The sequence below is a fragment of the Shewanella saliphila genome (assembly GCF_014648295.1).
GTDB classification, from domain to species: domain Bacteria; phylum Pseudomonadota; class Gammaproteobacteria; order Enterobacterales; family Shewanellaceae; genus Shewanella; species Shewanella saliphila.
In genome coordinates, this window is record NZ_BMQV01000007.1 from 57672 (window position 1) to 115342 (window position 57671).

Annotated in this window: 51 protein-coding genes (2 of these 51 cut by a window edge); 24 read left to right on the forward strand and 27 right to left on the reverse strand. The window is 43.7% G+C overall.

All coding sequences use genetic code 11. The features are described 5' to 3' along the window. Positions 1 to 13: the 5' portion of a P-II family nitrogen regulator gene (locus IEY48_RS05495; RefSeq protein WP_188918100.1), read on the reverse strand. 326 nt of this gene lie to the left of the window's left edge; the window shows 13 of its 339 coding nt (coding positions 1-13); it begins with the start codon at positions 11 to 13; its stop codon lies beyond the left edge, outside the window. A gap of 345 nt (positions 14 to 358) precedes the next feature. Continuing rightward, positions 359 to 1747, reverse strand: a complete 1389-nt coding sequence (nrfA, locus tag IEY48_RS05500) for an ammonia-forming nitrite reductase cytochrome c552 subunit (RefSeq protein WP_188918102.1) — start codon at positions 1745 to 1747, stop codon at positions 359 to 361. Positions 1748 to 2034: 287 nt separating this feature from the next. Between nrfA and narQ the strand changes: the two genes are divergently transcribed. Both narQ and IEY48_RS05510 read left to right on the forward strand, forming a co-directional pair. Next, complete coding sequence (narQ, locus tag IEY48_RS05505; RefSeq protein ID WP_188918104.1) at positions 2035 to 3750, forward strand: nitrate/nitrite two-component system sensor histidine kinase NarQ; 1716 nt, start codon at positions 2035 to 2037, stop codon at positions 3748 to 3750. Then, positions 3743 to 4372, forward strand: a complete 630-nt coding sequence (locus tag IEY48_RS05510) for a response regulator (RefSeq protein WP_188918106.1) — start codon at positions 3743 to 3745, stop codon at positions 4370 to 4372. Before narQ ends, IEY48_RS05510 begins: the two co-directional genes overlap by 8 nt. Positions 4373 to 4431: 59 nt before the next feature. Here IEY48_RS05510 and IEY48_RS05515 read toward each other — a convergent pair whose 3' ends face one another. After that, positions 4432 to 4803 carry a YacL family protein gene (locus tag IEY48_RS05515; RefSeq protein WP_188918108.1) on the reverse strand — a complete coding sequence of 124 codons (372 nt, stop codon included), beginning with the start codon at positions 4801 to 4803 and terminating at the stop codon, positions 4432 to 4434. Between the two features lie 174 nt (positions 4804 to 4977). On the opposite strand from IEY48_RS05515, the gene IEY48_RS05520 reads away from it, so the two are divergent. Next, complete coding sequence (locus IEY48_RS05520; RefSeq protein ID WP_188918110.1) at positions 4978 to 5943, forward strand: zinc transporter ZntB; 966 nt, start codon at positions 4978 to 4980, stop codon at positions 5941 to 5943. Positions 5944 to 6085: 142 nt separating this feature from the next. On the opposite strand, the gene fkpA is transcribed toward IEY48_RS05520, so the two are convergent. Further along, complete coding sequence (gene fkpA, locus IEY48_RS05525) at positions 6086 to 6844, reverse strand: FKBP-type peptidyl-prolyl cis-trans isomerase (protein WP_188918112.1); 759 nt, start codon at positions 6842 to 6844, stop codon at positions 6086 to 6088. Between the two features lie 167 nt (positions 6845 to 7011). On the opposite strand from fkpA, the gene IEY48_RS05530 reads away from it, so the two are divergent. The 6 genes from IEY48_RS05530 to pepN all read left to right on the forward strand — a co-directional run bounded on the left by IEY48_RS05530 (position 7012) and on the right by pepN (position 13567). Continuing rightward, positions 7012 to 7980, forward strand: a complete 969-nt coding sequence (locus IEY48_RS05530) for a WD40 repeat domain-containing protein (protein WP_188918114.1) — start codon at positions 7012 to 7014, stop codon at positions 7978 to 7980. 24 nt (positions 7981 to 8004) lie between these two features. After that, positions 8005 to 8217, forward strand: coding sequence for a SlyX family protein (locus IEY48_RS05535; RefSeq protein WP_188918115.1), 213 nt, complete (start codon positions 8005 to 8007; stop codon positions 8215 to 8217). Positions 8218 to 8306: 89 nt separating this feature from the next. Beyond that, on the forward strand, positions 8307 to 8819 hold the full coding sequence (gene def / locus IEY48_RS05540) for a peptide deformylase (protein WP_188918117.1): 513 nt from the start codon (positions 8307 to 8309) through the stop codon (positions 8817 to 8819). Beyond that, positions 8813 to 10183, forward strand: a complete 1371-nt coding sequence (locus IEY48_RS05545; RefSeq protein ID WP_188918119.1) for a COG3014 family protein — start codon at positions 8813 to 8815, stop codon at positions 10181 to 10183. The genes def and IEY48_RS05545 overlap by 7 nt, the downstream gene beginning before the upstream one ends. 49 nt (positions 10184 to 10232) lie before the next feature. Continuing rightward, positions 10233 to 10826, forward strand: coding sequence for a penicillin-binding protein activator LpoB (lpoB, locus tag IEY48_RS05550; protein WP_188918121.1), 594 nt, complete (start codon positions 10233 to 10235; stop codon positions 10824 to 10826). A 77-nt stretch (positions 10827 to 10903) separates the two neighbouring features. Further along, positions 10904 to 13567 carry an aminopeptidase N gene (gene pepN, locus IEY48_RS05555; RefSeq protein WP_188918123.1) on the forward strand — a complete coding sequence of 888 codons (2664 nt, stop codon included), beginning with the start codon at positions 10904 to 10906 and terminating at the stop codon, positions 13565 to 13567. A 66-nt stretch (positions 13568 to 13633) separates the two neighbouring features. Here pepN and IEY48_RS05560 read toward each other — a convergent pair whose 3' ends face one another. Further along, the gene (locus tag IEY48_RS05560) at positions 13634 to 14422 is read right to left on the reverse strand and encodes a ribonuclease H family protein (protein ID WP_188918125.1); all 789 of its coding nucleotides are present in this window, start codon (positions 14420 to 14422) and stop codon (positions 13634 to 13636) included. A 108-nt stretch (positions 14423 to 14530) separates the two neighbouring features. Then, positions 14531 to 15334 (reverse strand): DUF4097 family beta strand repeat-containing protein, encoded by an 804-nt coding sequence (locus tag IEY48_RS05565; protein ID WP_188918128.1) that lies wholly within the window; start codon positions 15332 to 15334, stop codon positions 14531 to 14533. Positions 15335 to 15608: 274 nt separating this feature from the next. On the opposite strand from IEY48_RS05565, the gene yjjX reads away from it, so the two are divergent. The 6 genes from yjjX (at position 15609) to IEY48_RS05595 (ending at position 20940) form a co-directional block, all read left to right on the forward strand. Beyond that, positions 15609 to 16181, forward strand: a complete 573-nt coding sequence (gene yjjX / locus IEY48_RS05570) for an inosine/xanthosine triphosphatase (RefSeq protein WP_188918130.1) — start codon at positions 15609 to 15611, stop codon at positions 16179 to 16181. Continuing rightward, complete coding sequence (locus IEY48_RS05575; RefSeq protein WP_188918132.1) at positions 16165 to 16677, forward strand: GNAT family N-acetyltransferase; 513 nt, start codon at positions 16165 to 16167, stop codon at positions 16675 to 16677. Before yjjX ends, IEY48_RS05575 begins: the two co-directional genes overlap by 17 nt. Before the next feature lie 143 nt (positions 16678 to 16820). Further along, positions 16821 to 17861 (forward strand): NADP(H)-dependent aldo-keto reductase, encoded by a 1041-nt coding sequence (locus IEY48_RS05580; protein ID WP_188918133.1) that lies wholly within the window; start codon positions 16821 to 16823, stop codon positions 17859 to 17861. Positions 17862 to 17960: 99 nt separating this feature from the next. Next, on the forward strand, positions 17961 to 19220 hold the full coding sequence (locus IEY48_RS05585; RefSeq protein WP_188918136.1) for an aminotransferase class V-fold PLP-dependent enzyme: 1260 nt from the start codon (positions 17961 to 17963) through the stop codon (positions 19218 to 19220). A gap of 46 nt (positions 19221 to 19266) precedes the next feature. Beyond that, positions 19267 to 19719 (forward strand): SufE family protein, encoded by a 453-nt coding sequence (locus tag IEY48_RS05590; RefSeq protein WP_188918212.1) that lies wholly within the window; start codon positions 19267 to 19269, stop codon positions 19717 to 19719. A 39-nt stretch (positions 19720 to 19758) separates the two neighbouring features. Continuing rightward, positions 19759 to 20940 (forward strand): membrane dipeptidase, encoded by a 1182-nt coding sequence (locus IEY48_RS05595; protein WP_188918138.1) that lies wholly within the window; start codon positions 19759 to 19761, stop codon positions 20938 to 20940. A 68-nt stretch (positions 20941 to 21008) separates the two neighbouring features. Here IEY48_RS05595 and IEY48_RS05600 read toward each other — a convergent pair whose 3' ends face one another. Beyond that, on the reverse strand, positions 21009 to 22733 hold the full coding sequence (locus IEY48_RS05600; protein ID WP_188918140.1) for an SLC13 family permease: 1725 nt from the start codon (positions 22731 to 22733) through the stop codon (positions 21009 to 21011). 193 nt (positions 22734 to 22926) lie between these two features. Continuing rightward, positions 22927 to 23745 carry a uroporphyrinogen-III C-methyltransferase gene (gene cobA / locus IEY48_RS05605; protein WP_188918142.1) on the reverse strand — a complete coding sequence of 273 codons (819 nt, stop codon included), beginning with the start codon at positions 23743 to 23745 and terminating at the stop codon, positions 22927 to 22929. Positions 23746 to 23976: 231 nt separating this feature from the next. On the opposite strand from cobA, the gene IEY48_RS05610 reads away from it, so the two are divergent. Beyond that, a complete protein-coding gene (locus IEY48_RS05610; protein ID WP_188918144.1) occupies positions 23977 to 24867 on the forward strand; it encodes a phospholipase A in 891 nt (296 codons plus the stop codon). Between the two features lie 83 nt (positions 24868 to 24950). Here IEY48_RS05610 and IEY48_RS05615 read toward each other — a convergent pair whose 3' ends face one another. From IEY48_RS05615 to IEY48_RS05630, 4 genes are all read right to left on the reverse strand, one after another. Beyond that, positions 24951 to 26675, reverse strand: coding sequence for a hypothetical protein (locus IEY48_RS05615; protein ID WP_188918146.1), 1725 nt, complete (start codon positions 26673 to 26675; stop codon positions 24951 to 24953). A gap of 833 nt (positions 26676 to 27508) precedes the next feature. Continuing rightward, the gene (locus IEY48_RS05620; protein WP_188918148.1) at positions 27509 to 28300 is read right to left on the reverse strand and encodes a phosphoadenylyl-sulfate reductase; all 792 of its coding nucleotides are present in this window, start codon (positions 28298 to 28300) and stop codon (positions 27509 to 27511) included. Then, on the reverse strand, positions 28293 to 29984 hold the full coding sequence (gene cysI, locus IEY48_RS05625) for an assimilatory sulfite reductase (NADPH) hemoprotein subunit (protein WP_188918150.1): 1692 nt from the start codon (positions 29982 to 29984) through the stop codon (positions 28293 to 28295). Before cysI ends, IEY48_RS05620 begins: the two co-directional genes overlap by 8 nt. A gap of 70 nt (positions 29985 to 30054) precedes the next feature. Next, the gene (locus tag IEY48_RS05630; protein ID WP_188918151.1) at positions 30055 to 31845 is read right to left on the reverse strand and encodes an assimilatory sulfite reductase (NADPH) flavoprotein subunit; all 1791 of its coding nucleotides are present in this window, start codon (positions 31843 to 31845) and stop codon (positions 30055 to 30057) included. Positions 31846 to 32307: 462 nt separating this feature from the next. Here IEY48_RS05630 and IEY48_RS05635 point away from each other — a divergent pair, with 462 nt between their 5' ends. From IEY48_RS05635 to IEY48_RS05650, 4 genes are all read left to right on the forward strand, one after another. Continuing rightward, positions 32308 to 33837, forward strand: coding sequence for a Re/Si-specific NAD(P)(+) transhydrogenase subunit alpha (locus tag IEY48_RS05635; RefSeq protein ID WP_188918153.1), 1530 nt, complete (start codon positions 32308 to 32310; stop codon positions 33835 to 33837). An 11-nt stretch (positions 33838 to 33848) separates the two neighbouring features. Beyond that, positions 33849 to 35333, forward strand: coding sequence for a Re/Si-specific NAD(P)(+) transhydrogenase subunit beta (gene pntB / locus IEY48_RS05640; protein WP_188918156.1), 1485 nt, complete (start codon positions 33849 to 33851; stop codon positions 35331 to 35333). Between the two features lie 103 nt (positions 35334 to 35436). Beyond that, the gene (locus tag IEY48_RS05645; RefSeq protein ID WP_188918157.1) at positions 35437 to 36459 is read left to right on the forward strand and encodes a sensor domain-containing diguanylate cyclase; all 1023 of its coding nucleotides are present in this window, start codon (positions 35437 to 35439) and stop codon (positions 36457 to 36459) included. A 270-nt stretch (positions 36460 to 36729) separates the two neighbouring features. Next, entirely contained in the window at positions 36730 to 37428 is a 699-nt protein-coding gene (locus tag IEY48_RS05650) for a DUF3581 domain-containing protein (protein WP_188918159.1), read from the forward strand. A 271-nt stretch (positions 37429 to 37699) separates the two neighbouring features. Here IEY48_RS05650 and IEY48_RS05655 read toward each other — a convergent pair whose 3' ends face one another. The 3 genes from IEY48_RS05655 to hldE all read right to left on the reverse strand — a co-directional run bounded on the left by IEY48_RS05655 (position 37700) and on the right by hldE (position 40818). Further along, positions 37700 to 38170, reverse strand: a complete 471-nt coding sequence (locus IEY48_RS05655; protein WP_188918162.1) for a TetR family transcriptional regulator — start codon at positions 38168 to 38170, stop codon at positions 37700 to 37702. Between the two features lie 249 nt (positions 38171 to 38419). Beyond that, complete coding sequence (locus IEY48_RS05660; RefSeq protein ID WP_229786335.1) at positions 38420 to 39385, reverse strand: hypothetical protein; 966 nt, start codon at positions 39383 to 39385, stop codon at positions 38420 to 38422. A 2-nt stretch (positions 39386 to 39387) separates the two neighbouring features. Next, positions 39388 to 40818, reverse strand: coding sequence for a bifunctional D-glycero-beta-D-manno-heptose-7-phosphate kinase/D-glycero-beta-D-manno-heptose 1-phosphate adenylyltransferase HldE (gene hldE / locus IEY48_RS05665; protein WP_188918164.1), 1431 nt, complete (start codon positions 40816 to 40818; stop codon positions 39388 to 39390). 105 nt (positions 40819 to 40923) lie between these two features. Here hldE and IEY48_RS05670 point away from each other — a divergent pair, with 105 nt between their 5' ends. Beyond that, a complete protein-coding gene (locus tag IEY48_RS05670) occupies positions 40924 to 41853 on the forward strand; it encodes an LpxL/LpxP family Kdo(2)-lipid IV(A) lauroyl/palmitoleoyl acyltransferase (protein WP_188918166.1) in 930 nt (309 codons plus the stop codon). Positions 41854 to 41898: 45 nt separating this feature from the next. Here the strand turns inward: IEY48_RS05670 and IEY48_RS05675 are convergent, their stop codons facing one another. Together IEY48_RS05675 and IEY48_RS05680 are read right to left on the reverse strand one after the other, a co-directional pair. Next, positions 41899 to 42285 carry a hypothetical protein gene (locus IEY48_RS05675; protein ID WP_188918168.1) on the reverse strand — a complete coding sequence of 129 codons (387 nt, stop codon included), beginning with the start codon at positions 42283 to 42285 and terminating at the stop codon, positions 41899 to 41901. Positions 42286 to 42416: 131 nt separating this feature from the next. Beyond that, a complete protein-coding gene (locus IEY48_RS05680; RefSeq protein ID WP_188918170.1) occupies positions 42417 to 43085 on the reverse strand; it encodes a nitroreductase family protein in 669 nt (222 codons plus the stop codon). A 151-nt stretch (positions 43086 to 43236) separates the two neighbouring features. Here IEY48_RS05680 and IEY48_RS05685 point away from each other — a divergent pair, with 151 nt between their 5' ends. After that, positions 43237 to 43920, forward strand: coding sequence for a Rossmann-fold NAD(P)-binding domain-containing protein (locus IEY48_RS05685; RefSeq protein ID WP_188918172.1), 684 nt, complete (start codon positions 43237 to 43239; stop codon positions 43918 to 43920). A 100-nt stretch (positions 43921 to 44020) separates the two neighbouring features. Next, positions 44021 to 44200 carry a helix-turn-helix domain-containing protein gene (locus IEY48_RS05690; protein WP_188918174.1) on the forward strand — a complete coding sequence of 60 codons (180 nt, stop codon included), beginning with the start codon at positions 44021 to 44023 and terminating at the stop codon, positions 44198 to 44200. Positions 44201 to 44271: 71 nt separating this feature from the next. On the opposite strand, the gene nqrF is transcribed toward IEY48_RS05690, so the two are convergent. The 9 genes from nqrF to IEY48_RS05735 form a co-directional block, all read right to left on the reverse strand. Beyond that, positions 44272 to 45489 carry an NADH:ubiquinone reductase (Na(+)-transporting) subunit F gene (gene nqrF, locus IEY48_RS05695; RefSeq protein WP_188918175.1) on the reverse strand — a complete coding sequence of 406 codons (1218 nt, stop codon included), beginning with the start codon at positions 45487 to 45489 and terminating at the stop codon, positions 44272 to 44274. 24 nt (positions 45490 to 45513) lie between these two features. Next, a complete protein-coding gene (nqrE, locus tag IEY48_RS05700; RefSeq protein WP_188918177.1) occupies positions 45514 to 46122 on the reverse strand; it encodes an NADH:ubiquinone reductase (Na(+)-transporting) subunit E in 609 nt (202 codons plus the stop codon). A gap of 9 nt (positions 46123 to 46131) precedes the next feature. Continuing rightward, complete coding sequence (locus tag IEY48_RS05705) at positions 46132 to 46752, reverse strand: NADH:ubiquinone reductase (Na(+)-transporting) subunit D (protein ID WP_188918179.1); 621 nt, start codon at positions 46750 to 46752, stop codon at positions 46132 to 46134. Beyond that, a complete protein-coding gene (locus tag IEY48_RS05710; RefSeq protein WP_188918181.1) occupies positions 46753 to 47520 on the reverse strand; it encodes a Na(+)-translocating NADH-quinone reductase subunit C in 768 nt (255 codons plus the stop codon). Next, positions 47510 to 48721 carry an NADH:ubiquinone reductase (Na(+)-transporting) subunit B gene (locus tag IEY48_RS05715; protein WP_188918183.1) on the reverse strand — a complete coding sequence of 404 codons (1212 nt, stop codon included), beginning with the start codon at positions 48719 to 48721 and terminating at the stop codon, positions 47510 to 47512. The genes IEY48_RS05710 and IEY48_RS05715 overlap by 11 nt, the downstream gene beginning before the upstream one ends. Then, positions 48721 to 50097: a Na(+)-translocating NADH-quinone reductase subunit A gene (locus tag IEY48_RS05720; RefSeq protein WP_188918185.1), complete on the reverse strand. Its 1377-nt coding sequence runs from the start codon at positions 50095 to 50097 to the stop codon at positions 48721 to 48723. The genes IEY48_RS05715 and IEY48_RS05720 overlap by 1 nt, the downstream gene beginning before the upstream one ends. Positions 50098 to 50395: 298 nt before the next feature. Next, a complete protein-coding gene (gene cydC / locus IEY48_RS05725; RefSeq protein WP_188918216.1) occupies positions 50396 to 52096 on the reverse strand; it encodes a heme ABC transporter ATP-binding protein/permease CydC in 1701 nt (566 codons plus the stop codon). Positions 52097 to 52179: 83 nt separating this feature from the next. Then, a complete protein-coding gene (cydD, locus tag IEY48_RS05730) occupies positions 52180 to 53958 on the reverse strand; it encodes a heme ABC transporter permease/ATP-binding protein CydD (RefSeq protein WP_188918187.1) in 1779 nt (592 codons plus the stop codon). 168 nt (positions 53959 to 54126) lie between these two features. Next, positions 54127 to 55200: a DUF3626 domain-containing protein gene (locus IEY48_RS05735; RefSeq protein ID WP_188918189.1), complete on the reverse strand. Its 1074-nt coding sequence runs from the start codon at positions 55198 to 55200 to the stop codon at positions 54127 to 54129. A gap of 321 nt (positions 55201 to 55521) precedes the next feature. Between IEY48_RS05735 and IEY48_RS05740 the strand changes: the two genes are divergently transcribed. Further along, a complete protein-coding gene (locus tag IEY48_RS05740) occupies positions 55522 to 57027 on the forward strand; it encodes a DEAD/DEAH box helicase (protein WP_229786336.1) in 1506 nt (501 codons plus the stop codon). A 127-nt stretch (positions 57028 to 57154) separates the two neighbouring features. On the opposite strand, the gene dbpA is transcribed toward IEY48_RS05740, so the two are convergent. After that, positions 57155 to 57671: the final stretch of an ATP-dependent RNA helicase DbpA gene (gene dbpA, locus IEY48_RS05745; RefSeq protein ID WP_188918219.1), read on the reverse strand. Its footprint extends 857 nt past the window's final position; the window shows 517 of its 1374 coding nt (coding positions 858-1374); the start codon falls outside the window, past its right edge; it ends in the stop codon at positions 57155 to 57157.

The window sequence follows — 57671 nt, forward strand, 5'->3', positions numbered from 1 at the left end:
TGACGAGTTTCATCCCGACCTCCAAAAGTGTGAAAAAATGTAGTTGTTATTGATTTGTTGAACTAACTAATTCAATCATCAGGCCAGTTTTTTAACTTGTTGTTTAATTTAACTTTTAAATAATTACTGCATTGTCCCCTGCTTATAAAAGCACCAATAAAGTGCAGCCAAAAAATCGCGACGCCCCTTTTTGGTGCGCAGGTTCAACGAAGGGAAACAGCCGTTATAGACATTTTAACAAGGAGTAACAGAAGAAGGCTTGCGCAAAAATAGAATAAAAAACCGCCCTTACAAAAGGACGGTTTCTTGAGAGAACAGCTTATGATTCACGCATAGGCTGTTTAATGTAGCAAGTTACTTAGTAAGTCGCTTCACGCTTTTTAGCTTCTTCTTTCCACTGAGGAACCAGTGTTTTCTTGAATTCAGCTTTTTCAGCATTCATTTTTTTCATGTCCATGCCTAATGCCGCTTGCGCTTTAGCTTTAGTTGATGTGTCTGGGTAAGCGATTGGTTGCTTAACACCTTTAACAGCTAATAACTGAGCTAATTTAATACGAGCATCAGCAGCTTTGTCCACTGCAGTACCTAAAATACGTAGAACTTCAGCTGGAGCATGAGTTGATGCGCCATGTGAAGCAGTCGCATAATCCCAACGCCATTGTGAATGACGAATATCCATAAGGATAGGCTTCATTTCAGTTTCAGTTGCACCCGCATCCCAAGCAGCTTTTGCTTCAAAGTGAGCTTTAACTAATTGCGCTTCAGCACGTGCTTTTAAGTCTGCTGCTTTGTGCTTGCTTTCTTCAACTTGCTTAACCATAAACTCTTTGCTTTGAGTGTGACAAGTTGCACAGGTTTCTTCAAAGCGATCAAATGGGTTACCCACTTTATGGTCAGTGTATTTACGGCCTTTGTCATTTTTCACTTTAGGCATATGACAATCAACACAACTTACATTGTTTTGACCGTGAGTACCCATTTTCCAAGTTTCATAACCAGGATGTTGTGCTTTTAACATAGGTGTTTTAGACACTGCGTGAGTCCAATCAGAGAACTCCATGCTGTCATAGTACACTTCCATTTGTTCAACGGTAGTACCCATATCCCAAGGGAATTTAACAAAACCTTTACGGTCAGCAGTTTTCTCGAAGTAGTATTCAACGTGACATTGTGCACAAACCATTGACTGCTTATCTTTACGAGAAGCTTCATCAAATGGGGTATTTAATGCATCCATTGCGCGGTCAACATAAGGGCGTGACATACGTAACTTCGATGAACCTTTTACGTGACAATCGCTACAGCCTAGAACATTAGCGATTTCTGGACCGCCTTTAGCCCATTTGCCTGTAAAGTAGCCGTCTTCACCTTGCTCTTCAATAACACGAGGTACGTCAGGGCTTTTACAGCTCCAACATGCCATTGGCATTGGGCCATCTTCAGCATTCTTTGGTGCGCCTGTACGTAATGTATTGGTTACGTCTGTAACAGCATACATGTGGCCACGAGGTGCGTTATAGTCTTTTGCGAAACCGTAACCCGCCCACAACACAACTAGACTTGGTACTTGTTCCAACATATCAACAATTTCTTCGCTTTCTGCAGTTGCATGCCAGCTGTTGTATTGATTTGAAAATTTATCTTTATAAACCTCATTACGAGGCTCAGTTTTATCACTCGCCATTGCGCCTGCAGCCATAAAGCTTGCAGCAATAACAGCACTGAGTGCAATTGATTTTGCGTTCATCTTCATCACCCTTTATCTCCGTGTTACATTATATTTAATTTATTAACCACGACATCTCCAATATCAAAAGTAGCCATTAACCTGATACTTAGACATACCTCCAATGAGGTATAGCGAGAAAAGTTTGCGCCAGATCAACATGTAAACAGGATGTATCTCACAGTTCCGTTAACTCGTTAATGTAATGCAGATATACCTAATGTAGAACACACTATTGGATAAGAAGTGAAACCATACTTTTGCCTTATCCTAATTCTTTTATTAAATCTCATTCAAAGTAGGGTTTTATGTTTACTCGAGGCAGTCTTACCTCAACGATTTTAGCCTTAATGTTGTTTCTCATTTTGCTATCATCAAGCTTAGCCGTTTTTTCTATCGTCAATTTAACTTTTAGCCTAGATGATGCCAAAGGCATTAATGCTTCAGGCTCAATGCGTATGCAAAGTTATCGCTTACTGCTATTTACCAATGCTGGCAGTATTAATGCTCAAGAAAAAATCGCTGAATTTGAAAATACCCTAAATTCTGAACCACTTAAGCGCGCACTGGCCTGGTACAGCCCTCAAGAGTTAACTGACCAATATCTGCTGGTAATTGATAAATGGCAAGTGATGAGAGCCTATGTCGAAGCGGGCGATGCTCGCCTGTATTCTGCATCATTAAAAGACTTTGTTGATACCATCGACACCCTAGTATTAAAAATGGAGCTCTTTGCAGCATTTAAGCTTAAGTTATTAGTTATAGGACAAATTATAGGTTTAGCCATTTTATTAGCAGTTGCCATTATGGCCGTTGTGTTTACCCGAAAGCGCGTTGTAAGACCGCTGCAATCATTAATGGACAGCGCAGCCACCATTTCAAAAGGTAACTTTAAAGTTAAGATGCCTAAAACAGATTATATTGAGCTCACCGCGCTGGGCAACGCATTACAAAAAACCGCCGCTGAATTGGCTGATTTATATGAAGATTTAGAAGGTCAAGTAAACGATAAAACCCTTGCGTTAACGCGCGCCAACAATGAGCTTAAGTTTTTATACGATAATTTGGTGATGCTGCATGCAGACAAATTGGATTACAAAGCATTACAGTCTGCGATTAACCAGTTGAAATACTATGAAGATTTAGACTTTCTTAGGCTGGTTATCAAGCATGAAGATGATTCAGCTGATGTCATCAAAGCTGAAGGAGGCTGGCCTGATGAAAACAATATCATCTCTGTTCAGTTCCCACTCAACCTTGAGCAGACTCAGTTAGGGTATTTGGATGTTATTTCCGATAAACAATTGAATCGACAATTATTTGAAAATTTTGCCATGATGCTGACCCGTTCAATTACAATTCATAATGCCACAGAGCAACGTCAACAATTGGCATTAATGGAAGAACGCGCAGTCATCGCCCGGGAATTACATGATTCGATAGGCCAATTATTATCATTTTTAAAAATTCAGGTCAGTTTACTCAAAAAAAGTTTACACGAAAGTTGTCGTAGCCCTGAGGTCGAAGGACAATTAGTTGAGATTAATGAAGGGGTAAGTACTGCCTATGTGCAATTACGCGAATTATTATCTACGTTCAGATTAACTATTAAAGAACCCAATTTAAATCAAGCGATTGAAGTCATGCTTGATCAGCTTCGTCAGCAAAGTAATGTTGATATTAAACTCAATTACAAGTTGTCAGCACACTTGTTAGAAGCGAAACAACATATTCACATTTTACAATTGATCCGCGAAGCAACGCTTAACGCAATCAAACACGCTAAGCCTGCCCATATAGTGGTAGATTGTCAGTTAACAAATAGTGCTATGATAACCATAGCAATATGTGATGACGGTATTGGTGTGTCACACTTACAAGAACGCGATCAACATTTTGGCATCGGCATCATGCATGAACGAGCCAATAAATTACATGGCGTTGTAACATTTGACAGTAACCCGCATGGCGGCACCACCGTTACACTTAGTTTTCCACCTCAACAGGAGCCTTTAAATGGGTAAGCCGTACTCCGTACTTGTTGTAGATGATCACCCCTTGTTACGTCGAGGTATTTGCCAGCTGATCACCTCTGACAGTGATTTTTTACTTTTTGGTGAAACTGGAACAGGACTAGAAGCTCTCACAGCCGTGGCTGATAACGAGCCAGACATCATCCTGCTCGATTTAAACATGAAAGGCATGTCAGGCTTAGATACGCTTAATGCGATGCGCCAAGAAGGGGTCACCGCGAGAATTGTTATTTTAACCGTATCCGATGCCAAGCAAGATGTCGTTAGGTTATTGCGTGCAGGCGCTGACGGTTATTTACTCAAAGACACTGAGCCAGATTTGTTACTCGAACAACTTAAAAAAGCCATGTTAGGTCACCGTGTCATCAGCAACGAAGTTGAGGCGTATCTTTACGAGTTAAAAAATGCCACCGATGACAATACCTGGATTGAAAACCTTACTCCGCGCGAACTGCAAATTTTACAGGAGTTGGCTGAAGGTAAAAGTAATCGAATGATTTCAGATGACTTACATATCAGTGAAGGCACAGTCAAAGTACACGTTAAAAACTTACTGCGTAAAGCCAATGCGAAGTCGCGTACCGAAATGGCCGTTCGTTATTTAAACCAATAACGCTTACAAGATGCATTTAACGTGAGTTGATGCCCCACACCAATGAGTGTGGGGTATTATTATTTCTGATTAATAAAGGCAAGCCAGCTTTGTAATACCGCTTCAAAATCTTCTAAACCGCAGTATGACTCTGACTCCGCGTCATACAAGCTCATTGCATCATCTAATTCATGCTCTTCTTCAAAATCGATAACGTTGGCGAAAACTCGCACCTGCTCAGTGTCGATATCAATGGTTAAGTCTGCACCAATATGACGCCAGTGATTTTTACTACCGCTTTTGATTAAGATGATTTGTGTAAGGATATGGTTAGCACGGCTGTTATCATCGCCAAGCTCTTCAGCAAACCAGCGGCCGAGTACTTCATGATCCATACTAAACTCTGCAAATACCGTCCCTTCTAGACGATTACGACGAAATTGGTATTCCATAATATTGCTCTTTTATTAGCGTTAGCTCTATTTTAACCCATGAAACTCAAACCTGCAGCTAAGGATTAAATAATAGAAAACGATACGCTTTATTGGCCATAAACGTTATAAACTTAGTTCAGCACTCAACAGTAGCGTAATTGCTGACACAGCGATCACTTGGAATAATAAATAATGAACAATAGTTTTATTTATAGCTTACTACTCACAGGGCCAAATGTTGGCCAGTCGCTCAGCGAAGAGCAAGTTGCGCAGTGGCAACCACAAGATGGTTTACTGTGGCTTCACCTTCGCTATCGTGAACCTAAAGCCCGTAAATGGATCCTGAATTCTGGGTTAGCGCGTGTTGAAACAGACACCCTTTTAGCCACAGATACGCGTCCACGCGTCGTCAACTCAACTAAAGGGATGCTATTAGCCTTGCGTGGCGTCAATCTCAACCCTAACTCAGACCCTGAAGACATGGTTGCGGTGCGCATATACGCAGAAGAAGATAAAATCATTTCAACCTGCGGGCGCCAATTACAGTCGGTCATCGATCTCGCAGACGCCATTAGCCAAGGTAAAGGTCCTATTGATTCCGCGGCATTTATCATGGCCATTTGTGAACGCTTAACCCAACGTAAAGTTGAATTTATTGACAAACTAGAAGAACAGCTCGATGAGTTAGAAGAGCGCGTAGTCACCCAAGTGAACAAAAGCTTACGCACTGAAATTGCCGAGCTACGTAGACAAACCGTGGTATTGCGTCGTTACCTCGCGCCGCAACGCGAAGCTTTTTCGCGGATGTTGCATGAAACCAGTGAGCTATTTGATGATAACGATAAACTGCGTTTACGCGAAATTCATGAAACCTTAATTCGCGTTATTGAAGATTTAGATGCCATTCGCGACCGAGCCAGTGTGACCCAAGAAGAGCTGCAATCTCAACAGTCTGAACAGGTGAACCAAAGGCTGTATTTTTTATCATTAATCTCAGCGGTATTTTTACCGCTTGGTTTTTTAACAGGGTTACTTGGCGTCAATATTGGCGGTATTCCCGGTGCAGAAACCAACTGGGCATTTGCCGCATTCTGTGGTGGCCTTATTGCCCTTATCGCATTGCAGATGTATCTATTTTATCGCTTAAAGTGGTTGTAATGAGTTGATATTGATAGACTACCGTTAATAGCGCTTTGCTTAACGGTATCTACAGCCTCAAATGAGCAATAAAAAAGGACGCGATGCGTCCTTTTTTGCCATTAACTCTGCATCTCGGGCGTTTACACCGAAAGCTCGCTAATTATTTTGTTTCTGCTTCAGCTGCCTCTGCGGCTTTTTCAACAGACACAAGTTCTACTTCAAAAACCAATGTTGAATTAGCAGGAATAGTCCCAGTATCACGCTCGCCATATGCAAGTTCTGAAGGGATAACAAACTTGTACTTAGCACCTACAGGCATAAGCTGTACGCCTTCAGTCCAACCAGGAATAACGCGATTTAGTGGAAACTTAGCCGTTTCGCCACGAGCATATGAGCTGTCAAACTCGGTACCGTCGATTAATGTGCCACGGTAATGAACTTCAACAGTATCTTCTGCAGCGGGCTTTTCACCTTCACCGGCTTCAAGTACTTCGTACTGTAGGCCAGACTCAGTCGTGGTTACACCTTCTTTGGCTTTGTTTTCTTCTAAGAATTTTTTGCCTTCTTCAACCGATTTAGCAGCTAACACTTCTGCTTGCTCTAAACGCTTGTCGTTTAATTTTTTATCTAGGTTTTGTAATACAGTTTGCATTTCTTCTTCGGTCAACTGCATTTCTTCGCCTAAGCCATCGCTAAAGCCTTTGATAACCATAGTACGGTCAACAGCAAAACCTAACTCTTCTTGCTCTTTAATGTGACCAGACATGTACTTACCAATTGAACCACCCACGCTGTATGCTTCTTTTTGAGCGTCTGTTGTTAGCTCGACTTTCTTTGGTGCTACGTCTTGTTCTTGGTTACATGCAGTCAATCCAACAACAGCTAATGCAACTAACGATAATTTGTAAATAGATTTCATTAAAGCTTCCTCAGCATCCTTTAGTGGTTACAATAACCTAATACATTCAAACTATGAGATGTTTTAGTGGTCATGTTCGCTTGCCACTTTATACTAGTTAATGGGGTTATACCATTGGGTCGACCTTATATCACAAGGTTTACGACAATAATTCAAGGGGCAAGTTCATGACACAGGTTCCAATGCTGCTTTTTTGGTCAACTTGGCTTTGTGTTGCGCTATTATCTGCATGTCAGCCGAGCGCTGATAAGATGATGGTGCTCACCACTGACGCCAGTTACAGCGCCAGCTTGTCTAACGATGGCAACATCGCTCTGGTCAGTACAGCCAACAATGGTGTGCAAGTATGGGATTTAACCGGCCCGAGCATCTCCTACCAATGGCTTCAAGGTAAACAAGATAACACCAGTAATGTTATTGATACGGCTATATCGGCTAACAATACTTTTGCCGCGACGATGAGCAGTGACTCATTAGCGATTTGGCGTTTAGATGACGGCAGCTCTGTCGGTTGGTGGTCTCTGCCCTCTTATGCTCAAAGTGTTGCTATCGCCAATAATGGCCAAACATTAGTGGGCCTTGTTGATGGCTCAGTGGTGTCATTATCGCCACAAAAAAATCGCTTAATTCAATTTTTAGGTCATCAAGAAAAGGTGAATAATGTGTCGATTAGCGCCGACGGTGAAACCGCTCTCAGTGGGGGAAATGATGGCAAAGTCATGTTGTGGAATAGCCAAACGGGTCAGCCAATGCAACAGTGGCAAATGGACTCAAGGATCACCAAAGTATTAATTAACGACAGCGGTAGCTTAAGTTTTGCCGCTGACATTACCGGTAATGCAAACCTATGGCACTCAAACTCGGGTGACTCGCTTAGCCAGCTCGATATTAAACGTCGTCAAATGAACTTTTCTGCGGCTCGTTTTGTCAAAAATGATACACAGCTACTCACAGGGACGCCGTCAAAAGAGATCTTTTTATGGCAAGTCGACTCAGGAAAAAAAACAGGACACTGGCAAGTTCAACTCAGTAAAAACACCCAAAACAGGGGCGCTGTAGTATACTCTGTCGCAATGACAACCCAAGGCTCTATCGTCAGTATAAGTAGCCAGGGGTTAATTGAATATTGGCAGTAATAACAGAGACAAATAGAGGCCCAAATGGAGCAGGTGTTGCAAAAGCTAGACGACCTTGAAATGAAGCTTTCGTTCCAAGAAATCACTATTGAAGAACTTAACCAAGAAGTGATAAAGCTCAATGCTTTAGTTGCCAGACAACAACAGCAAATGATATTAATGGTCAATAAATTACAGGCGATGGAGCCAAGTAATATGGCTTCGCAAGCAGAAGAAACACCACCTCCGCACTACTAGGCCCTACTTAGCTGTGTTGCAATAAAGGTTGGTTAACAAATGAGTTTGCAATATTGGCCATTATTTTATTTTTAACATAGCAGGTGCACATGCAATCGACTCAACACCTCACAATAGCCACAACAGGCGATGATATTCTCACGTTGACAGCTGAGCCTGTGACGGTGTTTGACGATAAATTGCGTGCATTGGCCGATAGCATGCTTAGCACAATGCTCAATGCTAACGGTGTCGGCATTGCTGCAACACAAGTGTTTAGCCGTGCATCCATGTTTATTATGGCTTCTAACCCAAATGAACGATACCCAGACGCCCCATCAATGGCGCCAACGGTAGTCATTAACCCCCAAATTTTGTCAGTATCTAGCACTACAGAAGCCGGGATTGAAGGCTGCTTATCGATTCCAGGACAACGCTTATCGATTTTGCGCCATCAACAAATTAAAGTGCAATACCAATCACTAAATGGCGAACTGCAGCAGCACACCTTAACAGGTTTCGTGGCGCGGATATTTCAGCATGAATATGACCACCTTCAGGGTATTACCTTACTTGAACGGGTTAAGCTTATGGCGCCACAGATTGAGGCGATGCCATGTTAAAAATACTTGGGCTGTCGCTGCTGTTCATGGCTGGTTTAAGCGGTTGCGCTTACAACAGCGTATTCGTTAATTATCCATCGCAAATAGCCCCTTATAAACAACAATTAGCCAGCAACTCGCCTACGACTAATATTACTGCATTAGCCGACAACATCAGCGGTAATGACGGCTTACTCTACGCCCAAGAGTCTGGACGAATTATGCAAGTGGCGGGTGATTTTGAACAAAGCAAAACTTACTACCAACAAGCAATAGCCGCATACCAAGCCTTTGACGACAAAGCCACCATCAGCGCCAGTCAGCTCGGCGCAGGTGCATCCAGCATACTGCTTAACGACAATGCCATTCCATATCGCGGCCCAGGTTATGAGCGCATTATGTTGCACCAATACCAGGCGTTGAATTATTTGTTTAGTGGTGACGCGCAGGGAGCACTAGTTGAAGTGCGCCGCAGTAATGAGCTGCAAAGTATGGAACAAGCGCGTTATCAACAATCACAAGAGTCGGTTCAGGCAATGGCTAATGGCACAATTGATGCCCAAATGGCGCAGCTAGGACAAGCTGCTGGTAGCGTAACCAGTTCGTTTTTAAATGCATACAGTTACTACATAACAGGCTTACTGCACGAACTGGCTAACGAACCTAATGATGCTTTTATCGATTACCGTAAAGCGGCGCAAATCACTCCCGACAACCGCTATTTACAACAAGACTTAGTCCGTTTAGCCAAACAATTAGCCATGCCACAATATGATGAGTTTGCAAAACGATGGGGCGATGCTGTGTTAGCAACGGCAAATCAAGGCCAGGTTGTATTTATTGTTGAACGAAGCTTTGTACCAGAAAAACAAAGCATTACCGTCCCTTTTTCAATAGGTGGTAACTGGCAAACCGCGTCATTAGCCACTTACCAGAGGCAAATACCATTAGCTGAACAGAGTCAAATAGGCGGCTTAGGCCAAACACTCTACGCCGACAGTATTGCTCATATCGACGCCCTAGCCATTAATGCGCTAAAAGAAGACTTACCTGCTGCGCTCATTCGCCAAGCTGCACGTATTTATGCCAAGTACGAACTTAATCAAAGCGTTCAGAGCAGCAGTCGCCGCGCCAGTAATCAAGTTGATGCCGCTGCCATGGTGATGCAAATTTTTAACGTCATAAGTGAACAAGCAGATCGTCGCAGCTGGTTAACCTTGCCGCGTCAGGCTCAAATAGCCAAACAATTTATCGACGCAGGTGACTACGACATTCGTTTAAATAACAGCCAAAATGTAAAAATTGAAGTGAAACCAAACCGTACAACATTAATTTGGGCAATAGAGACTGGCAATCGTACCCGTTTTTATTCGATAATCATCTGATAGACGATAACCCCTTATCAACTGTCACTCATCACCAATGGAATTTATTATGAAAAATTTAAAACTGATATTTGTGTTAGCTGCAGTAATGGGGCTGAGCGCCTGTCAATCTAAAGTTGAGTACGGCGATGCCACCGAAGTCGAAACCGTTAACGAAAACTTTGGCTCAACTGATCTGCAAGATATTGCCGCCAAAATGGTCGACAGCATGATGACCTTCCCGCCAGTGGTGGTAATGACACAAACCAATCGTCCGATTATATTTGTTGATAAAATTAAAAATAAGACCTCAGAGCATATCGATACTGAGTCAGTTACCGACACGATCAGCAACAAGTTACTCCGTTCTGGTAAGTTCCGTTTTATCGACATGACCAAAGTGGATGCCGTACGTAAGCAGCTAGATTATCAAAACAATGCCGGCATGGTAGACCCAACAACCGCCATTAAGTTTGGTCGTCAAATTGGCGCGCAGTACATGTTATACGGCAACCTTTCGAGCATTGTTAAGCAAGATGGCAGCACCAAAGATGTGTACTACAAAATGACCATGCGTTTAATGGATCTTGAAACCGGTTTAATTGAATGGTCTGATGAAAAAGAAATTCGTAAGGTTAAATCTAAGTCATTCTTAGGCTTGTAATACGCAAGCATATAGTAATAAAGCCGACATTGATGTCGGCTTTTTCATACACCCAATAATAAGTTAGGAACACTAACGTGAAATTGTTATCCACTGAATTGTTTAGTCCACAGGTTATCAAAACCAGTTTTGTTGCATTATGTTGTGCCAGCGTCATAAGTTGCAGTAGCTCAGTATCGACCTCAACGTTACAACGTGATGGGTCGGCTTACATTAGCCAACAGCAAGCACAAGCACGCGCTAACGTAGTCTCAAATGTACAATACGATCTTACTTTCTTTTTAAGTGAAAATAGCCAATTCAGTGCCAAGTCGACCGTCAACTTTGACCTTAGCAGTGTGCCTAAATCACTGACACTTGACTTAAACAAAGCCAATATTAAACAATTTATCATTAACGGTACCAAGGTTTATCCTAACTACAACGACGCATATATCGTAATTAACCAAAGCCTATTAGCGAGTGGAAGCAACACCATTACAGTTGAGTTTACCCGCGAACACAGTACCAACGGTGAAGGCTTACATCGCTTTGTTGACCCAGTAGACAATAAAGTTTACTTGTACTCGCATTTTGAGCCTGCTGCCGCGCAGCAAATGTTCGCCGTGTTTGATCAACCCGACTTAAAAGCCACCTACCAGATTAATGTTCACGCCCCAAAAGACTGGCAAGTGATCAGCGCGATGCGTGAAACTAACGTGGTAGACCAAGGCGAAACCAACTTATGGACCTTCCCTACTACGCCTAAATTAAGCCCTTATAACTTCTCGATGCATGCTGGCCCCTATAAAGTCTGGGAAGACAATTCAGGCCGCTATCCGATGCGCTTATTCTCGCGCCAATCGGTTGCCGAGCAAGTGACACCACAAGATTGGTTTACCTACACCAAACAAGGTTTAGACTTTTTTGACCGCTACTTTGGGATTGATTACCCATTTAAAAAGTATGACCAGGTGTTAGTGCCAGACTTTTTATACGGCGCCATGGAAAATGCGGGCGCGATTACCTTTTCAGAAGATCGCTTCTTATTTAATGCCCAAATGACCGCCGAACAAAAACAGCGTTTGGCCGGGGTTATCATGCATGAAATGGCTCACCAATGGTTTGGTGATTTAGTCACCATGAAATGGTGGAACGGCTTATGGTTAAACGAAAGTTTTGCCTCATTTATGGGGACATTGGCCACCAGCGAAGCCACCGAGTTTAGCCATGCCTGGCGCACCTTTTACGCCTCTGGTAAACAAGCGGCTTATCATCAAGACAGTTTAGTCACCACTCACCCTATTGAAGTGCCGGTAGCCACCAGCCAAAATGCATTTGATAATATTGACGCCATCACCTATCAAAAAGGGGCATCGACCATTAAACAACTGCGCCATCTGTTAGGTGAAGAAACTTTTCGTCGTGGTGTTAGCCAATATTTAACACAATACAGCTATCAAAATGCCGAGCTCGATGATTTTATTGATAGTTTAGCCAAAGCCAGTGGCCGTGATTTGTCACAATGGACTCAAGAATGGTTATATGCCGCTGGCGTCAATACCATTAAGGCACAATACACTTGCCAGGGTAACCAAATCGACTCTTTTGCATTAGTGCAAACCGCTGAAGATAGCCAACACCCAACACTGCGTGAACAGCGTGTGCAAATAGGCTTATTCGACCATCACCGACACGGGCTCGATAAGCTGCAAGCAATTGCTGTGACCTACAAAGGCGCTTATACCGAAGTGAACCAACTGGTTGGCGAGATCTGTCCTGATTTAGTGTATCCAAACTATGATGATTGGGGATTTGTGAAAGTTGAATTAGACCAAAAGTCATTCGATACTGCCAAACAGCAACTCAGCCACGTGAGCGACCCATTATTGCGATCAATGTTGTGGCAAAGTATGTGGGACAGTGTGGTTGATGGTAACGCGTCGTTAGAACAGTTCTTAAATATTGCCTTAATCAATGCGCCGCTGGAAAAAGACTACACCATTTTAGGCCAAGTACTTAATAACTTGCAGCGAGCCAAAAACTACCTCGACTTAATGGCGCCAACTCATGCCAGTTATAACAGCAAAATATCAAAAGCATTAAGCCAAATGAGCCTACGCATGAGCATGGAAAGCTACCGTAACCGAGATTTCCAACGTCGTTGGTTCGATGCCTACATTAGCTTATCAAGCCATGGTGATGCGCTTGAACATATTCAGTCGTTACTGCAAAGTAAAAGCCATATTAAAGGGTTAACCATAGATCAAGACCTGCGCTGGAACATGATCCGTCAACTAAACCGTTATGACTACGGCGATGCTCATGCATTATTGGCTAAAGAAAAGCATCTTGATCAATCTGACTCTGGTGAAAAAGCCGCTATCGCAGCTGAAGTTATCCGTCCAGAATCAGCACTTAAACGCCAATGGCTAAATACCATTGAACATAACGACAGCATAGCATTTTCAAAAATTCGTGTGGCGATGAACAACCTCTACCCTGCAGAACAAAAATTACTTAGCGCAGCAACCGCCGAGCAACGCTTTGAAAATTTGCAACTCATGGACGATAAAGGGCCGGTGTTTATGCGCAGCTTTGCTTCGCAATTAATCCCTACCGATTGTAGTTCAAGCAATATTGATGCGATTAGTCAGGTGTTAAATAGCGAAACAGGTTTATCAAAACTGGCCAGACGCGCCCTGCTTGAAACTCGCCAACAAGAACAACGTTGTGTCAGCATTAAGCAAAAGCTGAATTAATATCAATCGTGTTGTGAAATGCAAAAGCCGGAGTAATCCGGCTTTTTTATCGGTGAAGATCAGTCATTAGCCTGTGCGTAATGCTAATATTTTACCGATGTCCAATGGTGGCTTAAATTGACTAAAAGCGCTGTGCTGTTGATCAATGGCATAGATTGACATTCTGTCGGCGAGCTCATTACCTTCGATGCCTATATGAGCAGCAACATGCTGAATGGTGAGTTTATCTTTAATCGCATCATAAAGTTCATGCGCTTGTTTAATAATGTCTAGGTTAGCGATTTCCCCCCCTTTACGGGTCCAGCCTTTTGACTTCCAACCGTAAGCCCACTCGCTAATACACTTAATTGAATATTGCGAGTCACTCATAATCTGCACGCTATGCCCGGCATCTAATGCCGTTTTAGCCATCAATAAGGCTTGATGTAACGCATTAAGCTCAGCGGTATTGTTGGTGCCATTAGGGTTAAATAAGCCATACCATAACTCGGCAAGTTGAGCTTGACGATATACCGCAATACCTGAACCCGCTTTACCCGGATTAGGCTCACAACCGCCATCGGTGTAAATCACTACATCAAACTGCGACAGTACCGCATTATTAGACGCCTCGGTTGCAGTACTGCTGCTCGCTTTCGTCTTAGTGCTTGTCGTTTTTGTGCCCGATGCTTTAGCGGAAGCCTTGCCAATACTGCTGTGCGGCGACTTGGCAAAAGCCGCTTTTGCTTCAGCTTCAGTGGCAAATGATTTGTATTTAGCTTGCGGAAACTTATCAACGGATCGTTTAGTCACATCCCAGCTGGTAAAGATACCCGTTTCGCGCCCTGCCCAAACTACATAATACTTTTTTGCCATTGTGGTTTATCCTTGCTAAATCAATGTCGCATCATGCCACGATTAATTTAGGCTTTAAAACAAAACCTGCAAGATAGGCAGGTTTTGTTGTCGATAAGGGATAAAAGATTAATTAACGATTACAGGGCCATCTATATCCTGATGATTCACGCCACCCGAGCCTGCGCTGACAATCTCAAGTCCTTTAGTATTGCTGACATTAATGCCACCAGAACCATCACTAATGGTGACTTTACCGTTAACCTGGTCGATATTAATCGAGCCCGAACCATCGCTCACCTCAATATCACCGGTCACTTGTGAAATGTTGATAGAGCCTGAGCCATCTTGCAAAGTCACATCACCATTGACATCTTTCATGTTAATCGAACCTGATCCATCAGCTAACTTCACCGCGCCAACATGGTCCATCACAATGCTACCAGAGCCATCTTTGAGTGTAATGGCGGCCGCTACATCAGATATCTTAATCGAACCAGAACCGTCGGTAATATCTAGCGCTAGAGCCGCTGGTACAGTAATTAACACATCGATAAAAGGCGATTGCTCCATAAAACCATCAGACTCAATATCGGCCACAAACTTGGCATTGTCGCCTTGTTTGTTTAAGGTTAATTCAATCTCAACATCGTCACTGTCTTTATCGGTATAAATATCGGCCGTGACTTCAATATTTGTTTGCCCCTCAACCCCTTTAACGGTTAATTTACCCGCGCCAGTATTGGCGACTAATTGGTTTAGTGATTGACTGTCTAAGGTCATTTTTTGTTGAGTATGTGTTAGCTCCGCATTCACGTCGGCAGAATCTGTTAACGAGAATATCGATTCCGCTTCAGTATATGACGCGCCAAAAATTGTCGCACCTAATACTAAACCTACAGTTAGGCTAATGGTCGCAATACGAATAGACATAGGTTAAATTCCTTTTAAAAGAGGTTCGAAATAGAATAGGCTGATACGTAAGCTTAGTCGCAAACTGACTAATACATATCTTCACCTGATAGCTATCACTAAGCAGATTTCATACCAAAATCGTAAGGTGTTGTTTTATAGTTATTTATAATGATTATGTAAAAATATTATGTGAGCTAAAAAATTAAAACATCACCTAAAACAGCACAAAGTGGTGAATATCACTACCCAATAAATTCAATATTGAATAACAAATAACGAACAACGACAACTTATGACAACAACTCAACACGATAACCTTCACTGCATCGATATTATTGTCGGCTCTAACAATCCGGTAAAAATTAATGCTGCTAAAAACGCCATTGCGCAGTATTACCCTAACAGCACTGTGCGCTGCCAAGGTATGCATGCCCCCTCGCAAGTGGCAGAACAACCGATGACCGAAGCCGAAACTAAACTAGGCGCCATTAATCGTGCTCGCTATTGTCAACAGCAGGCACAAGTTGCAGACTTTTATGTGGCAATGGAAGGCGGCGTTGACCATTTTGACAATGGCCCTGCCACGTTTGCTTATATGGCGATTATCAGTAATGGCACTTTATCGGTCGGCCGTAGCGCCAACTTACCCTTACCGCCGAGCGTATATAATGCTCTAGCCGCTGGCGAAGAACTCGGCCATGTGATGGACCGAATGTTTAGCACCCAAAATATTAAACAAAAAGGCGGCGCGATAGGCCTACTGACTCAAGGTTTAGCCACTCGAGAAAGCATTTATACTCAGGCGCTGTTACTGGCCATGACTCCCTTTATTAATGCGGAATTATTTAATGACTCAACACTCTAGTACTTTAAGCCACAGCGTCGATGCCATAATCCGTCCACTCACAGCACAAGATGATGCCGCGATAGCTGCTGTTATCCGTGAAGTGTCGGCAGAATACGGCTTAACCCCAGACAAAGGCTTTAGCGTGGCTGATAAAACCCTCGACTGCTTAAGTGAGGTGTATCAAGCACAAGGCTCACAATATTGGGTGATTGAATACCAAGGTAAGGTCGTTGGCGGCGCCGGCGTTGCAGCGCTTGCGGAGAATATCGGCGTGTGCGAACTGCAAAAAATGTATTTTAGCCGCGCTATCCGCGGCCAAGGCATGGCCAAAAAGCTTACCCAGCAATGCATTGAGTTTGCTAAAAACCAGCAATATCAATCGATGTATTTAGAAACCACAGCAGTGTTAGTTGAAGCCTTAGCGCTCTATGAAAAACTGGGCTTTAACCACTGTCAGCATTTAGGTGAAACCGGTCACGATGCCTGCGAAATCGCCATGATAATGGACTTATAGCTTAAAAAGCATTCCATTAATCTCCTGCACGCGTTGCTTTAGAGTATTTTTTAAGCAGTCCTCTCCTAACAGTTTGATAGCGCTTTGCAAGGATGCAAAAGCTTGGTAGCCTCAAATTAAGTACATTCCATAGGAGGAAGATAATGGAATATCAACGTATTGGACATTCAACCCTTGAGGTCAGTAAAATTTGCCTCGGGACAATGACTTGGGGCGAACAAAATACCCAAGAGCAAGCTTTCGCACAACTTGACTATGCCATTGGCCAGGGCGTTAACTTTATTGATACCGCCGAAATGTATCCTGTGCCACCTCAAGCCAGCACCCAGGGTGAAACAGAACGTATTTTAGGTCGTTACCTGAAAGCCCAGGGGAATCGTGATGAACTGATCATTGCCAGTAAAATTGCCGCCCCAGGTATTAAAGGTGACTATATTCGTGACAATATGGCCCTAGACTGGCGTAATGTACATCAAGCCGTGGATGACTCGCTAAGCCGTTTGCAAATCGACACTATCGATTTATACCAGGTGCATTGGCCAGACCGAAATACCAATTTCTTTGGCGAGATGATGTATGAGCACGATGAAGACGAACATTACACGCCTATTTTAGACACCCTTGAAGCCCTCGCTGAAGTGATAAAACAAGGTAAAGTCCGCTATATCGGTATTTCGAACGAAACCCCTTGGGGCTTTATGAAATACCTCAAGCTGGCTGAAAAACACGATTTACCCCGAATTGTGAGTGTGCAAAATCCTTATAATTTGCTCAATCGCAGTTACGAAATTGCCATGTCTGAAATCAGTCACCGTGAAGACGTGCCACTGCTGGCTTATTCGCCATTGGCATTTGGTATGTTGACGGGTAAATATGAAAATGATCAATGGCCGGAAGGCGCGCGCTTAACGGTATACAAACGCTTTGCTCGATACAACAGCACACCGGTAGCATTACAGGCGACTCAGGCCTATATCGACCTGGCACGCGAGTTTAACTTAACCCCTACAGAAATGGCCTTAGCATTTGTTAATAGCCGCAAATTTGTGGCAGCCAACATTATTGGCGCAACAGGTCTGCACCAGCTCAAGCAAAATATCGACAGCCATAAAGTGACTTTATCGACTGAGTTGATGGTTAGGATTAATGAACTATCAACACTGTATCGTTTTCCTTGTCCGTAAACTCGCTGCATTAAGCTAATTGCCGACAAAACCTTGCATTAGGCATCAAGATCACTGAAGATCTTGATGCCTTTTATTTTGATAAAGAACCCCATATTCATGAAGTCGATATCCCCATTGCCGTCTCAAGCGCCATTTGATCACCCAGCCATTCGCGATCAATTTCCGGCATTAAAGCAGACCCTAGGCGATCATCCTTTATGTTATTTAGACACCGCTGCAACCAGCCAAAAACCTCAGGCTGTGATTGATGCAATGAATGAGTATTATCAGCTCAACAATGCCAATGTTCATCGCGCCGCGCACCAGTTATCGGCTCGGGCCACCAGCCAGTATGAAGCGGTTAGGCAGCAGGTTGGCCACTTTATTAATGCCGCAAAGCCGCAAGAAATTATCTTTACTCACGGCACGACAGAATCAATCAATATGGTGGCATACGGCTTAACTGCGCAGCTACAAGCTAATGATATTATTTTAATTGATACTGCAGCCCATCATGCCAATATCGTACCCTGGCAAGAACTTGCTAAACGCACCGGCGCCATCATTAAACCTATCCCGTTAACAGCCAATGCGCAGCTTGATCTCTCTGCATATGAGCAATTACTGCAAAGCAAACCAAAGCTGGTTGCCTTATGTCACGTGTCTAATGCGTTAGGCACCGTAAACCCCATTAACGACTTAATAGCCAAGGCAAAAAATGCCGGGGCATTAACCTTAGTCGATGGCGCCCAAGCTATTGCCCACCTTGATATCGATGTACAACACATTGATTGCGACTTTTATGTGTTTTCAGGCCACAAAATGTATGGCCCTACTGGTATAGGTATTTTATACGGCCGCTTTGAACAACTAGATGCATTAACCCCCATGCTCACTGGCGGCGAGATGATCAAAACCGTTAGCTTTGATCGTACTGAATATGGTGAGTTGCCAAACAGGCTCGAGGCTGGCACACCCGCCATTGCCGAAGTGATCGGATTGGGCGCTGCAATCACATTTTTACAGGGCCTACCGCGCCAAGATATCGCAGCCCACGAGCAACAGTTAATGGGTTATTTACAACAGCAACTGCTTAGTTTGGGTGACATAACTCTGTACGGCATTGCAGATAATCCACTGCAGAATAATATTGGCTCTGTGGCGTTTAACGTAGCGAATGAGCATCACCAAGATGTTGGCATATTACTAGACCAACAAGCGGTTGCCGTTCGCTGCGGCCATCACTGCGCCATGCCATTAATGAGCGAACTTAATTTAGCTGGTTGCTGTAGAGCCTCAATTGGCATCTATACTAATAAGCAAGATATTGATCAATTTATTCATGCGCTAAATACGGTAAAAGAGTTATTGTTATAACTTACCCCTCTATGCGCTTTATGAGACAGCATTGTTAATGACCCAAATGAGCCCAAGTAAAATACCAGAAAGTCAATTATTTACAGCGTTACCTGCAGAGTTAACCTCAGCAGTAACACAAATAGAGCAAGCTAAAAACTGGCAAGACAAATATCGTCACATCATGCTACTCGGTAAACAATTACCCACATTAGCCGATGAGTTCAAGCAAGCTGATGCTCAAGTGAAAGGTTGTGAAAGCCAGGCCTGGTTATATCATCATCAACACAACGGCCAACACTTTTACCTCGCTGACAGCGATGCGCGGATAGTCAAAGGATTAATCGCCATTTTACTCGTGGCAACCCAGGGCAAAACCACTGAACAAATCAGCCAATTTGAGGTGACGCAGTACTTCGATACATTAGGCCTCAGTGGTCAGTTAAGTCCGTCACGAACCAATGGCCTCAGTGCATTAGCCGAAGCAATAAAACGTTACGCCAAAGAGAGTGTCACCTAAAAAAGTGCCGCTAATATCGGCCTCAACTAAGGAATAATAATGACCTTAAAAGTCTGCAACCCAACACGCCGCCACATCATAAAAGGCCTTGGAGCAGCCACATTATTAAGCCCACTCTATTCAATGCCCACCTGGGCTGCCAAATCCCCACGCTTGTATGTCGACGGTTTATCGTTTTTACCCAATGACATTAATGATGTTAAAGCATCGAAACTTGATGCCTTTATCGCTGACATTTCTGCCATAGAAACTATCGAGCAAAGCGATGGCACTAAAAATTATAAACGCACCTATCAAGCCTGTATTAACAGCATAAAACAAGCAGCCAAAACCGTTAACGAAAATCCAGAGATATACTTGCAAGGCCTCACGAGCGCCGATATTGACAAGGCTCGCGCGCAACAACGCACTGCCGTGTACTTTCAAATCCAAGGGGCAGACTGTGTCGAAGCCGATGGCATTTCAGCTAATGGTAATCCTCCACTTTGGCCACAACTAGAGTCACTGCAACAGCAGGGCTTACGTGTATTACAACTTACTCATCACTACGGCAATCGTTTCGCAGGTGGCGCATTAGACAATAATGGCAAACAGGGCCTTAATAAGCCTCTTACGACCGCAGGTCATGCGCTAATTACCGAGCTTAACAAAAGAAACATGCTTATCGATGTTAGCCATTCAAGTGAACAAACCGCACTTGATACCGCCAAGGCGAGTCAATCGCCCATCGTGCTCAGTCATGGCGCAGCCAGGCACTTTGTCAATCATGCGCGCTGCTCATCTGATGAAGTCATCCGATCGGTAGCCGACACGGGTGGGGTGTTTGGAGTGTTTATGATGAGTTTTTGGCTAACAAACAACCCCACTCCAACCATAGAAGACTACATCGACCAGCTTGAATATGTCGCCAAGATCGGTGGTGTTGATTGTGTGGCGATAGCCAACGATTTTCCGCTGCGGGGCCAAGAAAACTTATTAACGTTAAATAACAATAACAGCGAAGGGGTAAAAGAGTATCTCGACTGGTGGCACAGCTTACAGAGTAAAAACGTACTCGGTTTTGACGTAGAACCTAAGCATGTGGTGATCCCCGAGTTTAATCATATCGATCGCATGAGCCGCATTGATGACGCGCTGAAAAAAGCCCGTTTTAAATCATCTGATCGCGATCGTTTTATGGGCGGTAACTGGCAACGAGTGTTAAAAAAGGTGTTAATTTAACCTCTGGTAAAAGTAAAAAAGGGCTGAATATTACTATTCTGCCCTTTTTTAATTATAAATAAACGAACCTAAAACGGGAAAAAATACGGTACTGCCATTAACACTATGGCCGAATACAAAATCGATAACGGTAAACCCAAACGCACAAAATCACTCAGCCTATAGTTACCCGCGTTGTACACCATCAGGTTAGTTTGATAACCGTAAGGAGAAATAAAACTCGCGCTAGCGCCAAACACTACCGCCATAATAAATGGGCGAGGATCAACACCAAAGCTTATGGCTATCGCATAAGCGACCGGGAATGCTAACGCCGCAGCAGCATTGTTGGTGATCAGTTCAGTGACAATCAAAGTGATAAAATACACCCCAACAAAAGCAGCAAACACACCATAACCACTAAACACACTGAGCAAGCCCTGAGCCATTTGATCTGCGAGACCTGTGGTGACCATTAGGTTGGCTAAACCCAAAGCACTGCCGACAATAACCACCAACTCGAGCGGAAAACGTCGTTTAAGTTCTGTTAGGGTAACCGCGCCAATCGCCACATAACTGAGTAGCAATAACACTAACCCTTTGGCTAAAGGGAGTACTTCAAAAATGCTCGCTAAGATGGTTAAGGCAAAACCGGCTAACACCCAGTTGCCACGCTTTTCATCTAATCGGACACTGAGATCTAAACCACTAATGGCCGCAAAATCTGTGGTTAAATTGGGGCATTTTGAAAAACGATCACCTGGGGTTAATAGCAATACATCTCCAGGTTGTAATACGATGTCGCCCAGACCACCCTTTAACGGCATATTGCCACGACGAATCGCCATGACCGCAGCGTCAAACTCTTCACGAAATCGAGAGTCTTTTAAGCTCGTACCCACTAAACTTGATGATGGTGCTAACACCGCTTCCACCAAATTTTGGCCTTTAGCATGTTGCTTACCAAACCATTCTAAGCCATCAAATTGATGCAATAATTCAACCGACTCCACCGCGCCACTAAATCGCAATACATCATCTGCTTGCAACACCATTTGTGGTGGCACAGGACAAATGCGAATACCACTGCGCTCTAACTCAACTAGGTAAAGTTTTTTAAGTGCACGTAAGCAGTTATCGGTAACACTTTTACCCACCAGGGTGGAGGTTTTAGCTACGTGAGCTTCAAGTAAATAAGGTAAAGCCTCATGCTCTGACTCTTCACGTCTGTCGGGTAAAAAGTTAGCGAGAATGGTCAGTAAAGTTAATCCACCCACCACCAACAGTGCACCCACTTGTGAAAACTCGAAAAAACCTAGCGGTTCTAAACCTGCGTTTTCAACAAAAGAGTTAACAATTAAATTAGTTGAGGTACCAATTAAGGTTAATGTACCGCCAAGAATGGCTGCATAATTGAGCGGAAGTAATAGTTTGGTAGGGGCATGTGTCGGATTGCGACGAACGACACTAATCATTGAAGCGACTACTGCGGTGTTGTTGGTAAATGAAGATAGTAATGCTGTTGATAACCCTAATTTGACCAAAGTCGAAAATAAAGAACTTCGGCCAATAACATGGCTTAATCTACCTAACAAAGAAGTCTTTTCTAAAGCAGTGGCAGCAAGTACTAACAACACTAATGTTATTAAACCAATATTTGTAAAACTACTTAAAATAACGCTTAAATCTGCAAGTCCAAATAAATAACACGCTAGTGATGCAAAAAAAAATAACGCGGCAGGAACACTTAAACCTGCGATTAATCCAGTAACTAACCCTAATAATATAATCGACAACAACCAAATTTCGCTCATGTCTTATACCTAAGCAAACTGATATCAAATGTATAAAATACATCATGTTTTCACGCATCAAGTAATACATGTATGTCGATCAGCCAGTATCAGAAGTCTCGCTATTTATTGATATAAAAAGCATTAAAACGGCCTGCTTCTATTGTTCTCCATTACCTATTATGCTGCATGCACAGCGGGTTAAATTGTGTGACTACAGCGCGTGGGCAGTAGTATCTAAATCGATTGCTGCTGTTTCTGTGTTAGGTTCAAACCAGTTTAAGCTGTCTGCAAGCTCAACCACTTCGCCGATAATCATTAATGCTGGCATTTGTAATGCGGGATCTGCCGCTAACTGTGCTAGCTCACCTAATTGGCCAATAAAACGCTGTTGCGATGATGTGGTGGCTTTTGACACGATTGCCACGGGGGTGTCAGCGCTTCTACCTGCACCAATGAGCCCTTCGCTAATAATGTTGGCATTTAAAATACCCATATAAACCACTAGCGTATTGTTAGGGTTGGCATAACCTTGCCAATCCATAGGGCGGCTGGCTAACTGGCAATGTCCGGTAATAAAAGTTACCCCTTGGGCATAATCGCGATGTGTTAACGGGATACCGGCGTAAGCAGAGGTACCGCTGGCTGCGGTAATGCCCGGTACCACTTCAAATGCAATCCCAGCGGTGGCTAAGGTTTGTAGCTCTTCGCCGCCACGGCCAAAAATAAACGGGTCGCCACCTTTTAAACGCACCACATTTTTGCGGGTAAACGCTTTAGTGACGAGCAGCTGATTAATTTCGTCTTGAGCGGCACTGTGCTTACCCGCGCGTTTGCCTACGGCAATTTTTTCAGCGCTGTTAGGAATAAGGTCTAGAATATCCTGGCTCACTAATGCGTCATATAGCACTGCATCAGCATTTTTAAGAATGCGATAGGCTTTTAGGGTTAATAGCTCAACGTCACCAGGACCTGCGCCAACTAACCATACTTTGCCTTTGGCTTTTTGCCCTGGCATCGATACTAATTCCATCACACTCACCTCAAGATAATTTACTATGCTCGAATATAGCGTTTTACATATTCCATATACAATAGTAAAAAGTTAGTTTTTATAACCAAAAAGTATATGCAGTATTTTAATCTCGTTATCACTCAACCCCGTATCAATAGATTAACCTGAACTTAATTCGACAAAAGCAACACAATTGATAACAATGTGTATCAAATAATTACAATTACAACTTTGCTAATGGATAATGCAATGATAAAAAACACATACTACCTAGCGATACCACTGTTGTTACTCGGCAGTATCAGTTCAAGCTTTGCTGAAGATTCATTAGTAGAAGAACGTGTTAAAGATGAATTAGCAACCTCAGAAAAACCTTTTGTGCTCACCCCACATAAAGCGAACTATTTACTCCCAGTAACCTACCAAACTAGCACCAACCCGTCATCGTTCGAAGCGAAATATCCCGACGATGACATTAATATTGATAAGCTCGAGGCTAAGTTTCAAATTAGTTTTAAGTTTCCGGTGTGGTACAACGTGTTTGGCGATAACGGCCATTTATTTTTTGCATATACCAACCAATCGTACTGGCAAGTCTACAACCAAGACGCTTCGTCGCCGTTTCGTGAAACCAACCACGAACCTGAAGTCTTTATGCTATTTAACAACAACTGGAAAATTGGCGGTTTTACTAACTCATTTTTAGGCTTTGGTCTTGTACATCAATCTAATGGGCAATCCACAGATTTATCCCGTAGTTGGAACCGCATTTATGGTAGTGCTGTATTCGATAAAGGCCCTTTTGCATTAGGATTAAAAGCGTGGTGGCGCATTCCTGAAGATGAAAAAGAAACCCCCACCGCTGCTGATGGCGACGATAACCCAGATATTGACGAGTACATGGGTAACTTTGAGTTAACCGGTGTATATGGTCTTGATGAACATCGCTTTACGGTGCTATGGCGTAATAACTTACAGTCACCTAATCGCGGCGCGGTTGAATTCACTTGGAGCTATCCAGTTATTGGTAACTTGCGGATCTACACCCAATATTTTAATGGTTACGGTGAAAGCCTTATTGATTACAACCACCACAATCAACGTTTTGGCATTGGTATTGCGTTGAACGATATTTTGTAACTCATGTGTGTTAATCCAGGATAAAACAAAAAAGGTGACCTAATTAGTCACCTTTTTTATTTGCTATTAAGACTAGATGAGCACTACTCAGCACTGGCTTTACTGTTCACTTTAGAGCCAATCACAATACCTTTATCGGTAAAGTCGACAGACATTTTTAATCGCATATTGTAGTCTTTTAATGCTTCGAGCTCTTCTGGCATTGGCTCGCCGCTCATTTCAATCACATCCACTAATGGCGTAAACATTTTTTGATAATCAACAGCAAAATCAAAAAAGCCATTGGCTGATAATGTTTGTTTAAATAAGCCATCAGCAAGTTCTGTACCTCTGTCGCCAGTATAAACCACTAGATGATTTCCTTTGACAGCCATTTTAGCACTCACACCAAATTCAGGTGGCAGCATCAATAAAGGCGTAATATCAACTGGGTCACCATTATCTTTCAAATCAATGTTAGCTAAAGGCGGGAAGAATGGCTTCACCATATCAATTAACATAATTGGGTTTTCAGCCGACACCGTCACTAACGCATCTAATTTTTCAAAGCTCGGCTCACCATTAACCTCGGTTAATTTATAATCGGCTAAGGTCACGCTCATGCCTTTAACGCCATTGGCCATGCCTGTCATCATCCCAAGCATTGCAGGGTTTAATTCATCTAGCTCGCCTTGCAATTCGGCTAACGCTTCACATTGGTAACTTGGCGTTTGCAGATCTTTCCACACTTCAGTTAACGCTGGAGCAAGTTGGTTTACATCCATCCCCAGGGCCATCGATAGAATATTATCGTGGTCACTGTTGTCAAACGCAGGAATAAAGCCACGCATTTTAGCCAGGGCAGACAAAATAACTTGGTTTTTGCTTTCTACAACCACGGCTGCATCGATATCGCTTTCTTCACGACTAATCGAATAGCTATTTAGGCCCATCACGGTACGAGGCCAATTAGCCGCCATTGCCGCAAACTCGGTTTGGCAAGTCGGTATTTTCAGCTCAGCAAAAGGATCTTCACCTTGAGTTTCGACCATTTTGTTAATTTGTTTTGCGAGCATATTGCCATCAGTTGTGGTTAACCCTTTCACCAATTCAACATGGTTAACAAAGCTGATGCTGTCTTGCATAAACCCATGACTTTTAGCAATGTCTTGCAGCATTGTTGTGCCGCTTAATGGCTGCTCAACAGGTTTTTCGCCAAGCGCCATTTCAAGTAGTTCAACTTGGTTAAATGAGGTATTTAACGTCACAGTTAACCAGCCTTGCTTTTCAGCAAACACTAAATTGATTTGTTCTTGCTCATTGGCGTCTGTTAATGCATAAGCACGGTATTGTGTCTCGCCAACGCTACCTATTGTATGTGCTAAACCACTGTCTTGTTCAGCACGGTCCAGTTCAGCCCAAAATGCATCTGGGTGACTTAACTGTATTTTCATCACTGGCAGCGCGCCCAGAGTATAGAAATAACTCTTAACCGAGTCAGGTAACCCGTAGGTGGCTAACAACACATCAGGGGTTGGTAATACGTTCATGTACTGCTTATATAAGGAGACAAAAAATCTCTCTTGTTCTGATGAGCTGGCATCAAGTTGCAGGATTTCATCCATGGCATAATTTTGGTAATTACCCGCAATACTGTACAAATAATCTTTTAATGGAAATGGTGCTAGCTGGCCTGAAAACACCACGGTGTCTGCAGGAATGTAATCTAGCATAGGGTCATTTTTAACAACCGATGAGCCCTGTTGTGACAGGAAATATCCACCTGCACCGACAGCCAATACTACAGCCGCAATTGCCATTTTGTTCATCTATAAACTCCAATTTATATTTGTTGTTAACTCTTCCATGAAGTGAGTTAGCGTTAAAATTATGTTGTACATCTAAAACTAATTATCGATCACACCGATAAACTACGGATTAATCTAGCATTAAATGAAGCATTACGCATCTGTAGTGGCGATTCAACATAGGCAGTCAGCGGATAACAAACTCATGATAAAAAAATAAAGAACAGACAGAAAGGATGGAAAAAGGAGGAAAATAACACCCGATAACCCATATACATCAGGGTTACCGGGTTTACATAGTTGATTGCTTATACGCTAACAAGTCAATCAAAGTGCTCGAGGATGCGAGCGAAGCTTTTGAAGGTACGTGGGTTGCAAAAACAACCCCAAAACGTCAACAAAAACCCTCTACGGGAACGTCTAAATTTAGACTAATATCGGCAGGCTTGCATGAAAATTTAAATAAAATTTAATCGTTTTCTTCATACAGCCAATCATAACACTATGATTTATTGGCATGATAAAGCGATTAAGCGTTGATGACACATGAATAATTCAACCTTTTGGAGGAGTGCCTGCAACTAAAACGTTGATGGTATAGCGAATCGACACATCAATAGTATTTCTATTGTTGGTTTTTTATGTAGACAATAATCCAGTTTGCAGGGCAAAGGACCGTGTGAAAAAATTATTATACACAGTTAAGGATAGTTAACATTCACCTGTTTTATTACCTGACGAATGTTAACTAAATACAGACAAGGTCTAGACACCCCAAACCCAGAATCAGATATAAAACGCTTAATATCAGAACACAAGGGCTGTTTGAAAGCCTTTTACTATCCGAATTACGGCTAAATATCGAAGTGCAAACCACATTCGCGTTTTAAACCATTAAAACGGGTTTCTTCTTCTGTCATACCTAACTCTAGCGGCTTGCTAGAATGAGTATCACCCACTGACACATATCCCAGCTCCCAAAGAGGGTGGTATGGCAGATTATGCTCAGTTAAATACATGTGTACGTCTTTATTGCTCCACTCAATGATGGGCAGCAACTTAAACCTTTTGCCACTAATGGCTAAAATCGGCAATGCCTCACGCGTACTCGATTGGCTGCGACGTAAACCCGCAAACCAGGTATTCACATTCAGCTCGGCTAATGCACGCTGCATAGGCTCAACTTTATTGATGCGGTTATACTTTTCTAGGCCATCAATCCCCTGCTCCCAAAGCTTACCAAAACGCGCTTCTTGCCACGCTTGAGTTTGCTCAGCCTGGTACACTTTAAGGTTGAGGTTTAAGCGCTCGGTTAACTGGTCAATAAACTGGTATGTCTCAGGAAACAAATAGCCAGTATCGGTTAAAATCACCGGGATATCACTTTGCGCTTGAGTGACCATATGCAACATTACCGCGCCTTGAATACCAAAGCTTGACGATAACGCATGCTCGCCCGGTAAATACGCTAAACCCCAAGCAACGCGCTCTTGAGCCGTTAACCCTGCTAAAAACTGGTTAATGCTTTCCAGCGCGGCCACTTGCTCAGCTTTAGGCGCTGATAACAACGCCTGCAGTTGAGCGGGAGTGACACTATGATCGACGCCTGCATCTTTCGATGCAGTCGTTACCACTTCATTAGGCATGAAAATCCTTAGCGGCGTCATTAACCGCCTTCACAACGCCAATGCGCACTGTGAAGTTACCAAAGGTTTCGCCAGCATCACGCTCTGTGGCGTAGCGGCCAAACAAGTCATCCAATTCAGCTAAAATTTCAGCCTCTTGAATGTTTTCTTTATGCATTTTGTTTAAACGCGTGCCTTCAAAGCTGGCGCCTAAATACAAGTTATAGCGACCAGGCGCTTTACCCACTAAGCCAATTTCAGCAGCAAATGGACGGGCACAGCCGTTTGGACAACCTGTCATGCGCACCACAATTGATTGCTCGCTAATGCCGTGCTTAGCCTGCAGCGCATCAATGTGATCGATAAACTCTGGGAAGTAACGTTCAGCTTCAGCCATGGCTAATGGACAAGTGGGTAATGCCACACAAGCAATTGAATGCCCGCGAGTGCCACTTAACACCTGGCCTAATAGGCCGTGCTTACGTGCTAAACCTTCGATTTCAGCTTTATCTTCTGCTGCAACACCGGCAATAATCATGTTCTGATTAGATGTCATGCGGAAATCGCCTTTGTGAATTTTGGCTATTTCACGTAAACCGGTTTGCAAGGTTTGACCTGGCATATCTTTAATACGACCACTTTCAATAAATAACGTTAAGTGGAATTTATTGTCGATACCTTCAACCCAGCCATAACGATCGCCGCGATCGCCAATGATCACATCACGCTTTGGCTCAAATTTAACCCCGGCACGTTTTTCTACTTCGGCTTTAAACGCATCATAGCCATGGTCAACAATGGTGTACTTTAAACGCGCACGTTTACGCACAACACGGTTACCCCAGTCGCGCTGAACGGTCATGACCGCTTCAGCAAACTTAGTGACATCGTCGGTTTTAATAAAACCAAAGTCATCCGCTAAACGTGGGAAGGTTTCAACTTCACCGTGGGTAGAGCCCATACCGCCGCCAGCAACTAAGTTAAAGCCGACTAATTCACCGTCTTCAGCAACTGCAATAAAGCCAAGGTCATTAGTGTAAACATCTACATCATTATCTGGTGGAACCGCAACTGCCATTTTGAATTTACGTGGCAAATAGGTTTTGCCATAAACTGGCTCTACCGTTTCAGTGCCTAATAGCTTTTCTTCATCTAACCAAATCTCGGCATAGGCACGAGTGTGCGGTAATAAATGATCAGATAAATGCTTAGCAACGGCATAGGCTTGCTCATGTAGTTTTGACTCAACCGGGTTTGGGTTACACATTACGTTACGGTTAACATCACCACAGGCGGCAATAGAGTCTAGCGCAGCGCGATCTAATCCCTGAATTAGCGTCTTAAGATTACGCTTTGGAATACCGTGGTACTGAAACGTTTGACGCGTGGTTAAACGAATACTGTTAGAGGTGGTTAATGTTGATGAAATTTTATCAACTTCCAACCATTGCTCAGGAGTACAAATACCACCAGGTACACGAGCACGTAGCATAAAGCTATGTAATGGCTCTAGCTTTTGCTCTTTACGTTCATTACGTAAATCACGGTCGTCTTGCTGATAAAATCCGTGGAATTTAATTAGCTGCTGATCGCCATCGCTAAATGATCCCGTCACTTGGGTATCTAACCCTTCTTGGATGTCGCCACGTAAATAATCGCTGTCGATTTTTAAGTATTCGTTTACTGCTAACTTTTGCTCACTCATGGCCTGGCCTCTCTTAATTCTGTTCAATTCATTAGTGCGATTGGGTATTGAAAACTGACCTAGACCGAGTTTAATACACGTCTTTTTGGTAACGTTTTTCGCTACGCAGTGTTTCAAAGTATGCTTCGGCGTCATCAGCGCTTAAGCCACCTTGTTCAACCGCAATATTCACTAATGCTTGATGTACGTCTTTGGCCATGCGCTCTGCATCACCACAAATATACACATGGGCGCCGTCTTGCAGCCACTGCCACAATGTTTGGGCTTGCTCGGTTATGCGGTGCTGCACATACACTTTATGAGCCTGGTCACGCGAGAAAGCCACATCTAAACGCGATAAATCACCGTTTTTAAGATACTGCTGCCACTCAACTTGGTATAAAAAGTCTTGCTCAAAGTGTGGGTTGCCAAAGAATAACCAGCTGTTGCCCGACACACCGTCTGCGGCGCGTTGTTGCATAAAGGCGCGGAATGGCGCAACACCAGTACCAGGGCCAACCATAATCACTGGAGTCTCTGGGTTTTCTGGTAAACGGAAGTGGTTGTTAGGCTCAACATAAACGTTAACCTGTTGGCCTTCTTCTGCTGAGGCTAAAAAGTGCGATGCGCCGCCAAAACGAGCATGGCCTTGACGTTCATCTTCAACCAGTGCCACGGTTAAATGCACTTCTGATTCAACTTCTGCCTGACTTGAGGCAATGGAATACAGGCGTGGCGTTAATGGACGCAACATATCAACCAGTTGCGTCGCGCTGACTTTGGCAGGGTAAGCTGCAATTAAGTCGGCTAACTGATGCTTAAGAATAAACTGTCTGGTTTGCTCTTTGTCTTCACAAATTGAAGCAAGTTCTGCATTACCACTCAATTCAGCCCAAGACTTAACAAGGCCTGGGTATAACTGAGTGAGTTCTTTCTTGTCGGTTAATGCCGCTTTTAATGAATACGATTCTTTAGATACAGTAACGTTTTCGTCAGCGTCTAAACCAAGGCCGTTGATCACTTCATCGACTAAGGCTTCGTTGTTACTAAACCACACGCCTAACGCGTCACCTACTTGATAGGTTAGCCCTGACTCGCCTAAATCAATTTCAACATGGCGTACGTCACGGTCTGAATCACGGCCAGTAATTTTTTGGCTTACAAGCACTTCAGCGCTATATGGGTTTTGCTTGGTGTATTGGCTTTCACCGACTACAGCCGTTGCACCGATAGCGGTTACGCTAGCCCCTGAGGTTTGAATATGTGGCTTAGCCGCTTCGACGACACTGTCTTGCCATTGCGCTGCGGCATCTTCGTAATCAACGTCACATTCAACGATAGGCAGTAATGCTTTAGCACCAAGTGCGCTCAGACGCGCATCAAAGTCTTTACCGGTTTGGCAGAAAAACTCGTAGCTTGAATCGCCTAATGCTAAAACCGAGTAATGTAGGTTATCTAATTTAGGCGCACGCTTTGAGGCTAAAAACTTATGCAGTTCAATGGCATCGTCTGGCGCTTCACCTTCACCGTGAGTACTCACAACCAGCAGTAACAGCGTTTCTTGCTTTAATTGGCGAACCTTGTATTCCCCCATGGAACTCAGGTTAACAGCATAACCTTGAGCCTGAGCTTTAGCGGCTAATGCCTGAGCGACTCCACGGCCATTGCCGGTTTGGCTGCCATATAAAATGGTCACTGTTTGTGCGGCAGAAGTCTCTGCTGCTGGTACGCCTGCAGTTGGGCTTTGATTCGCCGTTGCTGCTAAATAACCACTAACCCATGCAAGTTGCACAGACGATAATTCTGATGTGAATTGTTTTAGCTTATCGACTTGTCCTTGAGACAATGGCGACGCTAACGCTGAAAGTTCTTTTAACAACATAAGACGGCCTTATAACAGTGTAATGTGATTAGCTTACTACTAGGTTTGAAAACCAAAAAAGAATAAAAGATAATTTTTTATACCATTTAGGAATATGCAAAGACGTTTTTTTAGGCTACAAAAGTGTGGCGGAGTTAAAAGTTTTTAAATTACCTCGATTTAAATCGAGGTAATTTACTCAAAGGCACTTGTACCGAACACACCTCATGTCGCAAGCTAGGGGGTCCAATTAACTAATGAAAAACTATCATGTTGATTGTTCTCTGAGTAAAACGGGATGCGGTTATAATATCGTTATGTCATCGCAATGCCATTGATTAAATAGTTTATCCAACTTCAATGGCCATATGCTGCACTTTTTCTACCCGCTAAGTGCCCATGTGGAAAAGTAATACTCAAACAGAATAGTCTATTGATGGGGCAAGCAATAGACAGTCTTTTATTAACCATCAGGAAACAGTCATGCAGATTGGAATACCGAGAGAAAGTATCGAAGGTGAAACTCGAGTCGCGGCGACTCCAGCCACTGTGGTACAGCTAAAAAAGCTCGGCTTTAGTGTGGCAGTCGAGGCACAGGCAGGTGTGAAGTCGAGCTTTGATAATGCTGCATTCGAAGCTGCTGGAGCAGATGTAGTCGACAACGTGTATCAGGCAGACTTTATTTTTAAAGTTAATGCACCGACCGATGAAGAAATTGCAAAAATGAAATCGGGTACCACGTTAGTCAGTTTTATCTGGCCAGCGCAAAACCCAGAGCTCGTTGAAAAACTGTCAAGCCAAAACATTACCGTGATGGCAATGGACATGGTGCCACGTATTTCACGGGCACAATCACTTGACGCATTATCATCAATGGCCAACATTGGTGGTTATCGTGCAGTGGTAGAAGCCGCTCACGAATTTGGTCGATTTTTTACCGGGCAAATTACCGCAGCAGGTAAGGTTCCTCCCGCTAAAGTCCTAGTCATTGGAGCAGGTGTAGCAGGTCTTGCTGCTATCGGTACTGCAGGTTCTCTAGGCGCAATCGTTCGCGCATTTGACACTCGTTTAGAAGTGGCAGAACAAATTGAATCAATGGGCGGCAGTTTCTTAAAGCTTGAGTTTGAAAACAAAGAAGGCGGTTCATCTGACGGTTATGCCAAAGTCATGTCAGAAGAGTTTATTGCTGCTGAAATGGCGTTATTTGCCGAGCAAGCTAAAGAAGTCGACATTATTATTACCACCGCACTTATCCCTGGTCGCCCTGCGCCAAAACTGATCACCAAAGACATGGTAGACACCATGAAACCAGGTTCAGTGATTGTCGATTTAGCGGCTGCTACGGGTGGTAACTGTGAGTACACAGTCAGTGGCGAGCGCTTCATTACTGATAATGGCGTAAAAGTACTAGGTTACACCGACCTTCCTGGTCGTTTACCCGCGCAATCATCACAACTTTATGGCACTAACCTAGTCAACTTGATGAAGTTAATGTGTAAAGAAAAAGACGGCAATGCAGTACTCGACTTTGATGATGTGGTGATGCGCAATATGACCGTGACTCGTGGCGGCGAAATTACTTTCCCACCACCAGCCATTTCAGTCTCTGCAGCGCCAGCAAAACCTGCAGCAAGTGCTGAACCTAAAGCCGAGAAAGTCGAAAAAGCACCGTCAAAGCTTAAATACATCTTAGGGGCGCTGGGGATTGCCGGCTTTGCCGCTGTAGCCTCTGTTGCACCTGCAGAGTTTTTATCACATTTTACCGTGTTTATTTTGTCGTGCGTTGTAGGTTACTACGTGGTGTGGAACGTGTCTCATGCGTTACATACACCGCTAATGTCGGTCACTAATGCGATTTCAGGCATTATTGTGGTAGGTGCGCTATTGCAGATAGGTCAAGGCTCAGCCCTTGTCACTGCACTTGCGTTTGTCGCGGTGCTTATCGCCAGTATTAACATCTTTGGCGGCTTTACCGTCACTCAGCGTATGCTGAAGATGTTCCGTAAAGATTAAGGGGTAATATCGTGTCTCAAGGACTGGTTACAGCATCTTATATCGTTGCCGCGGTATTTTTTATTCTCAGCCTAGCTGGGTTGTCAAAACAAGAAACGGCTAAAAATGGTAATTTATTTGGCATTATTGGTATGGCGATTGCGCTTGCAGCCACCATACTCAATCCTGCAACAAGCGGCGTAGAATGGATCATTCTTGCCATGGTGATTGGTGGTGCAATAGGTATCCGCTTAGCATTGAAAGTTGAAATGACTGAAATGCCAGAGCTGGTCGCCATATTGCACAGTTTTGTGGGTTTAGCTGCGGTATTAGTGGGCTTTAATAGCTTTATTGATATTCAGCCTCACGAAGTATCAGAAGTCGTCTTGGTATTAGGTCAAGACTTACATACAACCTTAGAATCTGCCAAAGCCGCTTTTGTTGAAGCAAGCCAAGTTCAGCAAGCTGAACACTTAACTGGCGCCATGCTAAACATTCACTTAGTTGAAGTATTCTTAGGGGTATTTATTGGTGCAGTGACCTTTACCGGTTCTATTGTGGCCTTTGCTAAGTTACGCGGACTTATATCATCAAAAGCATTAATGTTACCGCATCGCCATAAGCTTAACTTGCTTGCGGTAGTGGTTTCATTCATTTTGATGGTGATGTTCGTACAAGCTGGCGGCGCTGTCACTCCGTTAATTTTAATGACCTTAATTGCCTTTGCATTTGGCTGGCATTTAGTGGCATCAATTGGCGGTGCAGACATGCCTGTAGTGGTATCAATGCTGAACTCATATTCAGGTTGGGCTGCTGCAGCAGCGGGCTTCATGCTATCAAATGACTTACTGATTGTTGTAGGCGCACTAGTGGGCTCGTCAGGTGCGATTCTGTCTTACATTATGTGTAAAGCCATGAACCGCTCGTTTATTTCAGTGATTGCCGGTGGCTTTGGTAACGACAGCACTGCAGCATCTGGTGATGAAACCGTTGGTGAGTATCGTGAAACCAGCGCAGAAGATGTGGCTGATATGCTTAAAGCATCTGAGTCAGTCATCATCACCCCAGGTTATGGTATGGCGGTTGCGCAAGCGCAATATCCGGTAGCAGAAATCACTAAAAAGCTGCGTGCATTAGGCATTAAGGTTCGCTTTGGTATTCACCCTGTAGCAGGGCGCTTACCTGGCCACATGAACGTACTACTAGCAGAAGCAAAAGTACCTTACGATATCGTGCTCGAAATGGACGAAATCAATGAAGACTTTAGCGACACTGACACAGTATTAGTGATTGGTGCTAACGATACGGTTAACCCTGCTGCGATGGAAGATCCAAATAGCCCCATCGCCGGTATGCCAGTATTAGAAGTGTGGAAAGCACAAAATGTGATTGGCTTTAAACGTTCAATGAACACAGGTTATGCCGGTGTGCAAAACCCATTGTTCTTTAAAGACAATACCCAAATGCTGTTTGGTGATGCTAAAGACAGTGTAGAAGCGATTCTAAAAGCACTTTAACGTTTAATCAGCGTCTAAAAATACCAGCTTAATAGCTGGTATTTTTTTATTTAATAATTAGCTAAACTACTCTATATCTAATTAAAAGGATTATCGCTTAGCAATGGCAGTGCAGGACAACATAACCCAGCTTCAGCTTGAAATTGAGCAATACAAGCTCAAAATTAAGCAGCTAGAGCGCGAGAATAGCCACCTCACCCTAGTGAACAAACGGGTTAACGAGCAACTCAATGCTGCGCTAGATGGCACAGGCCTATGTTTATGGGAACAGCATATCCCAAGCGGTAATCTGACTATTTTTAATCAACAGTGGGGTCAGCTTCTCGGCTTTACCCGTCAAGAACTGCCCGCACATATCGACAGCTGGAAAGGCAACTTACACCCCGATGATAAAGACTGGGTCATCGAAGCATTCGAGAGTCACGTTGCCGGTAAAGCTGAAACCTACCAAGCCGTGCACCGAATGATCCACAAAGATGGTACTGTCGCCTGGGTGTCTGATCGAGGCCGAATTATTGAACATGACATCAATGGCCAGCCCCTGCGGATCATGGGGGCCCATGTTGATATCACTAAAGAAAAACGTTACGAAGAAGAATTAGCTAAACTGGCTCATCGGGATCCACTCACTAACCTGCTTAACCGCACCGCGCTAGTCAAAGCATTTAAAAAGCAAAAACAACAAAACCGCCAACATAATTGTGGTGCGTTATGTTTCATTGATCTGGATGGATTTAAAGTCGTTAATGACCATTTAGGCCATCGCTATGGCGATAACTTGTTAATTCATATTGCACATCAGCTATTACACACTTGCCAACAGTTATTTAACCCTGGCAACTCCAAAGCCAAACAAGATCACTTTCATGTGGCGCGTTTTGGCGGTGATGAATTTGTGATTTTAACTCAATGCAATGACGTTGAGTTACTCTCAGAAATGGCCAATACTTTGTTAGATTTATACCGCCCACCACTGGAGCTCGATGGTGAAACCATCAACATAGGCTTAAGTATTGGCATTAGTTTATTCGATGAACTCGATGAGTTTACTAATGTTTGCGAGCAAGCAGACAAAGCCATGTACAGCGTCAAAAAACACGGTAAACATAACGTCATGTTCTGGTAGCTGTGTATCTTTTTATCAATGAATTATTTAAAGCAAAGTGCAATACCCCGCCCACGATAATGAAATCAAAATTTTGTGAAATCGAACACGGCAATCACTCAGTAGGCCCTAGTCATCGGGTGAGTTTATTTGACTTTTTAAAGTAAACTCTCGCTCAATTAACCATGTTATTAAAAATATTAATGCACCAAATTATGTTTTTTACTGCATAATCAGATACAAACCGCTGTGGTGCATTAGCAGACAACTGACCAATAAGAATAATTCTATATGTTTTTATCACCTTACTTTACAAAACAAGATCAAAGTGTGTTTATTTCAGCTCAACAAGCCAGTGACTTTGCCAAAAAGGTCGCCGAAGACTTCAACCCCATTCACGATGTCGGTGCAAAGCGTTTTTGTGTACCGGGTGATTTGTTATTTGCTTTAGTGCTCACTGAATATGGCTTAAGCCAAAATATGCAATTTAAGTTTGCAGGTATGGTCGGTGATAATGTAGAACTGCATCTCGATAAAAACGTCACTGATCAATTCAGTATTTGCGACACCAAAGGCAAAGAATATCTGCACATTGAACGCCAAGGCGAAGTGTGCAAATGCGACGTGCAAACCGCCGCCTTTATTAAAAGTTACGTCGCGTTTTCAGGTTTAAACTTCATCCATGTGTTAATGCCGATGATGAAACAACATCAGGTAATGATTAACCCTGATCGCCCATTAGTTATTTACGAAAGCATGTCATTCCATCTTGATCATTTTGACTTCAGCACCATGAGTTTACATTTGGCTGAGCAATCATTGGTGATTAATGGCAAGCGTGGTGATGTGACCTTAACCTTTGAATTACACAGCGAAGGAAAAGTGATTGGCAGTGGGGTAAAAACCTTGGTACTCAGTGGTCTGCGTGAATACGATGCCGAAAAGGCTCAGCAAATGTGTGACCGTTACGAAAATCGTAAAAAGAGCTAGTGTCTAATCAAGCTGACTATGCATATTCAGGTTAGTTGTGGGTATAAAGTAAAACGCGAGCAACACCGTTAAGTGCTGCTCGCGTGATATACCATAATGCTATTGCTTGCTGTGTAAGCTAAAGGTTTACGTCAACCACTCACTCAACTCAACACTCAACTCAATATTGGTATGTCGATATTTTATTGATCATACGCCAATTTAAATACCGATGCGTTACTTTCAGGATAAAACAAATTTTTGCCAAACTTACACTTCATTCAATCGTTTATTACGTAGCTTGCCCATGGTTAAACAGCGCTAAAACACTGTGTCCAATGAGCTGCTCAATGCATTGACCTCCCGCCTCTGCAAATTGCGCTACGGCAGTGTCTCTCACAATATTTAACGATTTAAGCGTTTTAATATTGTCGTCAGTACTGCTACTTAAACTTAAAAACAGTTTTAATACCGCTTTGCGCTCTGGGTGTTGCATTAATGCGCCCCAAGATTGCTTTAATCGCGCTATTGAAGAAAAATCTAATCCTTCAATAAAAAACTGCCCTATGCGTTCATCTAAACGCACTAAAAATTCCGTTTTACGTGGAAAGTGGTGGCTAATACCAGTTCGGCTTATCCCAGTCGCTGCAGATAAGGTGGTATAAGACATAGCCTCAAAACCAATCGTGAGGATTTGTTTAAAGGCTTCATCTAAAATTTGGTTAACGGTTAACTCAGTTTCAACTCGTGAACGCTTGGCCATAAACATGGGTCTCTCTAATTATTTTGGTGCCAGAGCTTACCAGACCACACTAGAAAATTCTGCTAAGAATCAGCAAATTTACAACATATTTAACCGTACAATATTCAGAAAGTGAGTATAAATCAGAACATTATCGCGATAACGATTGATTTACCCCTTTAAAATCAATGGATATAGAATACGCCTGACAAACAAGCGTCATACGGTAAAAAAACAGATTAATGGACGTGAATCACAAAGAGTTACAAATTAGTTAACAGTGCTGAATTGTTGCTGCAGCCAAAGTTGTGCATTGCCTTTGCCCATTAACTGTTCAAGGGTTGGCGATAAGACTTCAACAAGCTTGGGTTGGCGCCAAAACATATAGCCAGGTAACGGTTGCACGACCCCTGCGCCAAAGGTGCGTTGTATTAAGCTTGAAAACTCGGCCATATCACGCTCAGACCACAACGGCATTAATGGATAAACGGCGGCAATAAAATCCTCATACCGAACAAACTTCTGTAACTGTTCAATACTGTAGTGAGTCAACGCAATTTGCAGTTGCGGGGCGCTCCAATGAGATAAATTGGCACTGTCATTAATTAACGCTAAATTTCGGCGATGAAACTGCTGCCAAGCTAAATCGAGCTGCGGATAATGATGAGCAATGCGCCAGAGTAGATAGATATCGGCTAACCATTCATGCTGATACTCTGATAGCGAACCAGGCAGTAAGGTTTGTTGCAGATCGATATTGTACAAATGCCCTAGCTCATGCCACAAGGTAAGCTGCGCCTGTTGCTTTAAAGGCAATTGGTAAGTCGTGAGCCCTATTGAGCCACTTTGCTCAGCAATGTCTTTATTAGGATTAAGCACTATCACCCCAGCAATGGCTTTATCGTGAGCTGACAGCACCATGGCACTTTTATAACCTATGGCGTTACGTATCGCAGCGCGAGAAAATACCGTTTGCTGGCGTAAATGCGTCGGTAACATTTGCAAGCAGTCGCTTAACGTCGTCACATAACACACTAACGCGCGTTTGTTAGCGATATCGGTAAAATAACCTTGCTGAAAACGTTGCGACTGAGTCGCTGAACCAGGGTTTGTTAAATAAGCCGAAGTATCAGGCGATATACTAATGGATGAGGGTTGATCTGAGAGGGGCTCACTGGCAACAGCAACACTGAAACCGATAAGGCTAACGAATAACCATTGCCAGTGAAAAGTCATAACTACTTTTTAGACATGATGTTTTGAATAATCGCAGTGGTCGACACGCCATCTTCAAAACCAAGCACTTCTACTTTACCGCCAGCGGCAATCACTTCAGCCCCGCCTGCGATGTCTTCAACTTTATAATCGCCACCTTTGACTAAGGCATCCGGTAATAAACGGGCAATCACGCGTTGTGGGGTATCTTCACTAAAGGGAACAACCCAATCAACTGCAGCTAAGCCTGCAAGCACCGCCATGCGGCGATCAACCGGGTTAACTGGGCGACCAGGGCCTTTTAAACGGGTCACCGAATCATCGTTGTTTACCGCCACAATTAAGCGATCGCCTAACGCTTTAGCCTGCTGTAAATAGCTCACATGGCCTGCATGTAAAATATCAAAACAACCGTTAGTCATCACAATACGTTCACCACGTAAACGCGCTTGTTCCATTGCATACGCGAGTTGATCTTCTGTCATCACACCAAAGCCAGACTCGCCATGGCTTTGTGCCAATGCTTGTATCAGCTCAATGCGACTCACTGTTGAGGTGCCTAATTTGCCCACAACCACACCGGCTGCGGTATTCGCTATCGCACATGCTTGCGCCAAGGTTGCCCCTGCAGCAATCGATGTCGCTAACGCTGAAATCACCGTATCACCCGCGCCTGTTACGTCATACACTTCACGGGCAACGGTGGGGATATGCAGTTCAGGCTGGTCTTTAGACACTAAAGTCATGCCTTTTTCAGAACGTGTCACCAAAATGGCTTTAAAGTCATGTAACTTAATTAACGTCTGCGCTTTTTCAATCAAATCGCTTTCACTGGTCACCGTACCGACTACAGCTTCAAACTCGCTCATATTAGGAGTGATAAGTGATGCACCATGGTAACGGGCAAAGTCATGGCCTTTAGGGTCGACCAATACAGTCACGCCTTTTGCGCGGGCTTTGGCGATAAAATCTTTAGGTTCGTTAATCGCGCCTTTGGCATAATCTGACAGCACTAACACATCAACGTTATCTAAAATCGTTTCACTTTGATCAAACAAGGCCTGACTGCTGGCTTTGTCGAACGATTCTTCAAAATCTAAACGGATTAATTGCTGATTACGAGATAAAACCCGCAATTTAGTAATCGTTGGCTTATCGGCAACACTTAACCATTGCGGCTCAACCCCAAACACTTTAACCCCTTGGGTCAGTGCTTCGGCTGTTTCGTCTTGTCCCACAAGGCCAGCCAACTGCACCTGGCCGCCCAATGCGGCAATATTTAACGCCACGTTGGCCGCACCGCCAGGTCTATCTTCAATTTGGTTAATTTTAACAACAGGCACAGGCGCTTCGGGAGAAATGCGTCCAGTTGGACCCACCCAATAGCGATCCAACATTACATCCCCAATCACTAAAATACGCGCGTTTTCAAACGCTGGGAGAGAAACCTTCATAGTGTATTCACTGTGTTGCAAAAATTTAACCGCAATTGTACCTAATTTTCATCAGAATAATGAGTTAGAATAACAAATAATTTTTGAGAACAAGACGAGTCATCTGTGGTCGAAAAAGCCGAATTTTCTTCTGATTTATATCATCCTAAACATTGGCCTATGTGGTTTGGCGTATTATTAATGCGCACCACGTTATTACTGCCCTTGCGTTGGCAAATGAAAATGGGTAGCGCCATTGGTCACTTAGTCAAAAAACTCGCTAAAGGTCGTGTGCACACAGCGCGTCGCAATATTGATTTATGTTTCCCAGACATGAGCGAAACAGACAAGCAGCAACTTCTTGATAGCACTTTTGAAGAAACCGGCAAAGCATTATTCGACACCATTAATGCTTGGTGGTGGTCAAATGATCGTGTTCAACAGCACATGACCATTAAAGGCACTGAGCATGTCAGTAACAGCTTAGACAATGGTAAAGGGGTCATTTTATTTGCGGTGCATTGCTTACCACTTGAAATGGGCGCACGTATCTTTGGTCAATTTGCTCCCGGGATAGGCGTATATCGCCCGCATAACAATCCCGTTATGGAGTATTTACAGGTTAAAGGCCGTTTACGCTCAAATAAAGGCTTAGTGCCTAAGCGTGATGTACGCCAAATGATCCGCAGTTTACGCGCACCTGATGTTATCTGGTATACCGCCGATCAAGACTTTGGTCGCTCAAGCGCAGTCTTTATCCCATTTTTTGCCGTGCCAGACGCGGCAACGATTACCGGAGCGACTTCACTGGCAAGGCTAGGTAAAGCTAATGTGTTGCCTTTCTTTGTTGAACGAAACGCCGACGACACCGGTTATAATCTCGAAATTATGCCCGCACTGGAGAACTTTCCTGGCGGCAATGAAACCGACGATGCCATTCGCGGTAATCAAATTGTAGAACAATTGATTAACCGCAACAGAAGCCAGTATATGTGGCTACATCGACGCTTTAAAACCAGGCCAGTTAAAGGCTCACCATCGTTATACAAAGAATAAAAAAGCGCCATAGCGGCGCTTTTTTATTCAATTTTCTACAATGTTTTAGGTTTTTTTAGGTATAAACTCAAACTCTTGAGAAATATGTGCCGCCTTAAAACTGGCCGGATTTTGCATCAAATTAGTGGCAATAAAGTCGGCGGCCATGCCGAAAGGTTTTTCATTCACTTGGCGTTGAAACGCCATACCTTCAGCAGATTTTGCTAATAAGTATTCATAGGCCAATCGATTACACTCAACCACCCAATCTGCATTTATGCTGGCCGCTTGGGTTTTCGGTAAACAATTTAGGGCAATAGAATGCTCACTAAGTGTTATCGACAATTCGACCAATTCGCCCTGGGTAGATTGAGTCTGTTGATTGTCAGCTTCAGCGAGCATTGACACCATGCCGCCTAATGCAAATATCAGCAGAGAGCTTGTTAGATTCATATTAACTCCATTTAATACGGTTATTCGTACACCCAAAAGTCTAGCATTAATCCTTATAGATAATAAGTTACTTTAGCAAATCACGATATGCTTTAACAAGGTTAAAAAACAGCTAAGCATATTGCTTCAACTTAGATAAAGTCACACATTTCAGCGAGGGACTTTTTATTCACGGCATGCTGTGGGATGGTCGCATCCTCAGCGGGATAGCCTGCAATAATTAACATATAAGGCCGTTCATTATCGTAGTCGCGGCCACACACCTTACTTAAAAAGCTCATTGGTTTGGGCGTATGGGTTAACGTACCTAACCCAGCATGGTGCAAGGCCTGAATTAAAAAACCAGTCGCAATCCCCACAGACTCATGCACATAATAATTTGTCTTTTGCGCGCCCTCATCTTCGCTACGTTTCTGACTAAACACCGCAATCAACCAGGGTGCATGCTCTAAATAAGGTTTGTTCGCATCGGTGCCTAATGGTTTTAACGCATCTAACCACTCTTCGCCTGCTCTGCCAGCATAAAAAGCTTGCTCAAGAGCTTCTGCTTGCTGTCGAATTTGTGCTTTTATCTCAGGGCTACTAATGGCCACAAAATGCCAAGGTTGGTGGTTAGCGCCGTTAGGTGCGGTGCCAGCGGCCAAGATACATTGTTCTATAATAGCTTGAGGGACAGCGCGATCAGAAAAGGCCCGTATGGAGTGACGACGCTTAACATGTTGGTAATTGTCTTGCGCGCGCTTGAGCATTTCATCTTGGGGATATTCTATAAAATCGGTGAGCGGCAAATGCGCGGTCATAACAAGTCCTTATAAATGAGACGATTGAAAACATCGCTCTAAGCTAACAAACATAACAAAAAATGCTACACAAATATTCTTATTGAAACCGACACAATGACAGATTACATTCAATACCATCAATTCAATATTTAGCTTAATAAAGGATTATATGATTGCAGCGATAATGGGTGCGACTGGCTTAGTGGGTAATGCGTTACTCAGCCAATTAATAGAAAGTGAACACTACAGCAAAGTTATCGTTATCGGTCGCTCAACACCGGCTTTAGTTGAGCATCAGTTTGGCGCCGAAAAAGTCCAATTTATTGCCTGCCAACTTGATGAGTTACACGAGCTCACATTGACCGACAAAATTGATCATGCGTTTTGTTGCTTAGGGACAACGATCAAACAAGCTGGCAGTGAAGAGGTGTTTATTCAGGTCGACAAACTAGCAGTACTAGCATTTGCAAAATTAGTTCAGGCCCAAGCAAACCCAGCGCTTAAATTTTTAGTGGTTACCGCCCACGGTGCCAGTGCTAAGTCATCCGTCTTTTATAACCGGGTTAAAGGTGAATTAGAGCAGTCACTCATGACTCTCGCCCTCCCTGTATTGAATATTTTTCAACCCAGTTTATTGCTTGGCAAACGTGAGGAGAGCCGCTTTTTAGAAGGTATTGGCCAGGTGCTTTTAGGGGGTTTGTCGTGGTTATTTGTGGGGCCTTTACGACAATATCAACCAATCCAAGCTGAAACAGTAGCAGAGGCAATGTATCAAGTCGCTTTGGCGCCACAAGCAGCCCCAACAACGAGAACCATCAGCAATATGATGATGCATGACCGTCATCATGAATAAAAAACCTAACCGCTTTTAACATTGCTATAGGGACAGATGAAAGGCAAAAGGTGACATCGAGTTAATTAACTAACTAGCAAACCATAAAATGGAGGTGAATATGATTGACAATGATTATTTAACTTTAGATGAAGTCTGCAAAATACTGGACAAAACACCGACAACAATTAGGCGTTACGCTCGTGAAAGCTTATTAACTAGCGAGCAACATGGTGAAGAGCTCAGTTTTAATAAAGATGAGGTTATGCGCTGTTTGAGGTTTTCTGATCGCTTAAGTTAAACTCTAAATGTCTACTGCATAAAAAAATCCCCAACGCTTATCACGTTGGGGATTGTTATTTGTAACCTAGATTAATCACCAAAGTCATCTAACAAGATGTTTTCAGATTCAACACCTAGACTTTCTAGCATACTAATTACAGAGGCGTTCATGATTGGAGGGCCACACATATAAAACTCACAATCTTCTGGCGCTTTATGCTGCTTTAAGTAGTTCTCATACAGCACATTATGAATAAAGCCGGTGTAACCCGTCCAGTTATCTTCTGGCAGCGGATCAGACAGTGCCACATGCCACACAAAGTTATCATTTTCGGCAGCCAGCTGATCAAAGTCTTGTTGATAAAACACTTCACGAGTTGAGCGAGCGCCATACCAAAAGCTCATTTTACGCTTGGTTTTAACACTTTTTAATTGATTAAAAATGTGCGAACGCATTGGCGCCATACCCGCACCACCGCCAACAAACACCATCTCAGCATCGGTCTCTTTAACAAAGAACTCACCAAATGGCCCTGAAATAGTCACCTTGTCACCGGCTTTTAAATTAAAGATGTACGACGACATTTTACCTGGTGGTAAGCCTTCTTTTGGCGGAGTAGCAATACGCACGTTAAGCATAATGCGGCCCTTTTCATCTGGGTAGTTTGCCATTGAGTATGCACGTAATACGTCTTCATCTACCTTTGACACTAAGTCGAATAAACCGTATTTAACCCAGTCACCACGATATTCTTCAGGGATATCAAAATCGGCATAACGCACTTCATGCGCAGGGGCTTCAATTTGAATATAACCACCGGCTTTAAATAGCACTTCTTCGCCATCAGGAATTTTTAACAACAATTCTTTAATAAAGGTTGCCTGGTTATCATTTGAAATAACCTCACATTGCCATTTTTTAACCCCAAAGATTTCTTCGTCAACTTCAAGCTCCATGTCGGTACGCACGGCAACCTGACACGCTAAACGACAACCTTCTTTGGCTTCTTTTTTAGTAATATGGTCCAGCTCAGTAGCCAAAATATCACCACCGCCTGACTTCACTTTAACGCGACATTGACCACAAGTACCACCGCCACCACATGCAGACGGAATAAAAATTTGATGTCCTGCTAACGCGCCAAGTAACTTGTCGCCCGCTGGCGTTCTAACTGTTTTTTCAGCATCACCGTTAATACTAATTGTGACATCTTCGGTGCTGACTAACTTACGCTTGGCGAGTAAAATCACCATTACTAAGATGCATACCACAATGGTAAACATGCCTATACCTATTGCCATTTCCATTACATAGCCCTTCTTATCAATGCGTTATAACGTGATGCCAGCAAAAGACATAAATCCAAGTGCCATTAATCCGGTGGTAATAAAGGTAATACCGATACCTTGTAACCCATCGGGAATGGCATGAAACTTCATCCGCTCACGTAAACCTGCAAGTAATACAATCGCCATAGCCCAACCCACAGCCGAACCTGACGCAAATACCACTGATTCAGTTAAGTTGTAGTCACGGTTAGCCATAAAAATTACTCCAGCAAAAATGGCGCAGTTTACGGTTAATAGCGGTAAAAAGATCCCCAATGACTGATACAAAGTAGGAATGTAACGGTCTAAAAACATTTCTAAAATTTGCACTAATGCGGCAATAACCCCAATAAAGGTAATGAGCTGCAAGTAGCTTAAATTCAGTTCAGCATAACCTGCCCAGGCTAATGCGCCTGGTGCAAGAATATTGACGTAAATGATTTGATTTAATGGCACTGCCAACATCATCACCACAATGACGGCAATCCCTAAACCAAAGGCGGTAGACACCTTTTTAGATACCGCAAGAAACGTACACATGCCCAAGAAAAAAGACAGGGCCATGTTGTCGATAAATGCAGCCTGGATAAATAAATTAATATAGTGTTCCATGATGCCTCCTTAACTGCGCTTACGCTGAACGACTTTAATGGCCCAAATCATCACGCCAATTAAAAAGAATGCGCTAGGCGGTAATGTAAACATTTCATTTGCAAGGTACCAACCACCGTTTTCGATGGTGGTTAATATCTCATGGCCAAACAAACTGCCACGACCTAATAACTCACGTACAAATGCCACGCCTAACAAAATCAAGCCATAACCTATAGAGTTGCCTAATGCGTCAACCAGCGCTAAATGCGGTGGATGCTTCATGGCAAAGGCTTCTGCACGGCCCATAATGATGCAGTTAGTAATGATTAAACTCACAAACACAGATAACTGTTTTGATAGTTCATACGCTACATCTTGCAACACCATATCAACGATAATCACCAATGAAGCAATCACGGTCATTTGCGCAATAATACGGACACTGTTGGGAATAAAGTGACGAATACTAGAAATAATTACGTTTGAAAATACCAGTACAAAGGTCACGGCTAGGGTCATCACTAATGCGGTTTGCATTGAGTTACTGACCGCCAATGCCGAACACACACCGAGCACCTGCATAGCAACAGGGTTATTGGTAAAAATTGGCGATGTTAAAATCTCGCGAGTCGAACTGACTTGGCTCATTTATTTACCCTCCGCAGCAATAGCGTGTAAATAGGTTTGATACCCTTCAACGCCAAACCAAAACTCAACTAAACGTTGAATCCCCACACCGGTACGTGTTGCACCACTGACACCATCGATACCGTGAATATCACCTTCTTTAGCACCGCCCTTGATAACTTTAATGGCCATTTTGCCTTTGTCATCAAACAGCTTTTTACCCTGCCACAAGGCTAACCATTCTGGGTCGGTAACAAAATCGGCAATACCTGGAGTTTCACCGTGCTCATAAAATACAATATTTTCAATGGTATTAAGGTCAGGCTTAATTGCCATGTAACCGTAAATAATCGACCATAAACCTTTACCGTAGATTGGCATCACAATGCTAGATAGCTGGTTATTAGCATCGTAAACTTCAAAAATACGGATATCAGTCGCCATGCTTTTAATCTTGGCGATGTCTTTTTTAGGCTTAGTTGACGTCTCAGGATTAATGGCCGCCATACGCTCGTCAAAGTCGAGCAAGTTGTCTTTTTCGGTGACTTGACCACTGGCTAGGTTCACCATTTTAGGCTTAACACGTTGTTCAAACAGGGCATTAAAATCACCTTGGCTAATATCTATGCCAGCGGCTTTTAATACAAACTGTTGTACTTCATCACGTTTTTTAGCCAGCTTACGTTCTTTTAAAATCTCAGCAGTACCTGTGATCATAAATGAGCAAACCAAACTTAAAACGATAATAAAAATCATAGTTCCAGTAACGGTATCTTTTTTAAAGGCCATGACGTTTTAGTCTCCGTTTGATATTGGCTTGAGCGACTAGGTAGTCGAATAACGGTGCCCATAAATTGGTAAACAAAATGGCTAACATAATGCCTTCAGGCATTTTTGCATTGAGTAAACGGATAATAATGGTCATCAAACCAATCATAAAACCATAAGCGAACTTAGCTTTGCGGGTGTATGAAGCAGTCACCGGATCGGTCGCCATAAACATCATCCCTAAGGCAAAGCCACCAGTCACTAAATGCCATGTCCACGGCATTGCTGACATTGGGTTTCTGCTTGACCCAAAGTAGTTAAACAACACTACTGTTAAGATCATCCCAACCATCACGCCAGCCACAACACGCCAATCGGCCACACGAGTCAGCAGTAAAATACCGCCACCAATTAAAATCGCTAAGGTGCTCGTTTCGCCAACAGAGCCTGGGGTAAACCCTAAAAACGCATCCCACCAAGTGCTGTCGCTAAACACACTAAACCAGCTTGCATCGACAAAACTGAGCTTTTTAGCCACTGTTAGGGTTAACGTTGTTGCGCCAGAATAGCCATCAACCGCCACAAATTGGCTTAATGCAGCCACTTCAGTTGGGTAAGCAAAATAGATAAATGCATAACCGGCCAGTGCAGGGTTTAAAAAGTTATACCCCATGCCGCCAAACATCTCTTTTGCCACAATCACACCAAAACTGAGGCCAAGTGCCACAATCCATAACGGTGTTGAAATGGGTAAAATTAGCGAGAACAATAACGCTGTGACAAAGAAGCCTTCGTGTAACTCTTGGCGGCGGACTTTGGCAAATACCACCTCCCACACGAGGCTTACTACTAATGCAGTGAGGTAAAATGGCACATAAAAACTGGCGCCATAGGCAAATAAACTGATTAAGCCTGAGCTTTCAGTTAACGGCCCAAACAACAAGTTATAAATAGCCAGTTGCCATACTTCTGGTTGCGCAGCACCGGCCATAATGGCCACCTGGGCTTGCAGCCCCAAGTTGTACATACCAAATAACATGGCAGGGAATAAACACATGCCCACAATGTGCATGGTGCGTTTAACATCAATTGCATCACGGATATGCACATGGCCTTTAGTGCTACGGCCATTGGCAATCCATAATGAACGTAAGAAGCTACGCATCGAGTCGCCATGAGCGTAATAGCTATCTTGGCTGGGCTTTTTTTGTTGCTGACTCATTAACCTTCCCTCTCGATAATATCTAGGCAAGCACGAAGTTCTTTACCAAAGTCATACTTTCCTGGGCACACAAATGTACATAAGGCTAAATCTTCTTCATCTAGCTCTAATGCGCCAAGCAGCTGTGCTTCGTCGGTATCACGTACCACTAAATCACGTACAAGTAAGATAGGTAAAATATCCAAAGGCATCACATGGTCTAGGCGACCAAACGCCATCATGGCGCGAGGTGAGCCACCAGCATGAGTGGTAAAATCAAATAATTTTTTGGTGCGGCTAAAGCCAGACATCATGATACCGGTGAGCGAAAACTTATTACTGTCATGACGCACCCAAGGTAATACTTCCTGGCGATCGTTTTCAGTTAATACACTCACCTGATTGTGGAATCGTCCAAGATAATCATAAACGCCAGCTGCAGTATGGCCTGACAATAACGATCCAGACACTATGCGTGATTGGCGCTGATCAATTTCAGGCGCGACCCATTCGCTCAACTTAGCACCCAATTGAGTGCGCACTAAGCGAGGTTTTAATACATTAGGGCCAGCCAACGCGACGATGCGGTCGGTGTAAAGCTCACCTGTTAAAAACAATTTGCCAAACGCTATCACGTCTTGATAACCCAAGTGCCACACTTGACGTTCAATACTGACTGGCAATAAAGAATGAATATGAGTACCGACTAAACCTGCTGGGTGTACACCGTTGAAACCTTGTACATTTACACGAGATAAGTCGTATTTGGATGTTGCAGACAGTAGCGATTCGCCGTCATCCTGACACAAGTACACTTTGCCAGAAGTTAGTAGGCTTAATACATATAAGCCCGCCTCAAAAGCCTGTGGCTGAGTTGCAATCACCACCCGAGGGTCTGCCGCTAATGGATTAGTATCAACTGCGGTGACAAATATGCCAGCAGGGGTCGCATCAAGTTGGGGGACCCGTGAAAACGGACGCGTTCTAAACGCAGTCCACAAGCCACTTTTAACAAGAGCTTGCTTTACGCTTTCATGGTTTAAGCTTGTTAATTCAGTTGGCTCTATCACGTTTGCCGTCGTTTGCTCTGCATCACAGTCAATCACAACTGACTGTAATACACGGCGTTCGCCACGATTAATCGCAGAAACCACGCCGCTAGCAGGTGCGGTAAATAGCACGCCAGGCGTTTTCTTATCTTCAAATAAAACCTGGCCTTTTGTCACGCGGTCGCCAACTTCAACCATCATGGTTGGTTTTAGGCCGACGTACTCTTCACCTATCAGTGCCACTTGCGTGGTTTTAGGCGCGCCGTCTATTTGCTGTAGTGGTTCACCAGCAATCGGGATATCTAGTCCCCGCTTAATGGTTATCACTGGATTTGTCACACCAGTCATGTCATTCACCATCTTAAAAAAATTTCGATAGCTTATAGTATATGTTTGCAACTGCTAATATATGAACAAAGATCACACTCCCAGCGCGGCTTGTAATTTTGAAACATAACCTAATCACAAATTTGTGAGGCAGATCAATTTATCTCAGCCAGCGAAAACACTTTATGTAATTTTTGTATCAGAAAGGTTGTTACGTTTCTGAGTCTTTATGCCTGCTTGCTAATAAAGCAAGTAAGCATAAACCTCAGTATTTGAAAAGGATCTAAGAAGCGAAAACCATTTTTTAACACTACTTATGTCAATAATGAGCTTGTGAGCGTTGTAAGCTCCCTTGTTGAAAAGTATAAACCGCATCCATCTTGTCGAGGGCGGTACTACGATGGCTAATCATCAATAACGTTTTATTTTCTGCAAAGTTCAACAACAGTGAAAGTATCTCGCGTTCGGTGCGTTTATCAAGCCCTTCGGTAGGTTCATCGAGCAATAATAATGGCGCAGCGCGTAATAACGCTCTAGCTACACCAATACGGCGCTGTTCGCCACCCGATAATTGTCGGCCACCCTCACCAATCCACATGTCTAGCGGTTTGTCGCCTTGCAACAACGCCCCTAAGCCGACTTGTTGTAATACCGAGATAAAGCGTTCATCGTGAGCTTTTTTAGGCTCACCTTGTTGATAAGGTAAAGCCAGCGTTAAATTTTCGCGCAGCGTGCCGGCAAACAAATAAATACGTTGACTCACAACGGTCATTGACGCCCTAAGCTCTGCTTCACTGTAATCGCAAAGGGGTTGACCATCGAGGGTAATATCACCTTGTTGGGCTGACCATTCACGCGTCACTAGCCCCAACAAACTCGACTTACCACACCCGGTTGGGCCTAGTATTGCCACTTTTTGCCCTGCGTTAAGGGTTAAACTCAGCCCTTGTAAAATAGGGGTGTGTGGTTGATAAGCAAAATGAACATTGTGTAATGTCAGCGCGCCCGAGTTTGCTTTTAAGGGGCTGTGCGGATCAAAGCTTATCGCGGGTGTTTGTTCGGTTATGTCTGTGACACGCTGCGCGGCTAACAGGGTACTGGATAAATGTTGAAATGCCCCTGCGATGGGCATCATCATCTCTAGGCTCGCCATAGTGGCAAATACCATTAACGCCATTAACGGCCCTGGTGGCGTTGCATCGCCCACGCCATGACTGGCCAAATACAACATCACCAGCACGGCGGTGCCATTAACTAAAATCAGCATGGCCTGGCTTAAGCCGGTAATATTGGCCATCGCTGTTTGTTGGCTAAATAATCGCGCTTGGGCTTGCTCAAGTTTGGCTAAATAACGCGTGTTTGCTGCAAACAGGCTTAATTCGGCTTGGCCTTGAATCACATCAAGCAGCATCACTCGGTACTGCTGTTTCGCATCGATTAATGCTCGACCAGGCGTTTTACCGAGAGCATAAAACACCACGGGTAATACACACCAAGCAAGCAATAAAATACTGCATAAACTCAAGGCTAAGTTAAGGTCAAACCAGGCTAAAAAAACAAACAGTCCTGCAATCATCAATAATGACGCCACTAAAGGCGTTAGCAAGCGTAAATACAAATGATCTAAGGTGTCGATATCGGCCACTAAACGATTAAGCAAATCACCACGACGCAGCCCTTGTAAGTTAGCGGCGCTCAACGGTAAGAGCTTTTGCCACGCCCAAATGCGTAACTGAGTTAACAATTTAAATGTGGCTTCGTGGGTGGCTAAACGCTCACCGTAGCGGCTTGCTGTTCGGGCAATAGAGAAAAATCGCACGCCGCCAGCTGGGGTGAAAAAGTTAAACATTTGCGCTGTAGCAACTGATAACCCCGCGATTGCTGTGGCCGACAAAAACCAGCCCGATAATGACAACAAACCAATGCCGGTTAATAAGGTGATAAAGGTTAATATTAAGCCGGTCAGCATCATCAGCCATTGGCGGCGAAACAAGGCTAAAAACGGCACTAATACTCGCAATGATGTGCTCCGCGTTGATATCGATTGTGCTGCTGTTTGAGGCGAGTCAGTTTGCAGTGAGGTTTGCTCAGTTGAGTGATTCATTAGTAACCCTCCTGCTGTTGATTAAGCATTTGCGCTAACAAGCCTTCACTGCCAAGTAACTCACTCACCTCACCTTGCTGCACAATAAGGCCTTTATCCATCACCAACACCTTATCCATTGCGCTTAAGTCATCTAACCGATGGGTAACGGTTAACCCACTCACGCCTTGCATGGCAGTTTGCAATGACGCCAACACAAACTGCTCGCTTTGAGCATCTAAACTGGCAGTTGGCTCATCGAGTAAAAACAGCTTGGCGGGTTGCGCGAGTGCCCGCGCTAAAGCAAAACGTTGCGCCTGGCCAACAGAGACTCCCGCGCTTTGATCGCTGATCATCAGGTCGAGCCCCTGGGCATGCTGAGTGACAAAGTCGCTAATATTGGCTTGCTCAAGTAGCGTCATAATTTGCGAGTCGGTTAATTGTGGATTTGCCAGTGCGACATTATCGCGCACCGTGCCATGAAACAATTGCGGGTCTTGACCAAGCCAGGCTAAATGCCGGCGCCAGTCGCTAGGCGCAATACTCGACAGTGATTGTTGATTCACCATTAGTTGGCCTTTGTAGGGTAAAAAACCTAACAAAGCATTAAGTAAACTGGTTTTCCCCGCGCCACTTGGGCCAACTATCGCCCAATGTTCGCCCGCAGGCAGCGTAAATGAAATTGGTCCTAATAAACGCTGACCATCAACACTAAACACCTCAAGATTAACAGCTTCAATACTGATGGCATCGACCGAAAATGACGCTTTATCTGGACTGTGAGCATCTGTTTTAGCGCCTTCAACCTGGTAGTCGAGTAATTCAACTAAGGTTTCTGCAGCGCCAATGGCTTGCGCTTTAGCATGGTAATGGGTGCCTAAATCGCGCAGTGGCTGAAAAAACTCTGGCGCTAAAATGAGTACAAACATGCCGGTAAATAAGCTAATACTGACGCCGTAATGGCCAAAATCTAAATGGTCTAAATAACTAAAGCCAAAATACACCGCAAGCACGGCAATCGACACGGCAGCAAAAAACTCTAATACCGCAGAACTTAAAAAAGCTAAACGCAGCACCGACATGGTGCGGCTACGAAAATCTTCTGATGCGCTTTCTATATTACTAAGCTCAGCATCACCGCGATGAAATAACTTAACGGTTTGTAAGCCTTTTAAGCGGTCCATAAAGTGGCCGCTTAAACGTGCTAACGCTTTAACATTTTTACGGTTAGCATCGGCCGCGCCCATACCCACTAAAATCATAAACATTGGGATTAAGGGGGCTGTGACTAATAAAATAACCCCTGCCGCCCAGTTAAGCGGAAATACACACACCAAAATAAGCAAAGGGATAAAGCCGGCTAACATCATTTGCGGCACGTATTTAGCGTAATAGTCGTGTAAGTCTTCAACCTGTTCAAATACTAAACTCGCCCAAGCACCTGACGGTTTGCCTTTAATAAACACAGGCCCTAACTCAACCAACTTATTCAACACAGCTTGGCGAATGTCGCTGCGTAAACGTTTACCCGCCTCAAAACTCACTCGCTCACGCACTTGCGCTAATGCAGCACGCAAGAGTAACAGACCAATGAGACCAATAAATTCAAGATTAGATGCGTGCAGTGACATATTTTGCATAATCACTTGCTGCAAAATGCGCGCGATACAATAAGCCTGACCCACAATAGCAACGCCATTGAGCCAGCCACATAAAATAGATAATTTAAGGAAAATACCACAGGCAGGCTGTTGGCTTTTAAGCCACTGAGTTAATGACTTTTCTAACGACTTATCCATGACGCTCCGGCAGTGTTTATTTTCACCCTAAATTCGCCCTGCAGTATCGCAGCACTGGACGTGAGATAACACCTTAAATAGTGTAAATGTTAACTGATTCACATTTTGCTAATGGACTATCAGTAATGGATATCTGTTATAGGTAATCGCGCTTAAATCAAGCTTAAACTACAACAGAAAAGGTTCATTTGAGGGAGTATGGCCGTATTTGACTAACACATGCCATAACAGTTTTAAGTCTTGCAGCTTTTTGGTGTGCGCGCCGCGCTCACTCCAGGAGGTGGGTTGCTTTTGCAGTTGATAAGCGGCTCGGCCAATAATTTCAGCATTGATTATCTGATCTTCAGCAATACTGTGTGCCAACGTCGGCATTGCCGCACCACGAAAATCATCGGGTACATCTGTCACCCGCATTTGTCTGCCATTGTGCCAAAGCAGTTCAATGTCATATTCATCGCACAGTGCCACTAAAGAATCACCAATTTGACTGCCAATAAATGAGGGGTCGGCGACTAACACGGCAACATCTTTATCTAACGATACATCACCGTGAATTTGCGCCTCAATGTAATGATCCAAATTACCGCAAGGTTCATTGTCAAAGCGTTTTTCTGTCGGGGCGGTTAAATGCTGACTAAAGTAATTAATCAACTTACTGGGTTTAAGCCCTACGCAACCTAAGGCATATTGGCGCTCAAAACTTTCGCTCAATAGCGCCGCTAAAATCACATCAAAGCACTTTATGGTGCCTTTCTCTTTTGGCAGCCGGTACGAGTCCATATAGCTGAAAGTACAACGCGGTAATATTTGCGAATGAGTCACTAAGTAACAACTGCCAAAACGCGGTGCAGGGCCTAACGGACAGAGGCCAAAATCAAGCGCGCCGTATTTGGGGCGATGCTTAATGCCAGAATAACAATTGCCAAATAATTGGTTTTCCCAATGGTCGCGGGAGCCACCAAGCTCAGGCGACAAATGACCATTCGACACATGAGTTTCAAACTGGCTTTTATACACACCGTCGCGCAATAAGCCGTCGACCACACAGAGACCACGGCTATCAATTCGGTCGGGGTGAAAATGCAAGGCCACTCGACTGTGGCTAGAAAGTTGGCGCATCGCCATTTGTAACGCTAAGGTAGAAATGTTCGACATTAACAACACATTCTTAATCACAGCATGAGCGTGATCTCGCAGCTCATATGCCGTTTTCTCGATGTGTGTGTGTGCCGTTAATTTCATCAGTTGATATCACCTTAACAGTAAATAACCTCAGCTAAGTCGCTGAATATAGGTTGTCATTTTATTGTATGTAATAAGTTGAGCTTTAGCACTGATCGTAGCCTCAAGATTAACACTATTTCATTCTAAATCATTATATTCATAAGCATTGATAGCTAAATGTGTCTCAAAGACACCACAACAAGGGCAAACAGCACCGCATAGCTTGCAATTATCAAGAGTTTATTAGCACTTATAGCGGTTTTCAGGTAAGCTTCACGGCCGCCGTTTCTGGCTACCTTTTATTCAAAGCAACAATGCGTTGCCCAAAGAGATTTTTCTATGAGTTTTGCCTCACTTGGTCTGAATGCTGCTATTTTAAAAGCGGTTGAAAAACAAGGTTATGACACCCCCTCTCCTATTCAAGCACAAGCCATTCCAGCCGTATTAGCCGGACAAGATGTGATGGCAGCAGCCCAAACCGGGACTGGAAAAACCGCAGGCTTTACCCTGCCAATCCTAGAATTATTGTCAAAAGGCAGCCGTGCTCAACGCGGTCAAGTGCGTGCATTAGTATTGACACCAACGCGAGAATTAGCCGCCCAGGTACAAGAAAGTGTGGCCACATACGGCGTTAACTTACCGCTTAAGTCGGCCGTAGTATTTGGCGGAGTATCCATTATCCCGCAACTTGCCGCGCTGCGTAACGGCGTAGATATTTTAGTGGCAACCCCAGGTCGATTACTCGATTTGTGCCAACAAAAAGCCATTAGTTTTAGTAAATTAGAAATCCTGGTGTTAGACGAAGCTGACCGCATGTTAGACATGGGCTTTATTCGCGACATTAAAAAGGTGTTAGCGTTACTGCCGCCTAAACGTCAAAACTTGATGTTTTCGGCGACCTTCTCGGACGACATCCGTGAATTAGCTAAAGGCTTAGTCAATAACCCTGTCGAGATTTCGGTTACGCCACGTAATGCCACCGCCAATACCGTTACCCAATGTGTTTACCCATTGGATAAAACCCGTAAATCTATGGCGTTAATCGAATTGATTAAAACCAATGATTGGAAACAAGTATTGGTGTTTTCGCGCACTAAACATGGCGCTAACCGTTTGGCCAAAAACCTAGACGCTGCAGGCATTAAAGCTGCTGCTATCCATGGTAATAAAAGCCAAACTGCCCGCACTAAAGCATTAGCTGATTTTAAAGCTGGCACAGTGCAAGTTATGGTGGCAACTGACATCGCCGCGCGCGGTATCGACATTGACCAACTACCATTTGTTGTTAACTTTGACCTGCCTAACGTACCTGAAGATTATGTTCATCGTATTGGCCGTACTGGCCGTGCGGGTTCAACAGGCCAAGCAGTATCGTTAGTCGGCCTTGAAGAAGTTAAATTGTTGCACGATATTGAGCGCTTAATTAATCGCACCATTGAACGCAAACAACTTGCCGGTTTTGAAGCACCATTCACTATTCCTGAAGCAAGTAGCCGCTCAGGTCATAAAGCCAATAGTGTTAAAAAGCCCAACCCGAATCGCAGCAAGCATGCTCAGCAGCAAGCTAATGGGGCACAAGGTGATAAGCCTGCGCGTAAATATGACTCGCGTCAGCAATCTCGCAGCAATAAAGAAGGTCAGTCGCAAGGTGCTAACAAGCCAAAAGCCGCCGGCAACAGAGCTGAAGCGATTGCCAATGGTAACAAACCACCACAGCGTAACCGTCCACCGCGTCGCAGCGGTGGTGGTGCAACTGGTGGCGCTGCAGCGAGTAGCAATAGCAACACGGGTTCTGCGTCAAAGGGCAGCGTTAATCCATACGCCAATGCCAAAGTAAAAAACTAAGATTGAATTTAAGCGATACGATTTATGTTTTATCGCGTAGTGAATAGCTGCTAAGCCAATCGTTACTTAGCCAATAAAAAACCGCTGAACATTGTTCAGCGGTTTTTTGTTTAAACATCTATTACGATTACATAAACCAGGCTCGGTAGTTACGACCCTTCAACTTACCTTTATTGAGTTTATTTAGCGCTTGCTTTGACGCCTTACTGCTTACGGCAACATAAGCACGGAACTCAGTGACTTTAATTTTACCAATATCATTAAAATCTAAGCCGTTATCACCAGTTAATGCGCCAACAATGTCACCTGGACGAATCTTTTGCTTTTTGCCCGCATCTATTTGAATGGTGATCATCTCAGCCGCTTGAGGCTGCTTGTTGAGTGCACTCATCGCTGGCAGTGTTTCACCGATGATATCTTTGTTCATGGCTTCTTCAATCATCGCCATTTTGTAACCGTCATCTTCACCAAAGAAGGTATATGCTGCACCCGAGCTACCCGCACGGCCTGTACGGCCAATACGGTGAATGTGGACTTCTGTATCGTAAGCAATGTGGTAGTTAAATACCGCATCAAGCTCATCAATGTCTAGGCCACGGGCAGCCACATCTGTCGCCACCAAAATACGCGCACTGCGGTTAGCA

Coding starts and splice junctions, on each gene's coding strand:
- nrfA (WP_188918102.1), bottom strand. CDS start 1,747: ATGAACGCAAAATCAATTGCACTCAGTGCTGTTATTGCTGCAAGCTTT.
- narQ (WP_188918104.1), top strand. CDS start 2,035: ATGTTTACTCGAGGCAGTCTTACCTCAACGATTTTAGCCTTAATGTTG.
- IEY48_RS05510 (WP_188918106.1), top strand. CDS start 3,743: ATGGGTAAGCCGTACTCCGTACTTGTTGTAGATGATCACCCCTTGTTA.
- IEY48_RS05515 (WP_188918108.1), bottom strand. CDS start 4,803: ATGGAATACCAATTTCGTCGTAATCGTCTAGAAGGGACGGTATTTGCA.
- IEY48_RS05520 (WP_188918110.1), top strand. CDS start 4,978: ATGAACAATAGTTTTATTTATAGCTTACTACTCACAGGGCCAAATGTT.
- fkpA (WP_188918112.1), bottom strand. CDS start 6,844: ATGAAATCTATTTACAAATTATCGTTAGTTGCATTAGCTGTTGTTGGA.
- IEY48_RS05530 (WP_188918114.1), top strand. CDS start 7,012: ATGACACAGGTTCCAATGCTGCTTTTTTGGTCAACTTGGCTTTGTGTT.
- IEY48_RS05535 (WP_188918115.1), top strand. CDS start 8,005: ATGGAGCAGGTGTTGCAAAAGCTAGACGACCTTGAAATGAAGCTTTCG.
- def (WP_188918117.1), top strand. CDS start 8,307: ATGCAATCGACTCAACACCTCACAATAGCCACAACAGGCGATGATATT.
- IEY48_RS05545 (WP_188918119.1), top strand. CDS start 8,813: ATGTTAAAAATACTTGGGCTGTCGCTGCTGTTCATGGCTGGTTTAAGC.
- lpoB (WP_188918121.1), top strand. CDS start 10,233: ATGAAAAATTTAAAACTGATATTTGTGTTAGCTGCAGTAATGGGGCTG.
- IEY48_RS05560 (WP_188918125.1), bottom strand. CDS start 14,422: ATGGCAAAAAAGTATTATGTAGTTTGGGCAGGGCGCGAAACGGGTATC.
- IEY48_RS05565 (WP_188918128.1), bottom strand. CDS start 15,334: ATGTCTATTCGTATTGCGACCATTAGCCTAACTGTAGGTTTAGTATTA.
- yjjX (WP_188918130.1), top strand. CDS start 15,609: ATGACAACAACTCAACACGATAACCTTCACTGCATCGATATTATTGTC.
- IEY48_RS05575 (WP_188918132.1), top strand. CDS start 16,165: ATGACTCAACACTCTAGTACTTTAAGCCACAGCGTCGATGCCATAATC.
- IEY48_RS05580 (WP_188918133.1), top strand. CDS start 16,821: ATGGAATATCAACGTATTGGACATTCAACCCTTGAGGTCAGTAAAATT.
- IEY48_RS05585 (WP_188918136.1), top strand. CDS start 17,961: ATGAAGTCGATATCCCCATTGCCGTCTCAAGCGCCATTTGATCACCCA.
- IEY48_RS05590 (WP_188918212.1), top strand. CDS start 19,267: ATGAGCCCAAGTAAAATACCAGAAAGTCAATTATTTACAGCGTTACCT.
- IEY48_RS05595 (WP_188918138.1), top strand. CDS start 19,759: ATGACCTTAAAAGTCTGCAACCCAACACGCCGCCACATCATAAAAGGC.
- IEY48_RS05600 (WP_188918140.1), bottom strand. CDS start 22,733: ATGAGCGAAATTTGGTTGTTGTCGATTATATTATTAGGGTTAGTTACT.
- cobA (WP_188918142.1), bottom strand. CDS start 23,745: ATGGAATTAGTATCGATGCCAGGGCAAAAAGCCAAAGGCAAAGTATGG.
- IEY48_RS05610 (WP_188918144.1), top strand. CDS start 23,977: ATGATAAAAAACACATACTACCTAGCGATACCACTGTTGTTACTCGGC.
- IEY48_RS05615 (WP_188918146.1), bottom strand. CDS start 26,675: ATGAACAAAATGGCAATTGCGGCTGTAGTATTGGCTGTCGGTGCAGGT.
- IEY48_RS05620 (WP_188918148.1), bottom strand. CDS start 28,300: ATGCCTAATGAAGTGGTAACGACTGCATCGAAAGATGCAGGCGTCGAT.
- cysI (WP_188918150.1), bottom strand. CDS start 29,984: ATGAGTGAGCAAAAGTTAGCAGTAAACGAATACTTAAAAATCGACAGC.
- IEY48_RS05630 (WP_188918151.1), bottom strand. CDS start 31,845: ATGTTGTTAAAAGAACTTTCAGCGTTAGCGTCGCCATTGTCTCAAGGA.
- IEY48_RS05635 (WP_188918153.1), top strand. CDS start 32,308: ATGCAGATTGGAATACCGAGAGAAAGTATCGAAGGTGAAACTCGAGTC.
- IEY48_RS05645 (WP_188918157.1), top strand. CDS start 35,437: ATGGCAGTGCAGGACAACATAACCCAGCTTCAGCTTGAAATTGAGCAA.
- IEY48_RS05650 (WP_188918159.1), top strand. CDS start 36,730: ATGTTTTTATCACCTTACTTTACAAAACAAGATCAAAGTGTGTTTATT.
- IEY48_RS05655 (WP_188918162.1), bottom strand. CDS start 38,170: ATGGCCAAGCGTTCACGAGTTGAAACTGAGTTAACCGTTAACCAAATT.
- IEY48_RS05660 (WP_229786335.1), bottom strand. CDS start 39,385: ATGACTTTTCACTGGCAATGGTTATTCGTTAGCCTTATCGGTTTCAGT.
- hldE (WP_188918164.1), bottom strand. CDS start 40,818: ATGAAGGTTTCTCTCCCAGCGTTTGAAAACGCGCGTATTTTAGTGATT.
- IEY48_RS05675 (WP_188918168.1), bottom strand. CDS start 42,285: ATGAATCTAACAAGCTCTCTGCTGATATTTGCATTAGGCGGCATGGTG.
- IEY48_RS05680 (WP_188918170.1), bottom strand. CDS start 43,085: ATGACCGCGCATTTGCCGCTCACCGATTTTATAGAATATCCCCAAGAT.
- IEY48_RS05685 (WP_188918172.1), top strand. CDS start 43,237: ATGATTGCAGCGATAATGGGTGCGACTGGCTTAGTGGGTAATGCGTTA.
- IEY48_RS05690 (WP_188918174.1), top strand. CDS start 44,021: ATGATTGACAATGATTATTTAACTTTAGATGAAGTCTGCAAAATACTG.
- nqrF (WP_188918175.1), bottom strand. CDS start 45,489: ATGGAAATGGCAATAGGTATAGGCATGTTTACCATTGTGGTATGCATC.
- nqrE (WP_188918177.1), bottom strand. CDS start 46,122: ATGGAACACTATATTAATTTATTTATCCAGGCTGCATTTATCGACAAC.
- IEY48_RS05705 (WP_188918179.1), bottom strand. CDS start 46,752: ATGAGCCAAGTCAGTTCGACTCGCGAGATTTTAACATCGCCAATTTTT.
- IEY48_RS05710 (WP_188918181.1), bottom strand. CDS start 47,520: ATGGCCTTTAAAAAAGATACCGTTACTGGAACTATGATTTTTATTATC.
- IEY48_RS05715 (WP_188918183.1), bottom strand. CDS start 48,721: ATGAGTCAGCAACAAAAAAAGCCCAGCCAAGATAGCTATTACGCTCAT.
- IEY48_RS05720 (WP_188918185.1), bottom strand. CDS start 50,097: ATGACTGGTGTGACAAATCCAGTGATAACCATTAAGCGGGGACTAGAT.
- cydD (WP_188918187.1), bottom strand. CDS start 53,958: ATGGATAAGTCGTTAGAAAAGTCATTAACTCAGTGGCTTAAAAGCCAA.
- IEY48_RS05735 (WP_188918189.1), bottom strand. CDS start 55,200: ATGAAATTAACGGCACACACACACATCGAGAAAACGGCATATGAGCTG.
- IEY48_RS05740 (WP_229786336.1), top strand. CDS start 55,522: ATGAGTTTTGCCTCACTTGGTCTGAATGCTGCTATTTTAAAAGCGGTT.